Origin of the sequence: Rathayibacter sp. VKM Ac-2754 (assembly GCF_009807095.1) — a bacterium.
Lineage (GTDB): Bacteria > Actinomycetota > Actinomycetes > Actinomycetales > Microbacteriaceae > Rathayibacter.
The window spans coordinates 56,815-100,492 of the sequence record NZ_WUCC01000012.1; the positions used below are offsets into that span (position 1 = coordinate 56,815).

A 43,678-nucleotide genomic window follows, 5' to 3' on the forward strand; every position below is an offset into this window, starting at 1 on the left:
AACCCGGCGGCGTCGAGCGTGTCGCCGACGATGAGCGAGGTGGCGGCGATGGCGACCAGGCCCGCGATGCGCGAGACCGCGTTGTTGACGGCGGAGCCGACTCCGCTGTGCTCGCTCGACACGGCGCCGAGGATCGTCGAGGTCAGCGGGGCGACCGTCACCGCGAGGCCCAGGCCGAACAGCACGATGCCGGGCAGCAGCCGGGTCAGGTAGTCCCCCGGCTCGCTCGCGCCGATCATCAGGAGGAACCCGCCGCCGGCGACGAGCGGACCGACCCCCATGAAGAGGCGCGGGCCGAAGCGCGCCGACAGCGAGCCCGCGTACTGCGACAGCAGGAGCAGCAGCACGGTCGGCGGCAGCGTCGCGACACCCGCGAGGGTCGCCGAGAAGCCCAGGCCCTGCTGCAGGAAGAGCCCGAGCGCGAAGAAGCCGAACGAGAGAGCCCCGTAGATGAACGCGGTCGCGATGTTGCCCACGGTGAAGTTGCGCGTCGCGAAGAGCGACAGCGGCAGCATCGGATGCGGTGCGCGCCGCTCCCAGAGGACGAAGGCGATCAGCGCCGCCACTCCCCCGATCAGGGCGGTCAGCACGAGCGGATCCTCGAAGCCCAGCCGCTCCTGCTCGATGAGGGCGAAGACGGGGCCGCCGAGCCCGATCACTCCGAGCACCGCGCCGACGCCGTCGATCGGCACCCGCGTCCCGGAGTCGACATGACCGAGCCGGCGCAGCAGCACCAGGGTGAGCGCGATCGGGAGGATGTTCAGCGCGAAGACGTACCGCCACGAGCCGGCGTCGACCAGGAGCCCGCCGATCACGGGTCCGGTGATCGTCGCGGTGCCGGTCCAGGCCGTCCAGGCGCCGATCGTCTTCGCCTGCGCCGCGCCGCGCACCGTCGCGATGATCAGGGCGAGCGAGCTGGGGACGAGGATCGCCCCCGCCGCGCCCTGCAGCATCCGCGCGACGATCAGCACCTCGGCCGTCGGGGCGGCCGCGCACAGGAGCGATGTCGCGCCGAAGCCGATCAGCCCGATCGTCATGCTCCTGGCGCGTCCGATGCGATCGGCGAGCGATCCCGCCACGAGGATCAGCGCGCCGAGAGTGATCAGGTAGCCGTCCACCACCCACTGCTGGGTGACGAGTCCGCCGCCGAGCTCGCGCGAGATCGCGGGCAGGGCCACGTTGACGACAGTGCCGTCGAGGAAGGCGACGAAGGAGGCGAGGACCGCCACGACGAGGACCGCTCGACGGGCCTTCTCCGCGGGGTCGACGGCGGCGCTCACTGCGGGATCCGGCTCATCCGCTCACCGTACTCCGAGCGCCACCGGAGGGGGCGGCACCCCGGATCCAGACTCGTCGCCTACTCTCGTAGCCATGTCTGCGCAAGGAACCACCCGCGGCGGCATGCTCGCCCGCGTGCTCGCCGTCGCCGGAGCGAGCATCGCCGGCGGTCTGCTGATCACAGTCGGCGTCACGCCCGCCCTCGCCGTCACCGGCCTCGCCGAGAACAACCCGATCGGACTCTTCGAGACCGTCCCCGAGTACCTCGAGCTGGGCCAGCTGGCGCAGAAGACCGAGATCTACGCGAAGAACACCGACGGGTCCGACCAGCTGCTCGCCTCCTTCTACGCGCAGAACCGCGAGGAGGTGGCGTTCGACCAGGTCAGCCAGTTCGTCAAGGACGCGGCGGTCGCCACCGAGGACCCGCGCTTCTACGACCACGGCGGAGTCGACCTGCAGGGCACGATCCGCGCGGTCCTCAGCAACGTGTTCGGCGGCGACCTGCAGGGCGGCTCCTCGATCACGCAGCAGTACGTCAAGAACGTCCTCGTGCAGAAGGCGGAGTCGCTGAGCGACACCGACCCGGCCGCGTCCGAGGCCGCCTACGCCGAGGCGACGGCCACCACTCCCGCGCGCAAGCTCAAGGAGATGAAGCTCGCCGTCGACCTCGAGAAGAAGTACAGCAAGGACGACATCCTCCTCGGCTACCTCAACATCGCCGGCTTCGGCGGCCAGGTCTACGGGATCCAGGCGGCGGCCGAGTACTACTTCTCGACATCGGCCGCGAACCTCACTCTCGCGCAGTCGGCCAGCCTGATCGCCACCGTCAACAACCCGAACAACCTGCGCATCGACCAGCCCGAGAACATCCCCGAGAACAAGGTCCGCCGCGACTACGTCCTCGACCAGATGCTCCAGGAGGGGAAGATCACCCAGGCCGACCACGACGCCGCCGTCGCCGAGGAGGTCGTCCCGGCCATCGCGCCGACCCAGACCGGCTGCCAGACCGCCGGCAACGCCGCCTACTTCTGCGACTACGTGACCTGGGTCATCCGCAACGACCCCGCCTTCGGCGACGACGAGAACGCCCGCTTCGCGAACTTCCAGCGCGGCGGCTACAAGATCTACACGACGCTCGACCGCGACCTGCAGGACGTCGCGACCGCGACGACGAACCAGTGGGTGCCGAAGACGCCCGTCGACGACGTCAACATCGGCAGCGCGACCGTCTCGATGGAGGTCGGCACGGGCCGGATCCTCGCGATGACGCAGAACAAGGACTACGACGCCGCCGGCTCCGTCAACGGAGAGAACTTCTCGGCGATCAACTTCAGCACGGACACCGCGTACGGCGGCTCCGCCGGGTTCCAGGTCGGCTCGACCTACAAGGTCTTCACCCTCGCGCAGTGGCTCGCCAACGGGCACACCATCTACGAGACCGTGAACGGGCGCGAGCGGACCTTCGACGACTTCCCCGCCTCGTGCGCTCCCGGAGGCGAGTGGAACGGCGAGTTCGAGGTCAACAACGACGACGGCGAGAACGGCACCTTCAGCGTGCTGCAGGGCACCATGCGCTCGATCAACACGGTCTTCGTGGCGATGGCGCAGCAGCTCGACCTCTGCGCGATCCGCGACCAGGCGGCCGCCTTCGGGGTGAAGACCGCCTCCGGCGCCGAGCTCAGCTACTTCCCCTCGGCGATCCTCGGCTCGGCCGACCAGATCGCGCCGCTGTCGATGGTGACGGCCTTCGCCGGCTTCGCGAACAACGGCAGCGCCTGCAGCGCGATCGCCATCGACTCGATCACCGACTCCGCGGGCGCGGCGGTCCAGCCTCCCGTCACGACCTGCAACCAGGCGCTCTCGCCCGAGCTGACCGCCGTCGCCACCGACGCCCTGCAGGACGTGGTGACCGGCGGGACCGCGGCCGCCTCCGATCCCGACGACGGCATCGAGCACATCGGCAAGACCGGCACGACCGACGACGCCGTGCACACCTGGATGGACGGGGCCTCGTCCCGGGTCGCCACGGTCGTCTGGGTGGGCAACATCACGGGCGACGCCTCGATGCGCAGGGTGCTGGTCGAGAACACCGAGACCGGACGCGACGCCTACGCCTCGAACGTGCGCCACTACATCTGGAACGCCGTGATGACACGGGCCGACGAGAAGTACGGCGGAGACGACTTCGCCGATCCCTCCAGCGCGCTGCTGAACGGCCGCCAGGTCACCGTCCCGAACGTCACCGGGCAGTCGGTCGACGCCGCGACCGAGACCCTGGAGGATCTCGGCTTCGACGTCGAGGAGGGCGCGACCGTCGACTCCGCGGCCGCCGCCGGCACCGTCGCGGGCACCGATCCGGGCGCCGGCACGACGGCGCCGCGCTACTCGAGCATCACCCTGCTCGTGAGCAACGGCTCCCAGGTCCCGGCACCGGCGACCCAGGCGCCCGCCGCGACGCCGACCGCCACCGAGACGCCGGAGGCGACTCCCGCACCGGCCGCCACGGAGACGCCCGCACCGACACCGACGCCTACGGCCACCGGGGAGGTCGAGGAGTGAGCGGCTTCGACGACTCCTTCCTCGGCCCCGTGGTCGGCGCGCTCCGCCCGTCCGCCGAGCGCGCGACGAGGGAGCTGCCGTACACGCACTTCGAGGTGCTGCTCGATCCCGAGCGGCGGCTGGCGCTCTCGACCGCGGTCAACATCGACGGCGCCCGCCTGCTCGACCTCGGCCGCGGCGACGACTGGCACCTCGACGACCGCATCCCCGCCTCCGAGCAGACCGGTCCAGAGGTCTACGCCCGCAACGACTTCGACCGGGGGCACCTCGTCCGCCGGCGCGACCCCGTGTGGGGCGAGCCTGCCGAGGCGCGCGCCGCCAACGTCGACAGCTTCTGCTACACGAACGCGGCGCCCCAGGCGAGCGGCTTCAACCAGTCGAAGGAGCTCTGGCTCGGCCTCGAGACGCTGGTGCTCGACTACGCGCAGACCTGGCGGACCCGCCTCGACGTCTTCACCGGGCCGGTCCTCGCCGACGGCGATCCCGTGTACCGGGGCGTCGGGATCCCCCGCCGCTTCTGGAAGATCGCTGCGTGGAGCCCCGACGGCGAGACCACCGCGACGAGCGCCTACCTGCTCGATCAGACCGAGCTCGTCGAGGGGATCACGCGCGAGGGACTCGTCCCGCTCGGCGGCTTCAAGACGTTCCAGGTCGCCGTGTCGCTGATCGGCGAGCTGACCGGGCTCGACGTCGGCGTGCTCGCTGCTGCCGACGTCCTGAGCACCGAGGGACTCCGGCCGTCGGCCCTGCGCGAGCTGACGACCGCCGAGGACGTCGCGGCGGGGCTCGGCGCCCGCTGAGCGACTCCGACGGTCCAGGATGGGGGCATGAGCTCTCCCGTCCTCGTCGAGATCGTCTCCGGTGCCGCCGAGCTGCGTGATCCGGAGGCGGGACTCGTGCGGGTGGACGAGCCCGGCTACCTCCGCGGCGACGGGGTCTTCGAGACTCTCGCGGTGATCCACGGCCGTCCTCACGGGCTCGAGGAGCACCTCGGCCGGCTCCGGGCCTCGGCGGACGCGATCGCACTCCGCCTCCCCGACGACGACGCCTGGACCGCCGCGGTGGAGCTCGCCCTCGCCGAGCACGACGCGGCCGACGACCTCTCGGTGCGGCTCGTCGCCGGGTACCGCGAGGCGGACGGCGCCCGGTGCACCGTCCGCGTCGAGCCGACACCCGATGCGAGCGCGCTGCGAGCGGGCGGAGTCGCGGTGGCGGTCCTCGATCGCGGCTACGCCCGCGGAGCGACCGACGCCGCGCCGTGGCTGCTCGGCGGGGTGAAGAGCACCTCGGGCGCCGTGACGCGTGCCGCCCTGCGCGAGGCTCGCCTCCGCGGGGCGGACGACGTGGTCTGGCGCACCAGCGACGGCTGGCTGCTCGAGGGCGCGACGTCGAGCCTCGTGCTGCTGCTCGACGGCGTGCTGACGACGCCGGTCGCGGGCCGCGGGATCCTCGACGGGACGACCGTCTCGCGGATCCTGGCGCTCGGCGGCGACCACGGCCTCGACTCCGCTCGCCGTGAGCTGCCGGTGGCGGCGCTGGCCAGGGCGGACGCCGCCTGGCTCGTCTCCAGCACGCGCCGGGCCGTGCCGATCCGCGCCGTCGACGGCGAACCTCTGGAGATCCACCGCGACCTCACCGCCGCCTTCGAGGAGGGCCTCCTCGCCGGCTGACGCGAGCGTCCGACCCGGGTGAGGGTAGGGGGGAGCCCCGGACCCGCGTCAGGCCGCGGCGGCGAGGGCGCGGGCGGTGCGCGGGCCGACGCCGGCCGCCTCCGCGTCGCGCAGGTCGTCGAGGGTGTCGACGTCGAGGCGCAGCGTGGAGGCGCGCGGCACGTCGACGGCGGTGCAGCCGGCCACGAGGTGGCGCGCGAACGAGTCGAGGCCGAAGGCGGACTCGATCAGCGCCGACGGCGCGAGGAGGAGGGCCGTCGTCCCCGTGCCGGCGCGGTCGGGCACGACCGCCGGGAGCCTCACCGCCGCACGCAGCGCGCGATCGAGATCGACGGGCACCAGCGCTGGGAGGTCGCCGGTCAGCGCGACCACGGGCGCCTCCGGCCGCTCCCGCAGAGCGTGCGCGACTCCGGCAGTGACGGCGCTGTTCAGGGTGCCGGGATCGGCGAGCACGACGAGGGCGGGATCGGCGGCGAGCGCGAGCGCGGCCGCCTCCGCGTCGGAGGTGACCAGGATCAGGGTCGCGACGTCCTGCGCTGCCCTGGCGGCCGCGAGCGTGTCGAGGAGGAACGCCTCGGCCAGCACCGCGCGCGCCTCGAGGTCGAGCCGCGTCTTCGACGAGCCGCGGCCCTTGAAGACGACGACGGCGCTCCAGCCGACGCTCATCGCTCCCCCGCGGCCGCGCGACCGGCCGCCACGCCCTCGGCGTACGCCTCGTCGGCGCCGAGACGGAACATGTCCTCGGGCCCCGTCCGGGTGAGCGAGCGCGCCCCCGGCGCGTCCAGGTCGGTCACCAGTCGCGCGAGACCGCGGACGACCGCGACCGGGCGGCCGGTGGCCTTGCCCTTCACGAGGTCGCCGAGGCCCGCGATCTCGTCGGCGACGGCCGGCATGGTGACGCCGAGGGTGCGTCCGAGGGCGTCGGTCGCTCCGCGCAGGTCGTCGACGACCTCGAGGCCCGCCGCGCCGATGGCCGCGTCGGTCTGGCCGACGCGCCACGCCCGGCCCAGGGTGTCGCTGACGATGACGGCGACCCGCGCTCCGAGACGGCTGCGGAGCCCTTCGCAGAGAACGCGCGCCGACGCGTCCGGATCCTCGGGCAGGAGCAGCACGGTGCCCTCGGCCACGTTGCTCGAGTCGACGCCCGCCGCGGCCTGCACGATGCCGAGCCGGTTCTCGACGATGCGCGTGACGCCGTGCGCGTGAGCGCGGGTCGCGACGACCCGCACGGTCTCGGCGGTGATCGCGTCCTCGCGGTCCTCGGCGGCGACGAGGCGGCCCTCGGCCTTCGAGACGATCTTGCTGGTGACGACGAGGATGTCGCCGTCGATCGGGCGGTCCTCCTCGGGCGCCGCGGCGACGGAGGCGAGGATCAGCTCGAGGAGGTCGTCCCCGGGGACCACCTCGGGGATCCCGTCGAGGGTCCAGGCCTGCACTCGCGTCGCACTCACCCCTCCATTCTCGCGGGCGGGCGGGGGTGCGGCGTCCACGGGCGGCGGAGTCAGGAGGTGAGGAAGGCGGCGACCGCGGGCGGCACGTACGGCGAGATATCGCCTCCCAGGCTCGAGACCTGGCGCACGAGCGAGCTCGAGACGTGGGCGTGGGCGGGATCGGGCAGGAGGAACACCGTCTCGACGTGGGCGAGGTTGCGGTTCACGATCGCCATCGGCGTCTCGTAGGCGACGTCGACCTGCGAGCGGATCCCCTTGACCAGGACGCTGGCGCCGACGTCGGTGCAGTAGTCGACGAGGAGCCCCATGCTCCACGACGCGACCACGAAGGACCCCTCGAGACCCGCCTCCTGGATCGACTGCTCGATCAGGGCGACGCGCTGGGTGATCGGCAGCAGGGCGGTCTTGGACGGGTTGTGCACGACCACCACGTGCAGCTCGTCGACGAGGCGGGCGGCGCGCTCGATGACGTCGAGATGCCCGAGCGTGACGGGGTCGAACGAACCGGGGACGACGGCGATGCGGGCCATGCCGAAAGCGTAGCCGTCGCCGGCGGCACGTCCCTGAACAGCGATGGTCAGCTCTTGGCGAGGAACTCGCGGTCGCGGTCCTGCACTCGGCGCTCGAGCGCCGCGCGGAGCCGGTCGTGCTCGGCGAGCCGCGGATCCTCCTCGAGGAGCCTCTCGGCCAGGGCACGCGCCTCGACGATGAGCGGTGCGTCCTGCACCACGCGCAGCAGGCGGAGGGAGGAGCGACCGCCCGACTGCGAGTCGCCGAGCACGTCGCCCTCGCGCCGCAGCTCCAGGTCGACCTCGGCCAGCTCGAAGCCGTCGAGCGTCGCGGCGACGGCCTCGACCCGCTCCCGCGCGATCGTCCCCGCCTCGGCCGCCGTGACGAAGAGGCACACGCCAGGCACGCCTCCGCGGCCGATCCGCCCCCGGAGCTGGTGCAGCTGCGAGACGCCGAAGCGCTCGGCGTCGAGCACGATCATCATCGAGGCGTTGGGGACGTCGACGCCCACCTCGATGACGGTGGTCGAGACGAGGACGTCGATCTCCCCGGCCGCGAACGCGCGCATGACGGCGTCCTTCTCGTCGGTGCTCATGCGTCCGTGCAGGGCGGCGGAGCGGCGCTTCGACAGCAGCGCGTGCCTCCTGACCCCCTCGATCGTGGCCGCCACCGTCGACAGCGGAGTCGCGGCGTCCTCCGGCGCGACGACGCCCTCGGCGACCTCCCCAGGCTCGATCGCGGGGCAGACGATGTACACCTGGTGACCGGCTCGGATCTCCTCCTCCGCCCGCTCCCAGGCCCGGGCGATCAGCCCGGGGCTGTCGGTGAGCGACACGACGTGGCTCGTGATCCCGGGGCGGCCGGCGGGCAGCTCGCGGATCGTCGAGGTGTCGAGGTCGCCGAACACGGTCATCGCGACGGTCCGCGGGATGGGCGTCGCGGTGAGCACGAGCACGTGCGGCGGCTGCGCCCCCTTGCGGCGGAGGGTGTCGCGCTGGTCGACGCCGAAGCGGTGCTGCTCGTCGATCACGACGAGCCCGAGGTCGTAGAACGTCACCTTGTCGCCGAGGAGCGCGTGCGTGCCGACGACGATCTTGGCGGTGCCCGAGACGATGCGCAGGAGCGCCGCGCGTCGCTCCGCGGCACCGAGACCGCCGGTGAGCAGCGTGGGCACCAGCTCCGCCGAGAGCTCGGGGCCGAGGGTCCTGGCGATCGAGCGCAGGTGCTGGCCGGCGAGCACCTCGGTGGGCGCCAGCAGGGCGGCCTGACCGCCGCTCTCGGCCGTCGTCAGCATGGCGCGGAGGGCCACCAGCGTCTTGCCCGAGCCGACCTCGCCCTGCACGAGGCGCGACATCGGGCTCTCGGTCGCGAGGTCGTCGGCGATCTCGGCCCCGACGGCGCGCTGATCGCCGGTGAGCTCGAACGGGAGCACGGAGTCGAAGCGCTCGAGCAGACCACCGGGCGAGGGCGTCCGCGGGGTCGCCGGCGTGGCCTTCGCCGCCGCTCGGCGCTCGAGCAGAGCGAGCTGGAGGAGGAAGGCCTCGTGGAAGCGCAGGGTCTCGCGCGCCTGCGCCTCGTCCCCCTCCCGCTGGGGTCGGTGGATCAGCTCGAGCGCCTCGCCGAGGGGCATCAGCGAGCGGCCCGACCGCACCGAGTCGGGCATCGGGTCGGGCACCGCGCCCAGCCCGTCGAGCAGCACGGCCATCGCCGACTGGAGCTGCCAGCTCGAGAGCGCGCTCGTCGCCGGATAGATCGGGATCGGCCGCTCCGCCCAGTCCTTCGCCAGCTCGACCCCGCCGGCCGCAGCGGCCTCCTCGTCGTCGAAGAGTCGGTAGTCGGGATGCGTCAGCTGCTTGGTCTGGCGGAACATCGAGACCGTGCCCGCGAAGATCCCCCGCGCGCCGCGGTGCAGCTTCGCCATCCGCCACGACTGGTTGAAGAACGTGAGAGAGAGCGTGCCCGTGCCGTCCGAGATGACCACCTCGAGCAGCTTCCCGGGCCGGTTCTTCATCGGGCGCTCGTGCACCTCGCGCACCTCGGCCACGATCGTGACGCTCTCGCCGACCGGGAGCTGCGAGAGCGCGGTCAGCTCGCCGCGCTTCGCGTAGCGCCGCGGATAGTGCCCGAGGAGCTCGCCCACGGTGCGGTAGCCGAACGCCTTCTCGACGGCGGCCGCGGTGCGCGGGCCGACGACCGCCGCGAGGCCGGCGTCGAGCGGGTCCTGGATCACCTAGCGATCATAGGGCGGCCACCGCGCGTCGCTGCGGCGTGAACGCCGAACGCGGCAGCACGGCGGCGAGCACCCGGCGCGGCACGCCGGCCTCGGCGCGGAGGGCCGAGACGACCTGCGCGGAGGCGGCCCACGACGAGCCGGCGTCGGACGCGACCGGCGCGTACCGCACCCGCTCGAGGGTCTGCCGGAGTCCCCGCAGCGCCTCGCGCGCCTCGCCGCTCCCGACCGCGGAGGCGATGAGAGCCTCCTGCGCTCGCGGAGTCGCGGTCGCCTCGACCGGGATCCCGAGATCCCTGGCGCTCGCGAGCAGCTCGGTCCAGGCGGCCTCCGTCGATCCGCGCGCCGCTGCGCGCCGGCGGAGGGAGCGCTGCACGACGCGCAGCAGCCAGGGCACCAGCAGGAGCAGCAGGAGCAGCACCCAGGCGGTGACGGCAGGAGCCGCCGACACCGACGAACCGCCGAGCGCTCCCGCCGTGGCGGTCGAGGTCGGCGCGGTCGAGGTGGGCGCCGCGCTCGCCTCGGGCGTCGTCCCCGGTGCCGCGCTCGCCGCCGCCCCCGGAGTGCTGGACCCCGTCGACGACGTCGCGCTGGGCAGTGTGTACGACGCCGGAGCGCCGCGGCTCGGGGTCGGCTCGAAGGGCAGCCAGCCGACGCCCTCGAAGTACAGCTCGGGCCACGCGTGCAGATCGGACGACATCACGCGGTAGGTCGTCAGGTCGGAGTCGCTCGAGGGCACGACCGACCCCGGCTGGTAGCCGATCGCGAGTCGCGACGGGATGCCGAGATCCCGCGCCATGACCGCCATGGCCGAGGCGAAGTGCACGCAGTAGCCCTCGCGGACGGTGAGGAAGGACTCCAGGACGCCGACGCCGTCTCCGTCGTAGCCCTCCTCGGCCGGGGTGTCCTCCGAGTAGGCGAACTCCGACGAGCGGAAGTAGGACTGCAGGGACCGCGCGCGGTCGTAGGCCGTGGTGTCGTCGGCGGTCACCTCGGCGGCGGTGGTCCGCACGATCTCCGGCACGTCGTCCGGGAGCGCGAGGTAGCGCTCGAGCCCCGCGGGGGCCGGAGCGTCGAGCAGCTGCTGCGGGTCGGGCTCGAGCCGCAGCGCCGCGACGTCGTACTCGTCGCCGGCCCGGGTCGTCGCGTCGCCGCGGATGGAGCCGTCCTGCACGTCCTGCAGCCAGCCGTCGCCGACTCCGCTGACCGACTCGACGGGGTACGGCACCGGCAGCCACTGGCTCCGGAGCGTCTCGACCGAGACGTCGACCTCCTCGCTCAGCCGCGGCACGCTCCCGGCCAGCCCCTCGGGAGCGATGGGCTCGTCGATCGGAGCGGTCTCCTCGGTCGCGCTCGGCGCCCAGTTCTCGCCCTCGAAGTCGGACACCGTGAGCACCCGGAGGTAGACGGGGAGGTCGGAGTCGGTGGCGTAGCGCAGCACGGTGACCGGGTCGGGGCGGCGCAGGTCGGCGCCGAGGGCGACCACGGGGTCGATCGAGCCGTTGAACAGCGTGCCCGAGACCCCCGACGAGGCGGAGGTGCGCACGTACCCGGCGGCCGATCCCGCGAGCAGGCCGGACACGACGACGACGACCGCCGCGATCCCGACCGCCGGAGCGGCCGAGGCGACCGTCGGGCGGCGCGCGCCGGGACGCCGCGGACGGGCGCTCACCGCCAGGATCGCGACGTAGGCCAGCGCGGTCAGGACGAGGCTCGGCCACGAGACGTCGGCCGGGTCGATCACCGCGGGCACCGCGAGCAGCGCCGCCGGGAACAGCCCCGCCAGGGCGGGGAGGCGCACCGAGAACGCGAAGAGATCGGTGGCCCACGCGAGCACCACGACTCCGCCGACCAGGAGGAAGGAGATCCCCTCGTCGGCGATCGCCGGCAGCCCCTGCTGCGCGATCGAGGTGAAGCCGCTCTGGGCGAGGGCGCGGGCGTCCGCGACGGACGCGGGTGTCGGGATCAGGAAGAGGAGCGAGCGGGCGGGCGCGAACATCGCGGTCACGACCCCGACCGCCGTCAGAGTGGCCAGGATCGGCGGGACGACGGGATGCGCGCGCAGCGCCCGAGCGCCGGCCGGCACCGCGAGCACGAGGCCGACCGCGACGGCCAGCTGCACGAGCCAGCCGACCCCGTTCAGCAGGCGGCCGCTGCCCGAGGCCGCCGCCACGATCGCCAGCCAGAAGAGGAGGCTCAGCAGCGCCGAGCCGTCGCGGCGCGTCACGCGACCACCCGGAGGGCGAGCGCGTCGGCCCACGCCTCCTCGATGGAAGTGCCCACCGACACCGAGACGGCGTACCAGCCGAGCGAGGTCAGCACCGCCTCCTCCTCGGGGCTGCCCCCGACGACGAAGGCGAGCGCCGGCCGGGCGTGGGCGGCGAGGGAGGCGAGCGACGCCAGATCCTCCTCGCGGAGTCGGGACAGCACCGCGAAGACCGGGCGCACTCCCCCGGCCTCGCGCATCTCGGCCGCGATGCGGCCGACCGCCTCGACCGAGTCGGAGGCGGCCTCGAGCTCGGCGAGACGCAGGAGCACGTCGTGAGCGAGCTCGAGCTCGTCCTCGGACGGGCCCATCCCGGCGCCGGAGCCCGTCTCGACCAGGTGCGTCTCGAATCCACGGTCGAGCAGGTGCACGGCGAGCGAGGCGGTCATCGAGACGGCCCACTCGAACCGCTCGTCGCGGCGCCCGTCGAGCATCCGGCTCGCCCGGGTCTCGAGCAGGATCCAGGCGTGCGGGTCGGTGTTCTGCTCGTCCTGGCGCACCTTGAGCTCGCCCGATCGCGCGCTGGCCCGCCAGTGCACGCGGCGCATCGCATCTCCCGGCCGGTAGTCGCGCGGAATGACGTCGTCGGTGCCGGCACCGGCGGTCGCGTGTGCGACCGGACTCGACCCTCCGGCGCCGTGGGCGTCGAGCACGTCGCTCTGCAGCGGCACGGCCCGCGGAGTCACCACGAACGACTGCGCCGATCCCGAGACCGTCTCGCGCAGCGCCAGCCCGAGCGCATCGCCGCGGACGAGGCGGAGGGGCCCGAGACGATGGATGCCGCGGCGCCCCGCGGGGAGGCGGTAGCGGGCGCGGATCCGACCGGAGCCGCTCCCGGCGGCTCCGACGGGCGGGAGGGAGAATCCTCCACGGGCGACGATCCGACCGGAGGCCACGCCGCGCTCGATCCGCTCGAGGCGGTCCTCGGCCTGCGCGCCCGCGCGCAGCGGCCCGCCGCGGTTCTCGACGAGCACGTCGACGTCGACCACGTCGCCCACCGCGACCACGCGCGGAGCGAAGCGGCGCTGCACCTGCAGGACGGGGCTGCCCGCGAGCAGGGACACGACCGCACCGAAGGGCAGCCCCAGCAGCACGAGGCCGACGAACAGCAGCTCGCGGAAGCCCGTCAGCGGTGCGGCGATGACCGCCACCGTGCCGAGAGCCGCGAACGCCCAGCCGCGCAGCGTCAGAGCGACGCCGGCGAGCGCGGGGAGCGAGCCGATGCGCGTCGAGGGCGCGTCGCCCCCGCGCGGGTCAGGCGCCACGGCCGCTGAACGGCACGGGGGTCGCGGCGACGATCCGCTGCACGATCTCGCTGACGGAGTGGGACGCGCTCGTCCCCGACCGCCCCGGCAGACGGGTGGCCGGCAGCAGGCGGTGCCCGAGGACGGGGACCGCGAGGGTGTCGATGTCGTCGGGGACGACGAAGTCGCGGTCGTTGATCGCCGCGAGCGCCTTGGCGGCGGCGATGAGCTGGAGCGTCGCGCGCGGGCTGCCGCCGAGCCGGAGCTCGGGGTCGATCCGCGTGGCCTGCATGATCGCGACCACGTACTCCTGCACCGGAGGCGCGACGTAGATCGACTGCACGTAGTCGATCATCCGCTCGAGCTCGTCGCGGGTGACGACCGGGCGCAGCTCCTCGAGCGGGCTCCGCGCGTCGCGCGTGCGGATCATCTCGAGCTCGGCCCGCTCGTCGGGGTAGCCGAGCGAGAGGCGCGCCATGAAGCGGTCGCGCTGGGCCTCGGGGAGGCTGTACGTGCCCTCCATCTCGACCGGGTTCTGCGTGGCCACGACCGCGAAGGGCCGCGGGAGGAGGTGCGTGACGCCGTCGACCGACACCTGGCGCTCCTCCATGCACTCGAGCAGCGCCGACTGCGTCTTCGGAGACGCGCGGTTGATCTCGTCGCCGATCAGCACGTTCGCGAACACCGGACCGGGCTTGAACTCGAAGTCGCGGGTCGCCTGGTTGTACACCGAGACCCCCGTGACGTCGGAGGGCAGCAGGTCGGGCGTGAACTGGATCCGCGACACCGAGCCGCCCACGGAGGCGGCGAGCGACTTCGCGAGCACCGTCTTCCCGGTGCCCGGCACGTCCTCCATCAGGAGGTGCCCGCCCGCGAGGAACACCGTCAGAGCCATCGAGACCTCGGCGTCCTTGCCGTCGATCACGCGCGTCAGATTGGACAGGATGGCCGCGCAGTGCTCGGTGAACTCCTCGCGCGACATCGACGCCCCCGGGGCCGAAGCGGAGTCGACAGCGGAGGAGTGGGAGTCGAGGGACGTCATAACTGGTGATTCTCGCAGTCGGAACCGGAAATCGGCTCAGGGTTCCCGGGGCTCTCCCGGGCGGCGGTGGCGCCGTATGCTCGGAGCGGTGACCAGGATCATCGCCGGCTTCGCCGGATCCCTCACCCTCCGGGTTCCCCGCACGGGCACCCGGCCCACCAGCGACAGGGTCCGCGAGGCCGTCTTCTCGGCTCTCGAGGCGCGGGTCGACCTGGGCGGAGCGACGGTGGTCGACCTCTACGCGGGATCCGGGGCCCTCGGGCTCGAGGCCGCGAGCAGGGGCGCGAGCTCGGTCGTACTCGTCGAGCGCGACCCGAAGGCGGCGCGGACCGCCGGCGAGAACGCGCGCGCCCTGATCGCCGCGGCCGCCTCGAACCGGGTGACCCGGCCGCGGATCGAGGTCGCGACCGCCTCCGTGCGCTCGTTCCTCGACGGCTCCCCCGCCCTCAACGTCGACGCGGTCTTCCTCGACCCGCCCTACGACCTCGGCGAGGACGACCTCTCGGCCGATCTCGCGGGAGTGCTGCCACTCCTCCTCGAGGACGCGGTCGTGGTCGTCGAGAGGAGCTCGCGCAGCCCCGAGCCTCGCTGGCCGGCCGGGCTCGAGCGCGACAAGCGCAAGGACTACGGCGAGACGACGATCTGGTGGGCGTCCCGCGCCGTCGATCAGCCCGCGGCGCCGTCCCAGCCGAGGTAGGGGTCCCAGCCGCCGCGCTCGTCGAGGGCGGCCCCTCCGACACGCACCTCGGGCTCACCCTCCCGCACGACGCCGAGGGCGGCGAACTCCGGAGGCAGCGCCGCGCCGCGCGGGAAGCACGCGAGCATCGCGTGGTCCTCCCCGCCGCCCAGGACGAGGGTGCGGGCGAGCGCGGCGTCCACGCCGTCGACCACAGTGAGCGGCCCGGCGTGCCGGTCGACGGCCGCCGGGTCGAGGTCGATGACGACGCCGCTCGCCCGGGCCATCCGGCGCGCGTCGAGCACCACGCCGTCCGACACGTCCATCATCGCCGTCGCCGACCCGCCCGCCGCGACCCCGGCCGCGAGCGGTGGAGTCGGCCGCAGCTGGGCGTCCAGCACCTCGGGGAACCGCTCGCGGAGTGCACGGGCGAGTGACGCCGACGGCTCCCCCTCCGTCGTCGCCCGCTCGAAGAGGAGGCGGAGGCCGAGCCCCGCCGCACCCAGCACGCCCGCGGTCGCGACCACGTCACCCGGCCGGGCTCCGCTGCGCAGCACGGGGGCGCGGCCGTCGAGCGAGCCGAACGCGGTGATCGCGAGGGTCAGGGTCGAGGAGGCGGAGAGGTCGCCCCCGACGACCGCGCACCCCGGCGCCATCGCGGCGCAGCCGGCCGCGAGCCCCTCGGCGATGCCCTCGAGGACGTCGACGCCGAGCCCCTGCGGCGCGGCGATCGCGACCACGAGCGCGGTCGGGCGGGCGCCCATCGCGGCGACGTCCGAGAGGTTCGACGCGGCGGCCTTCCAGCCGAGGTCGAACGGCGTCGACCAGGCGAGCCTGAAGTCGGGGCCGTGCACCATCATGTCGGTGGTCACGACGAAGCGGCCGTCGGGGGCGCGCAGCACGGCGGAGTCGTCGCCCGGGCCCACGAGCGTCTCCGATCCCGGGGCGCCGCCGAGCCTGCCCAGCACCCTCGCGAGGACCTCGCCCTCGCTGAGCTCGGCCAGGGTGGGGCTCGGATGAGGTGCCATGGTTCACACGCTAGCGTTGCCCACGATGTCCGCTCGCCGCCTCCGCACCCCGCTCGTCGCCCTGTCAGCCGTGCTCCTGCTCTCCGGATGCTCGGCCGCCGTCGCCCTCGAACCCGCTGCGGACGCCACGAACCCCGGCTGCGCCGAGGTCTCGGTGCGCCTGCCCGACGTGGTCGCCGAGCAGCCCGAGCGCGAGACGAACGCGCAGGGGACGGCCGCCTGGGGAACACCCGCCGCGGTCATCCTGCACTGCGGTGTCGAGCCGCCCGGGCCGACCACCGACCTCTGCGTCTCGGTCAGCGGCGTCGACTGGATCATCGACGAGACCCAGGCCGACGAGGACATCTACACGCTGACCACCTACGGTCGCGACCCGGCCGTCGAGATCACCGTCGATCAGAGCCGCGCCTCCGGGACCTCGGCCGTCGTCGACCTGGCGAACGCCGTCTCGTACATCCCCCAGGACCGCGAGTGCACGGACGTCTCCGACACGAACACGCTCGACCCGACGGGCACCCCCACCGGCTGACGCCACCTCGATGAGTGGTCTCCTGAGGGCGGTGATCTCCCGCTCGAGCCCCCACTCGCTGATCGAGTAGCCCGCGACGCGGGCGTATCGAGATCCACGTCCGTCAGAAGACCGGGTCGACGGCCCGATCTGCTGGTGCTGGCGGGTCTCGATACGCCGCCTGCGGCGGCTGCTCGACCAGCATGCTTGCGGGGACCCCTTGGCTTCCGCTGCGTGCGGCCCCCTCCCCCCCTCGCTGATCGAGTAGCCCGCGGAGCGGGCGTATCGAGATCCACCAGCGTCAGAAGGCGAGGCTTGCAGTCCCGTTCCGCTGACGCCGGCGGGTCTCGATACGCCGCCTGCGGCGGCTACTCGACCAGCGAGCTTGCGGGGATCTCTTTCCACCTGCTGCGAGTGACCCCCTCCTCGCGCAACGAGCTTGCGGAAGGTCCTCCCGATCCGCTGCGGGTGAGCCCCTCTTCGCTGATCGAGCAGCCCGCGCAGCGGGCGTATCGAGATCCACCAGCGTCAGAAGACAGGATGGAAGTCCCGACCTGCTGACGCCGGCGGGTCTCGATGCGCCGCCTTCAGCGGCTACTCGACCAGCAGGGGGGGGTGGCGGCCGGCGCCGACTCATCCCTCAGCACAGAGTCGCACCGCGTCCTCAGGCGCCGAGCGCGCCGCTCACCACGCGCAGCGCCTGGTCGGCGGGTGCGCCCAGCGCTCGCGCCCGCTCGGCGTACGCCGCGGCGGCGAGCTGGAGCTCGCGCTCCACGCCCTCGATGCCGCCCGCGACCATCGTTCCCGAGCGCCCGCGGGTCTCGACCACTCCGGCCGACTCGAGCTCCTTGTACGCCCGCGCGACGGTTCCCGGCGCCACGCCGAGCTGCTCGGCCAGTGCGCGCACCGGCGGCAGGCGCGCCCCGAGCGGCAGCTCTCCCGCCGCCACCTGCGCCGCGATCCGCTCGCGGATCTGCTCGAACGGCGCGGCGGCCGCCTCCGGATCGATCCGCAGGTCGAGTGTCACCGGGCGGCGACCGGGAGCCGCTCGAGCGCGAGGTCGATCAGCTCGCCGATCAGATCCGGGTAGGCGACCCCGCTCGCCCCCCACATCCGCGGGAACATCGAGATCGGCGTGAAGCCGGGCATGGTGTTGATCTCGTTGACGACGAAGCCCTCTGCGGTGAGGAAGAAGTCGACGCGGGCGAGCCCCGCGGCTCCGATCGACTCGAACGCCCGCACGGCGAGCGCGCTCATCTCGGCCAGCTCGTCCGCGCTCAGGTCGGCCGGGCAGATCAGGTCGATGCCCGCCGCCCCGAGGTACTTGGCCTCGAAGTCGTAGAAGCCGCCGCCCGAGACGACGACCTCGCCCGCCACCGAGGTGCGCGCGGCGGCGCCACCGAAAGCGCCGAGCACACCGATCTCGATCTCGCGGCCGGACATCCCCGACTCGATCAGCACGCGCGAGTCGTGCGCGAACGCCTCGTCGAGGGCGGCATCGAGCTGCGAGCGCTCGTCGACGCGGCTGACGCCGACGCTCGATCCGGCCCGCGCGGGCTTCACGAACACGGGCAGCCCGAGGTCGTCGAGCGCGGCGACGGCGTCGCCCGGGTCGGCCCGCCACTCCGCCTCGGTCACGGTGTACCAGGGAGCCACGGCGATGCCCGCCGCCCGCAGGACCGTCTTGGTGAAGTGCTTGTCCATCCCGAGAGCCGAGGCGAGCACGCCCGACCCGACGTACGGCAGGCCTATCAGCTCGAGGAGGCCCTGGATCGTGCCGTCCTCGCCCCACGGCCCGTGCAGGATCGGGAACACGACGTCGACGTCGCCCAGCGAGCGCGCTGCTCCGCCGTCGGAGACGCTCAGCTCGCGCGACAGAGCCGACTCGGGCCAGCGCACCCGGCTGCCGTTGTCGACGACCTCGGGCAGAGCTGCCGCGTCGAGCGCGAACTTCTCGGGCCGGTCCTCCTCGAGCACGAACGCACCGTCCCGGGTGATCCCGACGGGGATCACCTCGAAGCGGTCACGATCGATCGCCCGCAGCACTCCGGCCGCCGTGGCGCAGCTGATCGAGTGCTCGCTGGAGCGCCCCCCGAACAGAACGGCCACGCGGAGCTTGCTGGTCATCGAGGTTCCTCTCACCCTGGGGCTCGTCCGAATCCGTGGTCAGGTGCGGCGCGATGTCCTTCGGATCGAGCGTACCGGCGAGCACCTGCGCCACCTGCTCGACGATGGGCATGTCGACACCCCTGGCGCGGGCGAGCTCGAGCACCGGCGCGACCGAGGCGAGGCCCTCCGCCGTCTGCTGCATCGACTTCACGACGTCGGTGAAGCTGTAGCCCTGGCCGAGCAGGCGGCCCGCCGTGTTGTTGCGCGAGAGCGACGAGCTCGAGGTCGCGATCAGGTCGCCGAGACCGGCGAGCCCCGACATCGTCTCGGCCTTCGCTCCGTAGGCGACCGCGAAGTCGGTCATCTCGGCGAGGCCGCGCGTCATGATCGACGCCTTGGTGTTCTCGCCGTAGCCGACTCCGTCGACGATGCCGATGGCGACCGCGATCAGGTTCTTCAGCACACCGCCGAACTCGGTGCCGATGACGTCGGTGTTGACGAACGAGCGGAAGTAGCGGTTGGTCGCCGCGAGCGCGACCTCCTGGGCGGTGACGAGACTCTCGGAGGCGATGACCGCGGCGGTCGGCTGCTCCTTCGCGATCTCGAGCGCGAGGTTCGGTCCGGAGGCGACGGCGATGCGGTCGGTCGAGATCGGCAGCATCTGCGCGATCACCTCGCTCATCCGCTGGCCGGTGCCCTTCTCGACGCCCTTCATCAGGCTCACCAGCACGGTGCGCTCGGTGAGGAACGGCGTGATCGCCTCGAGGTTGCTCCGGAGCGACTGCGACGGGATCGACAGGTACACGTGGTCGGCGCCCTCGAGCGCCTCCTCGATGCGGGGCGTGGCGCGGATGTTGCGCGGCAGGTTGATGCCGGGGAGGTAGTCGCTGTTGCGCTTCGCCTCCGTGATCTCGCGGGCGAGCTCGGCCCGCCGCGCCCACATCACCACGTCGGACCCGCCGTCGGCCAGGATCTTGGCGAACGTCGTGCCCCAGCTGCCGGCACCGAGCACCGCCACGCGCCGCGGGACGGGGATCGGCGGCTTCTGGCTCCTACTGCTCGGACTCAAAGCGTCCCGTCCCCTTCTGGTTGTGCTCGGCCGGATTCCAGCGCTTCTCGGGCGCCTTCTCCCCGCGGAGCTCCTCGAGCAGCGCCGTGATGGCGGCCATCACGACGGCCGACGCCTCGTTGAGGGTCGCGGAGTCGAGGCTGCGCCCGCGGAACGCGGACAGGTCGACGGGATCGCCGATCAGGACGTCGACCCGCTTGCGGCGGAACAGCGTGACCTTCTTCGAGTAGCGCCCCATCAGCTGCTGGGTGCCCCAGTGCGCCATCGGGATGACCGGCAGTCCGTACTGCAGCGCCATCCGCACCGCGCCGGTCTTGCCGCGCATCGGCCAGAGCTCGGGGTCGCGCGTCAGCGTGCCCTCGGGGTAGATCAGCACCGATCCGCCGCGGTCGACCAGGTCCTTCGCCGCCTGGAGAGGCTGGCTCCCTCGCACCGAGCCGGCGCGCTCGACCGGGATCTGCCCGGAGGCGCGCAGGACCGTCCCGACGACGGGGACCTTGAAGAGCGACGCCTTGGCGAGGAACCGCGGTGCGCGCCCCGCCCGCCACAGCGTCCAGCCCGTGATGAACGGGTCGATCTCGCTGTAGTGGTTCGGCGCGAACACGAACGCGCCGGTCGGCGGGATCTTCTCGATGTCGCGGACCCGGAGGTCGACGGAGGCGGTCAGCGTCGGGATCACCGCCGCCGCGAGGAACCAGAAGACGGAGGGACGACTGCGTTCAGACACCCGCCCATCCTCGCATCCCCCGGGGAGCAGCCCCTCCTGCCCGCGCCCGCGCGACGGAAGCCCGGGCCGCGAGCCGCCCGCGAACGACGGAACCCCGGGCCGTCGAGAGCGCCTGCAGAAGCAGGCGGCCTCGACGACCCGGGGTTCTCCGGGTGGTCGGGCGACTACGCGTCGAGCGAGAAGTCGGCGCCGAGCAGCTCGAGCTTGGTGAGGAAGTTCTCGTAGCCGCGGCTGATGATGCCGACGTTCGAGACCGAGGAGGTGCCCTCGGCCGAGAGCGCCGCGATCAGGTGGGAGAAGCCTCCGCGCAGATCCGGCACGACGATGTCGGCGCCGTGCAGCTTCGACGGCCCCGAGATGACGGCGGAGTGCATGAAGTTGCGCTGACCGAAGCGGCAGGCCTGGCCGCCGAGGCACTCGCGGTGGATCTGGATGGTCGCGCCCATCTCGACGAGGGCGTCGACGAAGCCGAAGCGCTGCTCGTAGACCGTCTCGTGCACGATCGAGACGCCCTTGGCCTTGGTCAGCGCCACGACGAGCGGCTGCTGCCAGTCGGTCATGAAGCCGGGGTGCACGTCGGTCTCGATGATGACCGGCTTCAGCTCGCCACCGGGGTGGTAGAAGCGGATGCCGTCCTCGGCGATCTCGAACGCGCCGCCGACCTTGCGGAAGACGTTGAGGAACGTGGTCATCTCCTGCTGGCGGGCGCCGCCGACGAAGATGTCGCCGTCGGTCGCGAGCGCCGCGGCGGCCCAGGAGGCGGCCTCGTTGCGGTCGAAGAGCGCGCGGTGGGTGTAGCCCGAGAGGCGCTCGACGCCCTCGATGCGGATCACGCGGTCGGTGTCGACCGAGATGATGGCGCCCATCTTCTGCAGGATGTTGATGAGGTCCATGATCTCGGGCTCGATCGCCGCACCCGAGAGCTCGGTGATGCCGGAGGCGCGGACCGCGGTGAGCAGGACCTGCTCGGTCGCTCCGACGCTCGGGTAGGGCAGCGACACCTTGGCGCCGTGCAGGCCCTCGGGCGCCGACATCCGGATGCCGGACGGCAGCTTCTCGACGATGGCGCCGAAGTTCCGCAGCACCTCGAGGTGGTAGTCGATCGGGCGGTCGCCGATGCGGCAGCCGCCGAGGTCGGGGATGAACGCCTCGCCCAGGCGGTGCAGCAGCGGCCCGCAGAACAGGATCGGGATGCGGCTCGAGCCCGCGTGGGCATCGATGTCGGCCATGTGCGCCGACTCGACGTTCGAGGGGTCGAGGATCAGCTCGCCGACCTCGGGGCCCTGCTTGACCTTGACGCCGTGGACCTCGAGCAGGCCCTTCACGACGCGGACGTCGCTGATGTCGGGCACGTCGCGCAGGGTCGAGGCGGTCTCGCCGAGGAGGGCGGCGACCATGGCCTTGGTGACCAGGTTCTTCGCCCCCTTGAGCTCGATGCGCCCCTTCAGCGGTCGCCCGCCGTGGATCGTGATCCGCTCCGTCGTCATCCCCACTCGCGCCCCCGAGGCCTTGGCATCCTGGAGCGCCGTCTTGGCGTCCTGAAGAAGTGTGTTCACGCTATTTCACCGGCAATGTCTTGGGCCGCCAGCTCTCGCGACGGGTCTCGAATTCGGAAATGAGCGCTTCGTCGCGCAGGGTCAGTCCGATGTCGTCCAGCCCCTCGATCAGGCGCCATCGAGTGTAGTCGTCGATCTCGAAGGGGAAGGAGTCGCCACCGGCGGTGACCGTACGGGCAACCAGGTCCACGGTCAGTTCTATTCCCGGCTGCTCGTCGATGGCGGCCCAGATGCGCTCGATGTCGTCCTCGGCGAGGGCGGCGGCCAGCAGACCCTGCTTGCCGGAGTTGCCCCGGAAGATGTCGCCGAAGCGCGAGGAGAGCACGACCCGGAAGCCGAAGTCGCGCAGCGCCCACACCGCGTGCTCGCGGCTGGAGCCGGTGCCGAAGTCGGGCCCGGCGACCAGGATCTGCGCGCCGAGGAACGGCCCCTGGTTGAGGACGAAGTCCTCCTCCTGGCGCCAGCCGTGGAAGAGCGCGTCCTCGAAACCGGTCTTGGTGACCCGCTTGAGGAACACGGCGGGGATGATCTGGTCGGTGTCGACGTTGCTGCGCTTCAGCGGCGCGGCGACGCCGGTGACGGTCTCGAACTTCTGCATGATCAGGCCTCCACCAGTTCGCGAGCGGGCTCCAGATCGGACGGGCTGGAGAGGGTGCCGCGCACGGCCGTCGCGGCGGCGACCAGCGGCGAGACCAGGTGCGTGCGTCCGCCCTTGCCCTGCCGGCCCTCGAAGTTGCGGTTCGAGGTCGAGGCGCAGCGCTCGCCGGGAGCGAGCTGGTCGGGGTTCATCCCGAGGCACATCGAGCAGCCGGCGAAGCGCCACTCGGCACCGAAGTCGGTGAAGACCTTGTCGAGGCCCTCGGCCTCGGCCTCGATCCGCACGCGGGCGGAGCCGGGGACGACCATCACGCGGACCCCGGGCGCCTTCGTCCGACCCGCGATCACGGACGCGAAGGCGCGCAGGTCCTCGATGCGCGAGTTGGTGCAGGAGCCCATGAAGACGGCGTCGACGGGGATCTCCTTCATCGGGGTCCCGGCCTCGAGATCCATGTACTCGAGGGCGCGTCGGGCGTTCGAGCGCTCGTTCGGGTCGTCGATCGACTCGGGATCGGGCACGGCCTGCGACAGCGAGACGCCCTGCCCGGGGTTGGTGCCCCAGGTGACGAAAGGCTCGAGCGTGTCGGCGTCGAGGACCACCTCGGCGTCGAACCTCGCGCCCTCGTCGGTGGGCAGCGTGCGCCAGTACTCGACGGCGTCGTCCCAGGCCTGGCCCTCGGGAGCGTGCGGCCGCCCCTTCAGGTAGGCGAAGGTGGTCTCGTCGGGGGCGACCATTCCCGCGCGCGCGCCGGCCTCGATCGACATGTTGCAGATCGTCATGCGGCCCTCCATCGAGAGCGCGCGGATCGCGGAGCCGCGGTACTCGAGGACGTAGCCCTGACCGCCTCCGGTGCCGATCTTCGCGATGACGGCGAGGATGATGTCCTTGGCCGTCACTCCGTCGCGGAGGGTGCCGTCGACCGTGATCGCCATGGTCTTGAACGGCTTCAGCGGCAGCGTCTGGGTCGCCATCACGTGCTCGACCTCGCTGGTGCCGATACCGATGGCCATCGCTCCGAACGCGCCGTGCGTCGAGGTGTGCGAGTCGCCGCAGACGACCGTGATGCCCGGCATCGTCAGGCCGAGCTGGGGCCCGACGACGTGGACGATGCCCTGCTCGACGTCGCCCAGCGAGTGCAGGCGCACGCCGAACTCGGCGCAGTTGCGACGCAGCGTCTCGATCTGGGTGCGGCTCGTCAGATCGGCGATCGGCCGGTCGATGCCCACGGTCGGGGTGTTGTGGTCCTCCGTCGCGATCGTCAGATCGGGCCGGCGGACGGGGCGGCCGGCGAGGCGCAGGCCGTCGAAGGCCTGCGGGCTGGTCACCTCGTGCACGAGGTGCAGGTCGATGTAGATCAGGTCGGGCGTGCCGTCCTGGCCCTTCGAGACGAGATGGTCGTCCCAGACCTTCTCGGCGAGGGTCAGGGGGCGGGCGATCCCGGCGTCGTGGTTCGCGGCGCCGTCGGTAGCACTGTCGTTCATGTCGGTGGTTTCTCTTCCTCGGGAAGGATGGTCAGCCCACGAGAGACACCGCGACGAGAGAGGCCTGTCAGATCGAGGTCTCGTCGCGGCGGAGAAGGAGGAGCCGGCCGAACAGCATTCACCGAGGATAGCACCGCGGACGGGCGGGGCCGGGGACTCCCGGCGCCTGTCGCGACCGGCCCTAGGGCGTGACGAGCATGGCGATCAGCACCGCGGGCACCACGAGCAGAGCGGCGGCGCCGACGACCACGCCGCCGACGACGAAGACGGCTGCGGCGGCGGCGCCGAACATGCCGATGATCCCGCCGCGACGCGGGGTCGGGAGCGCCTCGTGCTCGAACCACTCGCCGTCGAGCGGGTCGGGAGCCTCGGCCTCGTGCCGGGCCGCCTCCTCGAGGCGCTGCGGGAGCTCGGCCAGCATGCGGGCCGCGTGCGGCGACTCCGCCGCGAGCTCGAGCGGATGGACCAGGGCGCGCTCCGCGAGCTCGAACGGGTCCTCGTCGGTGCTGACGAGGGCGCGCTCGAACGCGTGCAGCTCCTCCGGAGCGGCGCCGCTCTCGACGAGATAGCCCCAGCGCCCCGCCTCGATCAGGTCGCCGGAGCGACGGTAGAGCTCGGAGAGGAGGACCCGAGGATCGAGCCAGGTCGGGTCGGCCGCGACGCAGCGCTCGAGCAGCGAGACCGCCCCGCGGACATCGCCCTCTGCGAAGCGCGCCTTGGCACGATCGAGAGCCTCGGCGATGTCCATCCCTCCAGTATGCCTTTCGACAGCCAGGCTCTGGAGTCGACGCGACACCGCGATGCAACCCGTCCGGGGGGCACTCTGCAGCAGGATCGGCGTGCTCAGGCCCGAGGGTCGAGGACGGCGTCCACCACGACGACGGTCACGTTGTCGCGTCCTCCCGCATCGACCGCCTCGCGCACCAGCGTCCGTGCGAGGTCGACGGCGGCGATCTCCCCCGCGTCCCGGCGCTCGAACAGTGCGGCGATCCGCTCGTCCGAGAGCTCTCGCGTGAGCCCGTCCGAGCAGAGGAGGTAGCTGGCGCGAGGCACGACGGGGAGGGTCCACACGTCGGTCTCGACGGCGTCGTCGGCACCGAGGGCGCGCGTGACGATGTTGCGGTCGGGATGCGTCTCGGCCAGCTCCCGGGTCAGCAGACCGGCGCTGACGAGCTCCTGCACGGCCGAGTGGTCGACCGTCAACTGCTGCATCGCCGAGCCGTCCCACCGGTAGACCCGCGAGTCGCCCACATTGAAGAGGGCCCAGCGCACGGGACCCGCCTCCTCGGGACGCACGAGGGTGAGTCCGGTCAGCGTCGTCCCGCAGAGTGCGCCGCCCACGTCGAGCCCGCGGACCGCGGCGTTCGCCGCCTCGACGAGATCGAACACCGCGTCGACCGCTCCGATCGCCGTCGGCGCGTTCGCGCGCAGGGCGTCGACGGCCGTCGCGCTGGCGAGGTCGCCCCGCGCGTGACCACCCATGCCGTCGGCGACCGCGAGGAGGAGGTCGTCGGCCAGCAGGGCGTCCTCGTTGACCCGGCGGACGGATCCGACATCGGTGCTGCTGGTGACCGAGAGGCGCAGCACTCCCTGCGGGAGCTCGATGCTCGTCACCGGCCGGTCACTTCTCCTCGGCGCCGGACCGGGGCGCGTCGGCGTCCGCGACGACCTCGGGGTGCCCGTCGTGCATCTCGATGTGGCTGTGCTCGCGGCGCATCTTCAGGAGGCTGGCCGCCGTCGCGACGGTCATGCTGACGACGATCACGGCGAGGGACGTCCACGTGTCGATGTCCCAGACCGGCACCGGCTCGCCGCCGTTGATGAAGGGCAGGTCGTTCTCGTGCAGAGCGTGCAGCACGAGCTTCACGCCGATGAACGCGAGGATGAACGCGATGCCGTACTTGAGGTACTCGAGCTTGTCGATCAGGCCGCCGAGCAGGAAGTAGAGCTGGCGGAGCCCCATCAGAGCGAAGATGTTCGCAGTGAAGACGATGAAGGGACTCTCGGTGATGCCGAAGATCGCCGGGATCGAGTCGAGCGCGAAGAGCAGGTCGGTCGATCCGATCGCGAGGAACACGATCAGCATCGGCGTGAAGTAGCGCGTGCCGTCGATCGTGGTGCGGATCTTCGAGCCGTCGAAGCTGTCCGAGATCTTCACGCGGCGGCGGAGGAGCCGGATCAGCAGGTTGTCGGTGCCCTCGCTCTCGTCCTCCTTGCCGAACGCCTGGTTGTACGCGGTGTAGACGAGGAAGGCGCCGAAGAGGTAGAAGATCCAGCTGAAGCTCTCGATGAGCTGGGCGCCGAGCAGGATGAAGACCCCGCGGAAGATCAGCGCGATGATGATGCCCACCATCAGCACTTCCTGCTGGTACTTCGGCGGCACCGCGAAGCGCCCCATGATGATGACGAAGACGAACAGGTTGTCGATCGAGAGGCTGTACTCGGTCAGCCAGCCCGCCAGGAACTGCCCCGCGGTCTCACCGTCGCCGAGCACCAGCATCGCCAGCGCGAACAGCAGCGCGAGGCTGACGTAGAAGCCGACCCAGAGGCCCGACTCCTTCAGGCTCGGGACGTGCGGCCGCTTGTAGACCAGCAGGAGGTCGGCGGCGAGGATCAGGCTCAGGACGACGAAGGAGCCGACCACGAACCAGACGGGCAGATCGATCATGGGAGGGGCCTTTCGGAGGTGGGTGGAGGGCCGTCGGTCTCTCCCCGGGGTCTCGGACGGCCTCGCCTGTCCGCTCACCCGTCCCGCCCCGGCATCGCGGCGACGCGAGACGTGCTGACGGGGTGGGAAGGTCGGGATGCTCCCCTTCGCGGATGCGAGCCTAGCGTCGATCCTGCGCCCGGTCTGCGGGTGGGCACGACGGGGTGGACCGTGCTCGGGAGGTGTGTCAGGGGCACCGGGTGTTAACGCGAGAAGGCCCCCGGCGAACCGGGGGCCTTCTCGATGTTGCCGTGGTGACCCCAGCGGGATTTGAACCCGCGTTACCGCCGTGAGAGGGCGACGTCCTAGGCCGCTAAACGATGGGGCCGCGTTTTTGCAACTCGAAGAGTGTTGCACACCGGTCAGCACCGGTGCAAATCGACGGAGGCGCCCCGCCTTGCACCCGCGCGCCGCCCGCGGTTAGCTCGGGGCATGCGACTGACCAAGCTCGAGCACGCCACTCTCGTCGTCGAGGAGGCGGGTGCCCGCCTCGTGATCGACCCCGGCTCCTTCACCCGTCCCGTCGAGGGGACCGCCGACACCGTCGCGGTGGTGATCACGCACGAGCACGCCGATCACTGGACCCCGGAGCAGCTGGAGCGCCTGCGCGCCGCGAACCCCTCCCTCCGCGTCCTCGGACCCGCCGGAGTCGCCGCCGCCGCCGAAGGTCTCGACATCGAGACGGTGGCCGAGGGCGACACGACCGAGGTCGGACCGTTCGAGCTGCGCTTCTTCGGTTCGCGGCACGCGGTGATCCACCGCTCGATCCCCGTGATCGACAACGTCGGCGTGCTCGTGAACGGCCGCCTCTACTACGCGGGCGACTCGTTCACCGTGCCCGCCGATGTCGACGTCGAGATCCTGGCCGCCCCCTCCGGCGCTCCCTGGATGAAGATCGCCGAGTCGATCGACTACGTGCTCGAGCTCGCGCCGCGGCACGCGTTCGCGACGCACGAGGCGGTGCTCTCCGAAGCGGGCCAGAAGCTCGGGCACGACCGCCTGGGCTGGGCCGTCCGAGAGGGCGGCGGCGAGTACCACGCGCTCGCGGCCGGCGACGTGCTCGAGCTGTAGCGGCCAGGAGAGCGCGCAGTAGAGAGGAGAGGCTCGATGAGCCGGGCTCAGCCCGCCCAGCCGGGGGCGTCGGAGCCGGTGACGCTCGCCAGGTCCGCGCCGAACTCGAAGCTCCAGTGGGCCGAGTCGCCGTCGTTCAGGACGCCGGGCAGCCAGAACCGCGCGTCGTCCCACATCTGCGCGTACGGCACGTCGGCGACGGGCACGAACCCGGCGGCGAGCTCGTTCGAGTCGACGACCTCCCCGCTCCAGCGCCGGCAGACGAACACGTGCGAGCGCTGGCTCCACGCCGGGCGGTGCGGGAAGCGGTAGTCGAGGCGTCCGCGGGGGTCGAGGTCGCGCGGGTCCGCCACGAGACCCACCTCCTCCTCGAGCTCGCGGACCGCGGCGTGCGCCGGTGTCTCGCCGGGCTCGAGCTTCCCGCCCGGTGCGACGATCCGTCCTTCGCCGAGACCGCGGCGCTTGCGGCCGAGCAGCACCTCGACTCCGCTCGCCGCCTCGCGCAGGACGTAGACGACGCACACCTCCGGCAGCTCGTGCACGCGCACCTCCGCTCGCCGCGGCGGGGGGCCGATGCGCCGCCGTCGTAGGCTAGCCGGGTGACGACGACCGCGCTCGAGCGCTTCCAGGCCCTGCTGCGGGTCGACACGGTGTCGCACTCCGATGAGTCCCTGACCGACTGGAGCCGCTTCGACGTCTTCGTCGATCTGCTCGAGCAGCTGTACCCGGCCCTGCACGCGGCACTCGAGCGCGAGATCGTGGCCGGTCACTCCGTCCTCTGGCGGTGGCGGGGCGCCGAGGCCGGCGACCCCTCGGTCCTGATGGCCCACTACGACGTCGTGAGCGTGACTCCCGAGGACTGGTCGAGCGCGCCCTTCGCCGCCGACACAGTGCTGCGCCCCGACGGGCGCACGTCGATCATCGGCCGCGGTGCCGTCGACGACAAGGGCTCCCTCGTGACGCTGCTCGAGGCCGTGGAGGCCGCGGTCGTCCGCGGCGAGCAGCCGAGGCACGACGTCTACCTCGTCTCCACCCACAACGAGGAGACCGCCGGAGACGGCGCGCCCGCGGTCGTGACCCTGCTCGCGGCCCGCGGGATCCGGCCGCGCTTCGTGCTCGACGAGGGCGGGAACGTGCGGCGGGGCATCCTCCCCGGCGTCACCACTCCGATCGCGGTCATCGGCGTCACCGAGCGCGGGATCATGAACCTCGAGCTGACCTGCCACGACGCCGGCGGGCACGCCTCCGCTCCCCCGCCCCTGCCGGGGATGCTCGCGACGCAGCGCCTCGCCCGGGCGATCCACCGCCTCACCGAGAACCCGTTCCCCTCGACGCTCCCGGAGCCGATCGCGGAGCTGGTCAAGGCCGCGGCCCCCTCCGCCGACGCCGCGCACGCGGTCTGGTACGCGCACCCGCACGAGCACCCCGACGCCGTCATCGGCGCCCTCGCCTCGCACTCCAACCGCTCGGCCGCGATGCTCCGCACGACCGTCGCCGTCACCCAGCTCCGCGGGAGCACCGGCGCGAACGTGCTCGCCTCGACCGCCAGCGCCGTCGCCAATGTCCGGATCAACCCCGGAGGCACCGTCGCCGGAGTCGTCGAGCGCATCCGCGCGGTCATCGACGACCCCGAGGTCGAGATCGATGTGCGGGTCGCCCACGAGCCCTCCCCCGTGTCGTCGACGGGCACGCCGGGCGACGGCGGCCCGTACGACGTGCTGCACGGCGTCGTGCGCGAGGTGTTCCCGGAGGCCATCGTCGCCCCGTACGTGCAGACCGGCGGCAGCGACGCCCGCCACTTCCACGCGATCAGCGACGGCGTCTACCGGTTCATCCCCTTCGAGATCAGCCCGCAGCAGCAGCTCGGCATCCACGGCGCCGACGAGTCGATCGAGATCGACCAGTTCGAGCGCGCGATCGTCTTCTACGCGACGCTGCTCACCCGCCTCTGAGCCGGCCCCCCTCTGAGCCGACCCGACTCCGGCTCGACGCGAGTCGGTGCGCCCGGGCGCGAGAACGAGTCCGATTCTGGGAAAAGCGTTCGATGACGCGCCGATCCGTGTTGGCCCCGCGTTCACCCGGGGATGATGGACTGGCGTTCGCGGGTGCACCTCTGGATCCCGCGGAGAAGCTCCGCTAGTGTCGATGCTGAAACATCCGATTCAGCTCCCGCAGATCGTGAAACTCGAGGATCATGACCGTCCGTCAGGCCGAGTACCCCCGGCCCAACCACTTCATCCTTCACCTCAGCGACACGCACTTCATCGCCGGAGCCGGGGGCCTCTACGGCTCCGACGTCGACAGTGAGGCGCAGCTCCGCCGCCTGTTCGACGAGCTCGAGGAGTCTGGTGGCCGCCCCGAGGCGATCGTCATCACCGGCGATCTGGCCGACAAGGGCGAGCCGGAGGCGTACGCCAAGCTCCGCGCCGTCGTCGAGCCGGCCGCCGCGCGCCTCGGCGCCGAGGTCATCTGGGTGATGGGCAACCACGACGACCGCGGTGCTTTCCGCTCGGGGCTGCTCGACCAGCTGCCGACCACGCAGCCGATCGACCGCGTGCACGACGTCAACGGGCTGCGGATCATCGCGCTCGATTCGACGGTCCCCGGTGCGCACTACGGCGAGATCTCGGACGCCCAGCTCGACTGGCTCGCCGAGGAGCTCTCGAGCCCGGCGCCGCACGGGACGATCCTGGCGCTGCACCACCCGCCGGTCCCGAGCGTGCTCGACCTGTCGGTGCTCGTCGAGCTGCGCGACCAGCCCGCACTGGCCGAGGTCCTCGAGGGGTCCGACGTCCGCAGCATCATCGCCGGCCACCTGCACTACTCCTCCACCGCCACCTTCGCGGGGATCCCCGTGTCGGTCGCGTCGGCCACCTGCTACACGCAGGATCTGAACGTCCCGGTGGGCGGCACCCGCGCCCGCAACGGCGCGCAGGCCTTCAACCTCATCCACGTCTACGACGGCACGGTGCTGCACTCGGTCGTGCCGATCGGCGCCTCCACCGAGGTGTCGTACGTCTCGGCGAACGAGACCCAGCGGATCCTCGCCGACCACGGCGTCGAGATCGCGCCGGCCACAGCGGCTCCGGTCACCCGCGACGAGGCGCTCTACCCGCCGGTCGCCGAGCCGATCGGCGTCAGCGCCTAGGTCCTGCTCCTCGAGGGAACCCCGGACCGTCGAGACCGCCGCCGGCAGCGGGGCGACCCGACGGTTCGGGGTTCCCTCGGTCGACGGCGCCCGACGCGTCAGCGCTCGGGAGGCCTGCGCGCGCGGTCCTTCGCGAACAGATGGCCCGCGAAGGCGAGGGCGGCTCCCAGCGCGAGGCCGACGCCTATGCCGGAGCCGACTCCGATGCCGGGGAAGACGAGCGCGCTCCCCACCCCGAGCAGCAGCCCGAGCACTCCCCCGCCGACGGTCCAGCCCACGGTCAGTCCTCGCGCTCCCACGGAGCCGGGATCGGGTAGTACTCCTCGAGGAACCCGATGACGGCCTTCGTGCGCGCCTCCGCCGAGATCTCGGGGAAGCTGCCGTCGTTCAAGCAGAAGAAGTCGACGCTGCGGTTCTTCAGCAGCTTCTTCATGTCCTTGAGGCCCTGGTGCATCGTCGTGTCGACGTACTTGACCGAGGCGTTCTCCTGGACGACGGCGCGCCCCGTCATCAGCGCGTAGTAGTGGTAGAGCGAGTTGGTGACCGAGACGTCGCTCGACGAGCGGAAGCGGCTCGCGGCGGTCGCGGTGAACTCCGGCTCGAACTCGGCCTCGAGCTCGGCCATCACCGTCTTGCGCAGCGGAGTCGCCGCGTGCTCGAGGTGACGGGTCGTCATGGCGCCGAACCGCTCGCGCAGGAGGCGGCGGTTGACGCGGGCGGCGTTCTCGAACCCGCTGCGCGCCGCGTTCGAGTCGCCCATGCCGATGCGCGTGGTCGCCTCGATGAACTTGGTGATGCCTCCGGGCGAGAAGAAGATCGACGGATTCACGGGACGGCCGAAGAACATGTCGTCGTTCGAGTAGAGGAAGTGCTCGGCGAGACCCGGGATGCGGTGCAGCTGGCTCTCGACCGCGTGCGAATTGTGGGTCGGCAGCACCGACAGGTCGCGGAAGTGGTCCTCGCTGCGCACCAGGGTGACGTCGGGGTGGTCCTCGAGCCATTGCGGACGGGGCGAGTCGGTGACGATGAAGATCCGGCGGACCCACGGGGCGTACATGTAGACGCTGCGCAGCGCGTACTTGAGCTCGTCGATCTGGCGGAAGCGCGCGGGAGCGTCGTCGCCCTCGCCGACGACGTAGCTGGCCATCCGCGCCGCGCGGGCGCGCTGGAAATCGAGGTCGGTGCCGTCGACCCACGAGAAGACCATGTCGACGTCGAAGCGGATGTCGCTGACGAGGGGCTCGAACATGCCCTCGAAGGTCGGCCAGGTGCGTCCGTAGAGCTCGACGTGCGCGTCGATCGCCTCGGTCACGGGCAGGCTGTTGCGCATCAGGGCGTTCTCAGCGGGCGTGATGATCTCCTCCTCGCCCACCTTCCAGAACTCCAGGCGCACGCCGCTGCGCGCGCCGTAGCGGAGTGAGCCGTTCGGCGAGACGCGCGGGCGGAAGAGCGAGAAGACGGCGGCGCGCGGATACGGGGCGATGATCCCCTCGGCGAGGAGCTGGGCGGGAGTGCCGCGCTTGTCGAGGGTCTTCACGTAGAACGGCTCGGTCGCGAAGGCGCGCGCGAGCAGCGTCGCCAGCTCGGCGCCGAGCGATCGGTCGATCGCGAGGAAGGGCGATCCGTCGTTGCCGCGGATCAGCCGGTAGGGGAACTCGGCCTCGACCAGGACCTCGCCGAGGGCGACGAGGTCCTCCGTCCACGCCGCGCGGGGGGTCGTACTCGAGTTCACCAGTGAGAACAGGCCGGCATGGACCACGACGTCGTCGCGGTCGAAGTGGCGCGGACGCAGGAGGGGTGAGGGCAGAGCACGGACGGAAGGCATGAGTCCCATTATCCGCCGCCGGGGTTTCCCCTGTGTTACCGGCAGTTCACCTTGACAGGGAGTGCAGACGCGCCAGGGCGGCATCGCCCGCCGCACCCGCCTCGCGCGCGCGCTGCGCCTGGTCGGCGAAGACCACTCCGAGCAGGAATGCGGGCTCTCCCCGCTTCTCGGCCGAGACCGCCCAGGCGCGCACCGTCTCGCGCAGCGCGGCCGCGTCGCGCTCCTCTCCGAGGGCGTCGGCGACGCGCTCGGCGGCCGACTCGAGCGCGCGATGCCGCTTCTTCACCACCGACGGCACGACCGAGGTCCAGGCCTGCACGAGGTAGCGGAGGCGCTTGGCGGCCTTGCGGATCTCGTGCCGGGCGGTCTCCGCCTCCTCCGCGGGTGCGCTACTGGCCCGCTCGAGGCGCGCCAGCTCCTTGTCGACCGAGCGATCGAGGAGCTTCTTCGCACTCGATCCGGCCCGCTCCGTGAGCGGCGGATCGGCGAGCAGCGCGTCGATCGAGGCCAGCAGAGCGAGATAGCGGCCGCCGCGCAGGGTCCGCGAGACGCGGGAGAGGGCCGTCGCGTGCCTCCGCTCGCCCGCCTCGAAGAGCGTGTCGTAGGCGGAGGAGAGGCCCGGCGACTCGCCCGCTGCCGCATCGATCGCGGTGCGCAGGCGACCCGCGAGCACCTCCTCGTCGCGCGCCGCCCCGAGGACGGCGGCCAGCCAGCGGAGCTCGTCGCGAAGGGGGTCGGTCGAGGCGCGCTCGAGGACCGACCTCGACCCTGCGAGCACGGTGCGCAGGCGTCGCGTGAGCACGCGCATCCGGTGCAGCGCGTCGTCGGTCTCGAGGCGCACGTGCGGGTCGATCGACCGCAGGTCGCGCAGCAGGGCGCGGATCGCGGCGAGCGCCGCCTCTCCGCCGTCGCCCGGGGTGGCGGAGGACTCGTCGATAGGACCGCCGGTCGCGCGCGCGAGCTTCGAGGCGCTCGCGGCGGGTCGGGCCCCGGCCTCGAGCAGACGGGCCTCGATCGCGTCGAGCGCTGCCTCGCCCTCGGCACCGTGCACGTCGACCAGCTCGACCTCCCACTCGCGCCAGCGCCGCTCCTGCCCCGACCGCACGTCGAGCGCGATCACGAGATCGTCGGCGATCTCGGCGAGGAGGCGCCCCTCGCCGTCGGCCGCGCGGGTGATCCCGCGCACCGTCTCGAGCACCGCCAGCGGCTCGAGGCGGGCCCGCGCGACGTGGGCGAGGACGGGCTCGCGCACGGCGGCCGGCACGGTGCTCGTCGATGTCAGCGGCGCGTGGATCTCGGTGCGTCCCGCGGAGCCGGGGAGCTTCACGTGCCAGCCCTCGTCCGCTCCCCCGACACGGCGACGGAGGGTGATGCGGCCCCGAGAGAGGGCGCGGTCGGCGGTGTCGAAGTACTCGGCGCGGAGGGTCACCGGCTCCTCGCGGACGATGCTCGCGACCGCTCCCGCGCCGACGAGCTCGGGCAGCTCGGCCTCGGCGTCCACGTCGTACTTGCGCTCGACCTCGGTCTGCACGCTGCGGGAGGGGCTCGTCTTCTTCGCTGGATCGCTGGCCATGCTCCATTGTGCGCACGAGGCGGCACCGTCGAGGACTCCTCCCGCGCGCGCCGCCTAGGCTGGAGTGATGACTGCGCCCGTCCCTCCCGTCGCCCGTCGCATCCCCCTCGAACGCCGTCATCACGGCGATCTCGTGATCGATCAGTACGAGTGGCTGCGGCAGAAGGAGGACCCGGAGGTCCTCGCCCACCTCGAGGCCGAGAACGCCTACACCGACTCCGTGCTCGAGCCCCTCGCGCCGCTGCGGCAGACGATCTTCGACGAGATCCGCTCGCGCACGAAGGAGACCGACCTGTCGGTGCCGGTGCGCGAGGGCGCCTGGTGGTACTTCTCGCGCTCGTACGAGGGCCGCCAGTACGCGGTGCACTGCCGCGCCCCGATCTCGGGTTCCGACGACTGGACGCCTCCGTCGATCGCCGAGGGCGGCTCGCTCGAGGGCGAGCAGATCGTGCTCGACGGCAACGCGGAGGCGGAGGGTCACGACTTCTTCTCGCTCGGCAGCTTCGACGTGTCGAGCGACGGCCGCTACCTGCTCTTCGGCACCGACGTCGAGGGCGACGAGCGCTACACCCTCCGCATCCGCGACCTCTCGACCGGCGTCGACCTGCCCGACGTGGTCGAGGGCACGGGCGGCGGCGCGACCTTCGGCGCCGATGCGCGCTTCGTCTTCTACCCCACGGTCGACGAGTCGTGGCGTCCCGACACGGTCTGGCGCCACGAGGTGGGCACCGACTCCTCCGCCGACGTGACGGTCTTCTCGGAGCCGGACGAGCGCTACTGGATCGGCATCGGCCTCACCCGCAGCCGCCGCTACCTGGTGATCGAGATCGGCAGCAAGATCACGAGCGAGTGCCTGCTGCTCGACGCCGACGACCCGACGGGCGAGTTCCGCTCCGTCTGGCCGCGTCGCGAGGGAGTGGAGTACGAGGTCGAGCACGCGGTGGTCGACGGGCGTGATCGTCTCCTGATCGTGCACAACGACGGCGCCCTCGACTTCGAGATCGTCGAGGAGCCGGCCGATCTCGGCCTGAGTCACGAGCAGCGCGCCGAGGAGCGCCGCGTCGTCGTCCCGCACTCCGCCGGTCGCCGCATCGAGGGTGTCGACGCCTTCGCGAGCCACGTCGTCGTCTCCTACCGCTCGGAGGGCGCGACGCGTCTCGGCCTCCTGCGCGACGGCCGGGGCGAGGCGGTGCTCGAGGAGATCGTCTTCGGCGAGCCGCTCTACGACGCCGGGCTCGCGGGCAACCCCGAGTGGGAGCAGCCCGCGCTCCGCCTGGCGTACACCTCGTTCGTGACGCCCTCGACGGTGCTGGCGCTCGACGTGGCGACCGGCGAGCGGACCGTCCTCAAGCAGCAGCCGGTGCTCGGCGACTACGACCCCGAGCGCTACGTGCAGCGTCGCGAGTGGGCGACGGCCGCGGACGGCACCCGCATCCCGCTGTCGCTCGTCTGGCGGCGGGACGCGGCCGATCCCGACAGCGCGCCGGCACCCCTCGTGCTCTACGGCTACGGCTCGTACGAGGCCAGCATCGACCCCGGCTTCTCGATCCCCCGGCTCTCGCTGCTCGACCGCGGAGTCGTCTTCGCGATCGCGCACGTGCGCGGCGGCGGCGAGATGGGCCGCTCCTGGTACGAGAACGGCAGGACGCTCACCAAGCGCACCACCTTCACCGACTTCGTCGACGCGGCGCACCACCTGATCGAGGCCGGGTTCACGACTCCGGAGCGGCTCGTCGCCCAGGGAGGCTCGGCGGGCGGTCTGCTGATGGGCGCGGTGGCGAACATCGCCCCGGAGTCGTTCGCCGGGATCCTCGCGCAGGTGCCGTTCGTCGACGCGCTCACCTCGATCCTCGACCCGTCGCTGCCGCTGACCGTCATCGAGTGGGACGAGTGGGGCGACCCGCTGCACGACCCCGAGGTGTACGCCTACATGAAGTCGTACTCGCCCTACGAGAACGTGCGCGAGGGCGTGCGGTACCCGCGGATCCTCGCCACCACGAGTCTCAACGACACCCGGGTGCTCTACGTCGAGCCGGCGAAGTGGGTCGCGAGGCTCCGCGAGGTCGGGGCGCCGGCGCTCCTCAAGATCGAGATGACCGCCGGGCACGGCGGGGTGAGCGGACGCTACGAGCGCTGGCGCGAGGTCGCCTTCGAGTACGCGTGGACGCTCGACGTGCTCGGGCTGTCCTGAGGGCGCACCGCGGGAGTGGCGCGCTCCGGATCACCGGGGCGCGCCGCAAGCCCCAGCTGCCCGACACGCGAGCCCGTTAGGGTCGGGGTGCCGACGAAGGGGAGAGCCGACCAATGAGCGCAGGCCTATCGATCGACCGGGCCACGGCCTGGGTGGCGGAGCAGCGGTGGTACGCGAGCAAGGGGCGCAGCCCCGTTCTCGAGGTCCGCGGGGAGTGGGTGCTCCGGCGCGCGGGCGGGGACGTCGTCGTGACGCTCGTCATCGACCGCGCCGGGACCAGCCCCGTGCTGTACCAGGTGCCGGTGACCGTGCATCCGGAGCCCGTCGAGGGCCTCGAGGACGCGCTGATCTCGAGCGACGACGGCCGGTACGTCTACGACGGGCCGCGCGACCCGTTCTTCGCCGAGGCGCTGCTCGAGATGATCGCCGACGACCGCTCCTCCGACGCCGACGGCGCGCTCGGACACGCGCGTGCCGACGGCCACCGCCAGCCGGGCGCCGTGATCGGCGCGTTCGCGTCCTCGCGGATCCTGAGCGGCGAGCAGTCGAACACCTCGATCATCGTGCAGACCACCGCGGAGGACGGCTCGGCCGCCACTCCCGTGATCGTGAAGGTCTTCCGGGCGCTGCACCACGGCGACAACCCGGACGTCACCGTGCAGTCGGCCCTGAACGCGGCCGGCAGCACGCTCGTCCCCCCGGTGATCGGCAACGTCACCGGCGAGTGGGACGACAGCGGGGAGGAGTCGGGCCGCGCGTTCGGCCATCTCGCCTTCGCCCAGGAGTTCCTCCCCGGCGTCGAGGACGCCTGGCGCGTCGCTCTCGAGGCCGTGGGCACCGACTCCGACTTCACCGGCCCCGCCCGCGAGCTGGGCCTCGCGACTGCCGAGGTTCACGCCGTGCTGGCCGACGTCATGGAGACCGAGGACGCCTCGCCCGAGGTGATCGAGCGGATGATCGGCAGCATGCGCCGCCGCCTCCGGATCGCCTCGGCCGAGGTGCCCGTCATCGCCGAGGACGCGGAGGCGATCGACGCCGTCTTCCGCGCGGCCGCCGACGCGCCGTGGCCGAGACTGCAGCGGATCCACGGCGACTACCACCTGGGCCAGGTGCTGTCGGTGCCCGGCCGCGGCTGGGTGCTGCTCGACTTCGAGGGCGAGCCGCTGCGACCGATGAACGAGCGGCGGATGCCCGACATCGCCCTGCGCGACGTGGCGGGCATGCTGCGGTCGTTCGACTACGCCGCGGGCGCCTCGGAGCAGGACTCCCCCGGCACGTCCCGGTCGGCCTGGGCGGCCGCGACGCGCGCCGCGTTCCTCGAGGGCTACACGGAGCGGGCGGGAGACGTCGTCACTGCACATCGCGCCGTGCTCGACGCGTTCGAGCTCGACAAGGCCGTCTACGAGGCGATCTACGAGGCTCGCAACCGCCCGGGCTGGTTGTCCATCCCCGTCGCCGCGGTCCAGCGTCTCGCTGCGCACTCGTAGGGTTCAGAGATGAGCGAACGCGACACGACCCCCGAGCCCCTCGATCCGCTGAGCGACTTCTCCCTCCCGGGCGACGCCGATCTGCACGTGGAGGGCGACGCCTCCGGAGCCGACGGCGCCGAGATCGCCGAACCGGGAGACGACGAGGACTGACTCCCTTGCGGGGGTCGACTCCGCGGAGAGACGATGGGGCTCATGGGTGAGCTCGTCGTGCAGCAGTTCGTCTCGGCCGACGGCTTCGCCGCGAACGCCGACGGAGTGTTCGACGTCTTCGAGGGCGTCGGCACCGAGATGGCCGACTTCGAGGAGCGCAACGCGGCGCGGATGTCCGGCGTCGACGCGATCCTGCTCGGTCGCGCCACCTACGAGATGTTCGTGCAGTACTGGCCGACTCCCGCCTCCGACGCCGAGGTGATCGCGGAGGCGATCAACAGCACGCCGAAGCACGTGGTCTCGGCGACGCTGACGCAGGCGCCGTGGGGGTCGTTCGCACCCGCCAGGATCATCGGCCTCGAGGAGATCGACGCGGTCGTCGCGTCTCCGGGCGAGACCCTCGTCTGGGGCAGCCTGGCGCTGACGCGGCACCTCTTCGCGGCGGATGCCGTCGACCGGGTGCGACTGGTGGTGCTGCCCACGGCGATCGGACGCGGCGTGCCGTGGTCGCCTCCGGAGACACCGCTCGCGCTCGAGCTGCTCGACGTCGCGCACTTCGGCAACGGGATGGTCGAGACGGAGTACCGGGTCGCCCGCCGCTGAGCGCGCTCGGACCGCGGCGGGTCAGCCGCCCATCTCCGGCTCGGCCCAGGAGGCGATCTCGGACCCGGCGTCGGCGCAGTCGCCGGACAGCTCGGTGACCAGTGCGCTCCAGTCGTCGGCGACGGGGTCGTAGGTCCAGCGCCCGGCGGCGGTCTCGGCCTGCCGCAGGTGGTCGCGGATCGCGGTCACCGACGCGGTGATCGCCGGGTCGTCGGATCGGACGGTGGAGAGCTGGAAGGCCTGGCGCTCGAGGAACGATCGGTACGACTCCTCCGACACCTCGCCGCTGTCGCGGAACCACCGCATCGTCCACTCGAGGCTGAACAGCGAGGTGTAGCGGCCGCAGGCGTAGGACGCGCTCAGATCCTGCTCGCCGGCGGTGCGGTCGAGGGGCTCGGGGGTCGCCGTCACGGTGACGGTGGGAACGGGTGCCGCCGCCTCGGCCGCGGCACAGCCGGTGAGCAGCGCGACGGACGCGAGGACGGCACCTCCCCCGCGGAGTGCGGTGATCCGACGTCGTCCGGTCTGCGTGTCCCCCATGCGGTGACCCTACCGACTCCGAGGCGAGCGGCGGGATCTGGCCGCTGAGCGAGTCCTCCCGCGCGAAGGCGACGGTCTCGCGACGGCGACGTGACGCGTTCGCGTCACAGGACCCCTCCGATGGGTGACGCGGGCGGGCTGTTCGGGACTCTGGTCGGACCCGAACCGACCGACTCCGAAAGGCAGCCCGTGAACACCACCTCCTCCTCCTCCGAGCCGTCCCGCTCGCTCTCGCGTCGCACCCTGGCGACCGGCGCGGCCTGGTCGCTCCCCGTGATCGCCGTCGCCGCCTCCGCCCCGCTCGCGTCCGCCTCCCCCGGCACCGCGCCCTGCATCGACCCGGCCGACGGCGCCTGCATCGCGGACTGGAAGGGCGACCACCACTACGGCAGCGACGAGCACGACCCGGCGCGCCGCTCGTACGACTTCCCCGTGTTCGTCACCGACGCGGCCGGCACGGCCGTCGAGGACGCGACCGTGACCGTGCTCGCCTCCGGCTCGAACTCCGATGGCGACCTGCTGGGTGTCTACGCCTACCCGGCGCCCTCGAACGGCGGACCCGAGAGCTCGCCGAGCCCCGCCGCGACGCTGACCCACGGGCCCGCCGGTCGCTACCTCTTCGCGGTGAACACGCAGAACCTCTCGACGCACGAGCGCCCCGCGACGGCGACGCTGACCATCACGGCGACCACGTCGGCCGGCAGCGCGACCTCGGTCGTCACGGTGCAGTTCTCCGAGACGGACTGACCGCTCGAGCGCGGCGGTGCGATCTGCAGGCGGTGGGGCGAGAACGCCGCCGATCAGGCGGCAGGATCGACCGGATCCGCGGGATCGCCTGCAGACCGCACGCCGCGCTCCCCACCACCGCACGACGCCGGCTCAGTCGCCGCCGGAGCGGACCGTCCTCGGGGTCGCCCCGAGCTGCGCCTTCATCGCCCCGCGCAGGTGACGCGTCGAAGTGAACCCCGACCGGTTCGCGGCCTCCCTGATCGACACGCTGCCGCGTCGACCCTCCCGCAGCAGCTCGTGCGCGAGACGCAGGCGCTCCACCCGGAGCTCGCCCGCCAGCGACGAGCCGACGAGCCGGAAGTCGCGCTGGAGGGTCCGCACCGAGACACCGAGCTCCGCGGCGACCGAGGCCGGGGTCGTTCCCGGATCGGAGGCGGTCGTCTCGAGGACGCGCCGGGCGCGCTCGACGCGCGACGCCTCCTGAGGACGCTGCGGACCCCGCCCGTTCTGCAGCAGCAGGACCGCGAGCACCTGCAGCACGGAGTCGGCCGTCGCGTCCTCGGTGCCGTCCGGCTCGGGCGTGTTCAGCAGCGCGGTGAAGAACGCCCGGAGCGGCGTGATCAGGTGCGACGCGAGCGGGACGCCCTCGTCGAGGGAGTCGACCGCGACTCCGAGCGGTCGCAGACTGTCGATCGAGACGGTGACCTGCAGCGAGTCGACCGGCATGCTCGCGTGGTGCTCGGCCAGCGGCCCGCGGACGAACGCGGCCTGGCCGGCCCTCAGCCCGTGGCGGCTCCCGGTGAAGGTCAGCTCGCCGTCGAGCAGGAAGAGCACGGTGACGACCTCCTGCCGAGCGGAGTCGCTCACCGTCACCGGCGACTGGCGCACCCTGACCAGGGCGACGTCCCGGGTGATCCGGCGGCCCCGGCCCAGCAGGTAGTGGGGCCCGCCGCCCGCGAAGACGACGCTCGCCGGGAGGTCGTCGACCGAGCCCGGGCCGAGATGGGTCCATTCGATGGGCGCGTGCACACGTGCTCTTCCGATCACGGACCGCTGCGACCCCTCGGGGCGGTCCTCCGGCGGTGCTCGAGCTGCGGCGGAGGTGCGTGCATCACCTCGCCCGGGGTCAGGGGGACGGGGTGGACCGGCAGTGAGCGACGTCAGTCCGAGCGTAGGAGTGACCCTCGAACGGGAGTAATCGACACGAGAGGCTTGCGCTCCGCAGTGGGATCGTGACCCTAGAGCCAGCCCCACTTCTTGAACAGCCGGTGCAGGACGACGCTCGAGGCGAGCATCGCACCGAGCGCCGCGGGGTAGCCCCAGGCGAGGTGCAGCTCGGGCATGGCGTCGAAGTTCATGCCGTACACGCTCGAGATCATGGTGGGCGCGAAGAAGATGGCGGCCCACGCCGAGATGCGCTTGACCTCGTCGTTCTGCTGGTTGCCCGCCTCCGCCAGCTTCTTCATGTCCTCGTTCTGGCGCTGCGCGACGAGAGTCGCGTTCACGGCGAGGATCTCGCGCAGCGTCGTGCGGAAGCCGTCGACCCGCTCGTTCACTACCGCGACGTGGTCGGCGACGTCGCGGATGTAGCGGCGCAGCTCGACGTCGGACTGGAAGACCTCGAAGTCGGTGACCAGGCGGCCGAGCATGCCGACGAGCGGCGAGACCGCCCGCTGGAAGTCGAGGACCTCCTGGCTGAGCTCGTAGATGCGCCGCGACACGGCGGGGTCTCCCTCGAAGACCTGCGCCTCGATCTCGTCGATGTCGTTCTCGAGGCCGGCGACGACGGGCGAGTACTGATCGACCACGGCGTCGAGGATCGCGTAGAGCACGGCGACGGGGCCGACGCGCAGCAGCGCGGGGTCGGCCTCCATCCGCCGGCGCACGAGCGAGAGGTCGGGCTTCTCGGAGTGGCGCACCGTCACCACGAAGTTCGGCCCGACGAACAGGTGCAGCTCGCCGAAGTCGACCTCCTCGCGCTGGTCGGAGTAGCTGGCCGCGCGGAGCACGACGAACATGTCGTCGCCGTAGCGCTCGAGCTTGGGGCGCTGGTGGGCGCTGATCGCGTCCTCGATGGCCAGAGGGTGCATCGAGAACTCGTCCTCGAGCGAGGAGAGCTCCGCCTCCGTCGGCCGGTAGAGGCCGATCCACGCCATCGCGTCGGGGAGCTTCTGGAGGGCGGCGAGCGCCTCCGGGATGCTGTGCGGCGAGACGATCCGGCGGCCGTCCTGGTAGATCGCGTTGTCGACGGTGCTCGTCCGCACGGGCTCCTCGGGCGGGCGGATCCGCTCGATCGGACTGGTGTCCTCCGCCACCGCGCGCGTGCGCGAGCCGAGTCCCAGGATCGTGGAGGGGACGCGGGGCAGTCTCATCCCGTGCTCCTCTCGTCGTGGCCGACGACCTATTGTGCACCCGCCGGTGAACGAGAGGTGTCCGAGCGCGCGGCCGGTGTCGGAGGTGCTCAGTAGCCTGGACCGGCACGACGGCAACCCTCGCGAAAGGACGGATGTGAAGCTCCTGCACACCTCCGACTGGCACATCGGGCGCACGTTCTTCGGCCACTCCAGCGTCGCGGCGCTCGGCACGGTCCTCGACGCGCTCGTCGAGACGGTTCGGGCGGAGGCGGTCGACGCCGTCCTCGTCGCCGGTGACGTCTTCGACTCGGCGGTGCCCGCGGCCGAGCACTACACCCTGCTCACCCGCACGCTCGAGGCGATCCGCGGGGCGGGTGCCGAGGTCGTGCTGACCAGCGGCAACCACGACTCGCCCGCGCGACTGGGCTTCCAGGCGGGGCTGCTGCGCACCTCCGGCGTGCACGTGCTCACCGACCCCGAGCGCTACACCGAGCCCGTCGTGCTGCGGGGCGCCGACGGGGTCGAGGCGGGCGTCTACGGCATCCCCTACCTCGAGCCCGCCCTCTACCGGCACCGGCACCCGGAGGAGTCGCTGCGCCGCCACGAGGAGGTCCTGTCGTTCGCGATGCGCCGGGTGCGCGAGCACGCCGAGTCCGCAGGCAGGCCGTGGGTGGTGCTCTCGCACTGCTTCGCGGTCGGGGCGCCGACGGCGACGGTCGAGCGCGACATCACCGCGGGCGGCATCGACTACGTCTCGGTCGACCACTTCGCAGCGGCCGACTACGCCGCGCTCGGGCACATCCACGGGCGGGCGACGCTGCTGCCGAACGTCCGCTACTCCGGGGCCCCGCTGCACTACTCGTTCGGCGAGGCGTCGAAGCCCCGCGGCGGATGGCTGGTCGAGCTGGACTCCTCCGGTCTGCGCGAGGTCACCTGGTCGCCGCTGCCCGTGCCGCGGCGCCTGAGCGTGATCGAGGGGCCGCTCGCGACGCTGCTGAGCGACCCGTCGCTCGGCGAGTACGAGGGCGACTGGGTGTCGGCCGTGCTCACCGACGAGGTGCGCCCGCTCGACGCGATGACGCGGCTGCAGTCGCGGTTCCCCGGCTGCGCGACGCTGGAGCACCGTCCGCCGCACGCGGCCGCCGAGCGGCGCGAGTACGCCGAGCGGGTGCGGGGGCGCAGCGACGTCGAGATCGTCGACGACTTCCTCGCCCACGTGCGCGGCGGGCACGGGGCGACGGAGCTCGAGCGCGCCCTGGTGCTCGACGCCCTCGCCGCGGTCGACGCCGAGGCGA

At 72.3% G+C, this 43,678-nt stretch carries 40 protein-coding genes and 1 tRNA gene (1 of these 41 cut by a window edge); 14 read left to right on the forward strand and 27 right to left on the reverse strand.

Going from position 1 to position 43,678, the window contains the following annotated elements; all coding sequences use genetic code 11:
• Window positions 1-1,280 carry the 5' portion of an MFS transporter gene (locus GRS92_RS16645; protein WP_159858589.1) on the reverse strand. Its footprint begins 88 nt before the window's first position, so the window shows 1,280 of its 1,368 coding nt (coding positions 1-1,280); its start codon is at window positions 1,278-1,280; the stop codon falls past the left edge of the window.
• 91 nt (window positions 1,281-1,371) lie between these two features.
• Here GRS92_RS16645 and GRS92_RS16650 point away from each other — a divergent pair, with 91 nt between their 5' ends.
• From GRS92_RS16650 to GRS92_RS16660, 3 genes are read left to right on the forward strand one after another with little or no spacing between them, the layout of a single operon-like run.
• Entirely contained in the window at window positions 1,372-3,837 is a 2,466-nt protein-coding gene (locus GRS92_RS16650; protein ID WP_159858592.1) for a transglycosylase domain-containing protein, read from the forward strand.
• The gene (locus tag GRS92_RS16655; RefSeq protein WP_159858595.1) at window positions 3,834-4,637 is read left to right on the forward strand and encodes a DNA/RNA non-specific endonuclease; all 804 of its coding nucleotides are present in this window, start codon (window positions 3,834-3,836) and stop codon (window positions 4,635-4,637) included. Before GRS92_RS16650 ends, GRS92_RS16655 begins: the two co-directional genes overlap by 4 nt.
• A 27-nt stretch (window positions 4,638-4,664) precedes the next feature.
• Window positions 4,665-5,507, forward strand: coding sequence for an aminotransferase class IV (locus GRS92_RS16660; RefSeq protein ID WP_159858598.1), 843 nt, complete (start codon window positions 4,665-4,667; stop codon window positions 5,505-5,507).
• A gap of 48 nt (window positions 5,508-5,555) precedes the next feature.
• Here GRS92_RS16660 and cofC read toward each other — a convergent pair whose 3' ends face one another.
• From cofC to GRS92_RS16695, 7 genes are read right to left on the reverse strand one after another with little or no spacing between them, the layout of a single operon-like run.
• Entirely contained in the window at window positions 5,556-6,173 is a 618-nt protein-coding gene (cofC, locus tag GRS92_RS16665) for a 2-phospho-L-lactate guanylyltransferase (protein WP_159858601.1), read from the reverse strand.
• Window positions 6,170-6,958, reverse strand: a complete 789-nt coding sequence (gene cofE / locus GRS92_RS16670; RefSeq protein ID WP_235022088.1) for a coenzyme F420-0:L-glutamate ligase — start codon at window positions 6,956-6,958, stop codon at window positions 6,170-6,172. The genes cofC and cofE overlap by 4 nt, the downstream gene beginning before the upstream one ends.
• Window positions 6,959-7,008: 50 nt before the next feature.
• The gene (gene coaD / locus GRS92_RS16675) at window positions 7,009-7,488 is read right to left on the reverse strand and encodes a pantetheine-phosphate adenylyltransferase (protein WP_159858604.1); all 480 of its coding nucleotides are present in this window, start codon (window positions 7,486-7,488) and stop codon (window positions 7,009-7,011) included.
• A gap of 47 nt (window positions 7,489-7,535) precedes the next feature.
• Window positions 7,536-9,698, reverse strand: a complete 2,163-nt coding sequence (locus GRS92_RS16680) for an ATP-dependent DNA helicase RecG (RefSeq protein ID WP_442966246.1) — start codon at window positions 9,696-9,698, stop codon at window positions 7,536-7,538.
• Window positions 9,699-9,705: 7 nt separating this feature from the next.
• Window positions 9,706-11,925 (reverse strand): transglutaminase family protein, encoded by a 2,220-nt coding sequence (locus tag GRS92_RS16685; RefSeq protein ID WP_159858607.1) that lies wholly within the window; start codon window positions 11,923-11,925, stop codon window positions 9,706-9,708.
• Window positions 11,922-13,229, reverse strand: a complete 1,308-nt coding sequence (locus GRS92_RS16690; RefSeq protein WP_159858610.1) for a DUF58 domain-containing protein — start codon at window positions 13,227-13,229, stop codon at window positions 11,922-11,924. Before GRS92_RS16690 ends, GRS92_RS16685 begins: the two co-directional genes overlap by 4 nt.
• Entirely contained in the window at window positions 13,219-14,250 is a 1,032-nt protein-coding gene (locus GRS92_RS16695) for an AAA family ATPase (RefSeq protein ID WP_159858613.1), read from the reverse strand. The genes GRS92_RS16690 and GRS92_RS16695 overlap by 11 nt, the downstream gene beginning before the upstream one ends.
• Before the next feature lie 88 nt (window positions 14,251-14,338).
• Here GRS92_RS16695 and rsmD point away from each other — a divergent pair, with 88 nt between their 5' ends.
• On the forward strand, window positions 14,339-14,947 hold the full coding sequence (gene rsmD / locus GRS92_RS16700; RefSeq protein WP_159858616.1) for a 16S rRNA (guanine(966)-N(2))-methyltransferase RsmD: 609 nt from the start codon (window positions 14,339-14,341) through the stop codon (window positions 14,945-14,947).
• On the opposite strand, the gene thiL is transcribed toward rsmD, so the two are convergent.
• Complete coding sequence (gene thiL / locus GRS92_RS16705) at window positions 14,917-15,954, reverse strand: thiamine-phosphate kinase (RefSeq protein WP_159858619.1); 1,038 nt, start codon at window positions 15,952-15,954, stop codon at window positions 14,917-14,919. The genes rsmD and thiL overlap by 31 nt on opposite strands.
• A gap of 25 nt (window positions 15,955-15,979) precedes the next feature.
• On the opposite strand from thiL, the gene GRS92_RS16710 reads away from it, so the two are divergent.
• On the forward strand, window positions 15,980-16,483 hold the full coding sequence (locus GRS92_RS16710) for a DUF3515 domain-containing protein (protein WP_159858622.1): 504 nt from the start codon (window positions 15,980-15,982) through the stop codon (window positions 16,481-16,483).
• Between the two features lie 643 nt (window positions 16,484-17,126).
• Here the strand turns inward: GRS92_RS16710 and GRS92_RS16715 are convergent.
• From GRS92_RS16715 to GRS92_RS16765, 11 genes are all read right to left on the reverse strand, one after another.
• Entirely contained in the window at window positions 17,127-17,489 is a 363-nt protein-coding gene (locus tag GRS92_RS16715; protein ID WP_159858625.1) for a GntR family transcriptional regulator, read from the reverse strand.
• The gene (locus tag GRS92_RS16720; protein WP_159858628.1) at window positions 17,486-18,589 is read right to left on the reverse strand and encodes a D-alanine--D-alanine ligase family protein; all 1,104 of its coding nucleotides are present in this window, start codon (window positions 18,587-18,589) and stop codon (window positions 17,486-17,488) included. The genes GRS92_RS16715 and GRS92_RS16720 overlap by 4 nt, the downstream gene beginning before the upstream one ends.
• Window positions 18,486-19,583, reverse strand: a complete 1,098-nt coding sequence (locus GRS92_RS16725) for an NAD(P)H-dependent glycerol-3-phosphate dehydrogenase (RefSeq protein WP_204162088.1) — start codon at window positions 19,581-19,583, stop codon at window positions 18,486-18,488. The genes GRS92_RS16720 and GRS92_RS16725 overlap by 104 nt, the downstream gene beginning before the upstream one ends.
• 40 nt (window positions 19,584-19,623) lie before the next feature.
• A complete protein-coding gene (locus GRS92_RS16730) occupies window positions 19,624-20,367 on the reverse strand; it encodes a lysophospholipid acyltransferase family protein (RefSeq protein ID WP_235022089.1) in 744 nt (247 codons plus the stop codon).
• A gap of 164 nt (window positions 20,368-20,531) precedes the next feature.
• Window positions 20,532-21,854: a UDP-N-acetylglucosamine 1-carboxyvinyltransferase gene (gene murA, locus GRS92_RS16735; protein ID WP_204162160.1), complete on the reverse strand. Its 1,323-nt coding sequence runs from the start codon at window positions 21,852-21,854 to the stop codon at window positions 20,532-20,534.
• A 70-nt stretch (window positions 21,855-21,924) separates the two neighbouring features.
• Window positions 21,925-22,521, reverse strand: a complete 597-nt coding sequence (gene leuD, locus GRS92_RS16740) for a 3-isopropylmalate dehydratase small subunit (protein WP_159858631.1) — start codon at window positions 22,519-22,521, stop codon at window positions 21,925-21,927.
• 2 nt (window positions 22,522-22,523) lie between these two features.
• Window positions 22,524-24,002 carry a 3-isopropylmalate dehydratase large subunit gene (gene leuC / locus GRS92_RS16745; protein ID WP_159858634.1) on the reverse strand — a complete coding sequence of 493 codons (1,479 nt, stop codon included), beginning with the start codon at window positions 24,000-24,002 and terminating at the stop codon, window positions 22,524-22,526.
• A gap of 181 nt (window positions 24,003-24,183) precedes the next feature.
• The gene (locus tag GRS92_RS16750) at window positions 24,184-24,750 is read right to left on the reverse strand and encodes a DUF6584 family protein (protein WP_159858637.1); all 567 of its coding nucleotides are present in this window, start codon (window positions 24,748-24,750) and stop codon (window positions 24,184-24,186) included.
• A 95-nt stretch (window positions 24,751-24,845) separates the two neighbouring features.
• Window positions 24,846-25,616 (reverse strand): PP2C family protein-serine/threonine phosphatase, encoded by a 771-nt coding sequence (locus GRS92_RS16755; protein WP_159858640.1) that lies wholly within the window; start codon window positions 25,614-25,616, stop codon window positions 24,846-24,848.
• A 7-nt stretch (window positions 25,617-25,623) separates the two neighbouring features.
• The gene (locus tag GRS92_RS16760; RefSeq protein WP_159858661.1) at window positions 25,624-26,670 is read right to left on the reverse strand and encodes a TerC family protein; all 1,047 of its coding nucleotides are present in this window, start codon (window positions 26,668-26,670) and stop codon (window positions 25,624-25,626) included.
• Window positions 26,671-26,961: 291 nt separating this feature from the next.
• Window positions 26,962-27,037: transfer RNA gene (locus tag GRS92_RS16765), tRNA-Glu, on the reverse strand.
• Between the two features lie 104 nt (window positions 27,038-27,141).
• Here GRS92_RS16765 and GRS92_RS16770 point away from each other — a divergent pair.
• Window positions 27,142-27,780, forward strand: coding sequence for an MBL fold metallo-hydrolase (locus GRS92_RS16770; protein ID WP_159858664.1), 639 nt, complete (start codon window positions 27,142-27,144; stop codon window positions 27,778-27,780).
• Window positions 27,781-27,827: 47 nt separating this feature from the next.
• On the opposite strand, the gene GRS92_RS16775 is transcribed toward GRS92_RS16770, so the two are convergent.
• Window positions 27,828-28,322, reverse strand: a complete 495-nt coding sequence (locus tag GRS92_RS16775) for an 8-oxo-dGTP diphosphatase (RefSeq protein ID WP_159858667.1) — start codon at window positions 28,320-28,322, stop codon at window positions 27,828-27,830.
• A 57-nt stretch (window positions 28,323-28,379) separates the two neighbouring features.
• On the opposite strand from GRS92_RS16775, the gene GRS92_RS16780 reads away from it, so the two are divergent.
• Both GRS92_RS16780 and GRS92_RS16785 read left to right on the forward strand, forming a co-directional pair.
• Complete coding sequence (locus tag GRS92_RS16780; protein WP_159858670.1) at window positions 28,380-29,732, forward strand: M20/M25/M40 family metallo-hydrolase; 1,353 nt, start codon at window positions 28,380-28,382, stop codon at window positions 29,730-29,732.
• 242 nt (window positions 29,733-29,974) lie between these two features.
• Window positions 29,975-30,928, forward strand: a complete 954-nt coding sequence (locus GRS92_RS16785) for a phosphodiesterase (RefSeq protein WP_159858673.1) — start codon at window positions 29,975-29,977, stop codon at window positions 30,926-30,928.
• 98 nt (window positions 30,929-31,026) lie between these two features.
• Here GRS92_RS16785 and GRS92_RS16790 read toward each other — a convergent pair whose 3' ends face one another.
• The 3 genes from GRS92_RS16790 to GRS92_RS16800 are packed head-to-tail and all read right to left on the reverse strand — an operon-like array spanning window position 31,027 to window position 34,326.
• Window positions 31,027-31,206: a hypothetical protein gene (locus GRS92_RS16790; protein WP_159858676.1), complete on the reverse strand. Its 180-nt coding sequence runs from the start codon at window positions 31,204-31,206 to the stop codon at window positions 31,027-31,029.
• Window positions 31,207-31,208: 2 nt separating this feature from the next.
• Window positions 31,209-32,753 carry a stealth conserved region 3 domain-containing protein gene (locus tag GRS92_RS16795; protein ID WP_235022090.1) on the reverse strand — a complete coding sequence of 515 codons (1,545 nt, stop codon included), beginning with the start codon at window positions 32,751-32,753 and terminating at the stop codon, window positions 31,209-31,211.
• Window positions 32,754-32,799: 46 nt separating this feature from the next.
• On the reverse strand, window positions 32,800-34,326 hold the full coding sequence (locus GRS92_RS16800; RefSeq protein ID WP_159858699.1) for a CYTH and CHAD domain-containing protein: 1,527 nt from the start codon (window positions 34,324-34,326) through the stop codon (window positions 32,800-32,802).
• Between the two features lie 67 nt (window positions 34,327-34,393).
• Here GRS92_RS16800 and GRS92_RS16805 point away from each other — a divergent pair, with 67 nt between their 5' ends.
• From GRS92_RS16805 to GRS92_RS16820, 4 genes are all read left to right on the forward strand, one after another.
• The gene (locus GRS92_RS16805) at window positions 34,394-36,517 is read left to right on the forward strand and encodes a S9 family peptidase (RefSeq protein WP_159858702.1); all 2,124 of its coding nucleotides are present in this window, start codon (window positions 34,394-34,396) and stop codon (window positions 36,515-36,517) included.
• A 113-nt stretch (window positions 36,518-36,630) separates the two neighbouring features.
• Entirely contained in the window at window positions 36,631-38,004 is a 1,374-nt protein-coding gene (locus GRS92_RS16810; protein ID WP_159858705.1) for a maltokinase N-terminal cap-like domain-containing protein, read from the forward strand.
• 9 nt (window positions 38,005-38,013) lie between these two features.
• Window positions 38,014-38,157, forward strand: coding sequence for a hypothetical protein (locus GRS92_RS16815; RefSeq protein WP_159858708.1), 144 nt, complete (start codon window positions 38,014-38,016; stop codon window positions 38,155-38,157).
• A gap of 42 nt (window positions 38,158-38,199) precedes the next feature.
• Window positions 38,200-38,760 carry a dihydrofolate reductase family protein gene (locus tag GRS92_RS16820; RefSeq protein ID WP_159858711.1) on the forward strand — a complete coding sequence of 187 codons (561 nt, stop codon included), beginning with the start codon at window positions 38,200-38,202 and terminating at the stop codon, window positions 38,758-38,760.
• Between the two features lie 21 nt (window positions 38,761-38,781).
• On the opposite strand, the gene GRS92_RS16825 is transcribed toward GRS92_RS16820, so the two are convergent.
• On the reverse strand, window positions 38,782-39,300 hold the full coding sequence (locus GRS92_RS16825; RefSeq protein WP_159858714.1) for a hypothetical protein: 519 nt from the start codon (window positions 39,298-39,300) through the stop codon (window positions 38,782-38,784).
• Between the two features lie 120 nt (window positions 39,301-39,420).
• On the opposite strand from GRS92_RS16825, the gene GRS92_RS16830 reads away from it, so the two are divergent.
• A complete protein-coding gene (locus tag GRS92_RS16830) occupies window positions 39,421-40,047 on the forward strand; it encodes a transcriptional initiation protein Tat (protein WP_235022091.1) in 627 nt (208 codons plus the stop codon).
• Between the two features lie 132 nt (window positions 40,048-40,179).
• Here the strand turns inward: GRS92_RS16830 and GRS92_RS16835 are convergent, their stop codons facing one another.
• Both GRS92_RS16835 and GRS92_RS16840 read right to left on the reverse strand, forming a co-directional pair.
• Window positions 40,180-41,058 carry a helix-turn-helix domain-containing protein gene (locus tag GRS92_RS16835; RefSeq protein ID WP_159858717.1) on the reverse strand — a complete coding sequence of 293 codons (879 nt, stop codon included), beginning with the start codon at window positions 41,056-41,058 and terminating at the stop codon, window positions 40,180-40,182.
• Window positions 41,059-41,267: 209 nt separating this feature from the next.
• On the reverse strand, window positions 41,268-42,401 hold the full coding sequence (locus GRS92_RS16840) for a magnesium and cobalt transport protein CorA (RefSeq protein WP_159858720.1): 1,134 nt from the start codon (window positions 42,399-42,401) through the stop codon (window positions 41,268-41,270).
• Window positions 42,402-42,537: 136 nt separating this feature from the next.
• Here GRS92_RS16840 and GRS92_RS16845 point away from each other — a divergent pair.
• On the forward strand, window positions 42,538-43,678 hold a 1,141-nt coding region (locus GRS92_RS16845; RefSeq protein ID WP_159858723.1), incomplete at its 3' end, for an exonuclease SbcCD subunit D.

Bases quoted from the DNA above. Each gene is read 5' to 3' on its own strand.
- GRS92_RS16840 (WP_159858720.1), bottom strand. From the start codon at position 42,401: ATGAGACTGCCCCGCGTCCCCTCCACGATCCTGGGACTCGGCTCGCGC.
- GRS92_RS16770 (WP_159858664.1), top strand. From the start codon at position 27,142: ATGCGACTGACCAAGCTCGAGCACGCCACTCTCGTCGTCGAGGAGGCG.
- leuC (WP_159858634.1), bottom strand. From the start codon at position 24,002: ATGAACGACAGTGCTACCGACGGCGCCGCGAACCACGACGCCGGGATC.
- GRS92_RS16660 (WP_159858598.1), top strand. From the start codon at position 4,665: ATGAGCTCTCCCGTCCTCGTCGAGATCGTCTCCGGTGCCGCCGAGCTG.
- coaD (WP_159858604.1), bottom strand. From the start codon at position 7,488: ATGGCCCGCATCGCCGTCGTCCCCGGTTCGTTCGACCCCGTCACGCTC.
- GRS92_RS16800 (WP_159858699.1), bottom strand. From the start codon at position 34,326: ATGGCCAGCGATCCAGCGAAGAAGACGAGCCCCTCCCGCAGCGTGCAG.
- thiL (WP_159858619.1), bottom strand. From the start codon at position 15,954: ATGGCACCTCATCCGAGCCCCACCCTGGCCGAGCTCAGCGAGGGCGAG.
- GRS92_RS16710 (WP_159858622.1), top strand. From the start codon at position 15,980: ATGTCCGCTCGCCGCCTCCGCACCCCGCTCGTCGCCCTGTCAGCCGTG.
- GRS92_RS16810 (WP_159858705.1), top strand. From the start codon at position 36,631: ATGAGCGCAGGCCTATCGATCGACCGGGCCACGGCCTGGGTGGCGGAG.
- GRS92_RS16825 (WP_159858714.1), bottom strand. From the start codon at position 39,300: ATGGGGGACACGCAGACCGGACGACGTCGGATCACCGCACTCCGCGGG.
- GRS92_RS16720 (WP_159858628.1), bottom strand. From the start codon at position 18,589: ATGACCAGCAAGCTCCGCGTGGCCGTTCTGTTCGGGGGGCGCTCCAGC.
- leuD (WP_159858631.1), bottom strand. From the start codon at position 22,521: ATGCAGAAGTTCGAGACCGTCACCGGCGTCGCCGCGCCGCTGAAGCGC.
- GRS92_RS16785 (WP_159858673.1), top strand. From the start codon at position 29,975: ATGACCGTCCGTCAGGCCGAGTACCCCCGGCCCAACCACTTCATCCTT.
- murA (WP_204162160.1), bottom strand. From the start codon at position 21,854: ATGACGACGGAGCGGATCACGATCCACGGCGGGCGACCGCTGAAGGGG.
- cofC (WP_159858601.1), bottom strand. From the start codon at position 6,173: ATGAGCGTCGGCTGGAGCGCCGTCGTCGTCTTCAAGGGCCGCGGCTCG.
- GRS92_RS16695 (WP_159858613.1), bottom strand. From the start codon at position 14,250: ATGACGTCCCTCGACTCCCACTCCTCCGCTGTCGACTCCGCTTCGGCC.
- GRS92_RS16805 (WP_159858702.1), top strand. From the start codon at position 34,394: ATGACTGCGCCCGTCCCTCCCGTCGCCCGTCGCATCCCCCTCGAACGC.
- GRS92_RS16815 (WP_159858708.1), top strand. From the start codon at position 38,014: ATGAGCGAACGCGACACGACCCCCGAGCCCCTCGATCCGCTGAGCGAC.
- GRS92_RS16830 (WP_235022091.1), top strand. From the start codon at position 39,421: ATGGGTGACGCGGGCGGGCTGTTCGGGACTCTGGTCGGACCCGAACCG.
- GRS92_RS16820 (WP_159858711.1), top strand. From the start codon at position 38,200: ATGGGTGAGCTCGTCGTGCAGCAGTTCGTCTCGGCCGACGGCTTCGCC.
- GRS92_RS16750 (WP_159858637.1), bottom strand. From the start codon at position 24,750: ATGGACATCGCCGAGGCTCTCGATCGTGCCAAGGCGCGCTTCGCAGAG.
- GRS92_RS16650 (WP_159858592.1), top strand. From the start codon at position 1,372: ATGTCTGCGCAAGGAACCACCCGCGGCGGCATGCTCGCCCGCGTGCTC.
- GRS92_RS16795 (WP_235022090.1), bottom strand. From the start codon at position 32,753: ATGCCTTCCGTCCGTGCTCTGCCCTCACCCCTCCTGCGTCCGCGCCAC.
- GRS92_RS16760 (WP_159858661.1), bottom strand. From the start codon at position 26,670: ATGATCGATCTGCCCGTCTGGTTCGTGGTCGGCTCCTTCGTCGTCCTG.